The organism is Devosia sp. A449, assembly GCF_054489375.1.
Genome location: NZ_JBTMWU010000001.1, coordinates 1139142 through 1194318, shown reverse-complemented (window position 1 = coordinate 1194318; position 55177 = coordinate 1139142). Strand labels below are relative to the sequence as shown.

Below are 55177 nucleotides of genomic sequence, written 5' to 3'. Positions count from 1 at the left end.
CGCATGCTCGACCGGCTGGTGCGCCGCGACTATGTCCGCCGCACCCCGGAAGACCGCTACATGATCACGCTCAAGCTGTTCGAGCTGGCCCATGCCCAGCCGCCACTGCACCGCATGATCAGCCAGGCGATGCCGGCGTTGCGCCAGTTTGCCTTCAAGGCGCAGCAGGCGGTGCATATGGTGGTGCAGGACCGCAATATCCTGGTGGTCATCGCCCAGGTCGACGGGCCGGGCTATTGGAATGTGTCGATCCGCGTCGGCAGCCGCATCAGCCTGGTCAATACCGGCTCTGGCCATGTCTTCCTGGCCTTTGCCAGCCCGGAAGAGCGGGTACTGATGCTGGAAGAACAAGGGCTTGGCAGCCCCGAACAGATGCCCAAGGGTCTTGAAACCCGGCTCATGGATGTGCGCGAACAGGGCTATGAGATGATGCCCAGCGCCCAGGTGTCGGGAGTGTCCAACCTCACGGTGCCGATATTGGGGCCGCTCGGCTCGGTGATCGCCGTGCTCACCTGCCCCTATACCCAGCGTCTCGATAAACTCGATGCGCCCAACATCCAAACCGTGCTCAAACTGCTGCAACAGACCGGCCAAGACGTGACGCAACGGACGACGGAAACCTAGGCGGAAACCATGCGCATCCTCGATACCCATCTGCACCTCGTCTATCCCGACCGCTTCGCCTATCCCTGGCTGGGCAATGCCCCGGCGATCAACCGGCTGTGGAGCGTCGAGGCCTATTTTGCCGAGGCCCTGCCGCTGGGCATTGAATCGGCGCTGCATATGGAGGTCGATGTCGCCGAGGCCGACAGCATGGCCGAGAGCGAATTCGTGCTCACCCTGCCCCGGATTGCCGGCGCCATCGCCGCCTGCCGGCCCGAGCAGATGAATTTTGTCGATCAGATCGAGCAGCTTGCCGGCCATGCCCATATCAAGGGCGTGCGCCGCATCCTGCATGACCAGCCGGACGAATTGAGCCAGTCGGATTTGTTCATCGAGAATATCCGCCACCTGCCCGATTATGATCTGAGCTTCGACCTATGCCTCCGGGCCGACCAATTGGCGCTGGGCACCATGCTGGCGCAGCGGGCGCCCGATGTCAGTTTCATCCTCGACCATTGCGGCAATCCCGATATCAGCGGGTCCGGGCTCGATCCGTGGCGCGCCGCCCTCAGCGAAATCGCCCGCAACCCCAATGTCACCGGCAAAATCTCGGGGCTGGTCAATCACTGCGCCCCCGGCTGGACCGCCGAAACACTGCGCCCCTATGTCGAGCATATGGTCGAGAGCTTTGGCTGGGACCGGCTGGTTTGGGGCAGCGACCATCCGGTCGCCACCACTACTGGCGGCACGCTGACCGATTGGGTCGCCGCTATCCGCCATATCGTCAAAAATGCCAGCGCCGACGAGCAGGCAAAGCTGTTCCACCGCAATGCCGAGCGCATCTACAAGGTGTAAATTCTTCACTCACAGGTGAAGCAAAAACCGGCCGAGCGGCAGCATGCCTGTCAGCATGCTGGCAGTTTTCTTGTGGTTTGCTGCCAGCATGCTGCTGATTGTCTTGCGATATTGCGCCAGCCGGCAAGGCGAGGCACAGTCATGGCAACGAGGATCCAATCATGGCCCATATCAGTCCCGACCGTATTGCCGTTTCCACCTGGTCGCTGCACCGCCTGCTCGGCACCACCTATCCGCATGATTTGACCACCACCGAGATCGGTCCGATGCAGGAGACCTATGGCGAGGGCGATGAATCGCTGCTCGGCCTACCCTCGGTGCTGGCCAATCATGGCTATCGCCGGCTGGAGATCGTTTCCTTCCATCTGCGCAGCCGCGATCCGGTCTATCTGGCCGAGCTGCGCGACCAGCTGCGCATTGCCGAGGTCACGCTGCAGACGCTGTTGATCGACGCCGGCGATATCAGCCATCCCGAACATGGCGCGCGCGACCAGGCCTGGATTGCCAGCTGGATCGAAATCGCCAATGCGCTGGGCGCCGAAAATGCCCGCATCATCGCCGGCAAGCAGAAGCCGACCCGCGACGCGCTCGACCGCTCGGTCAAGGCGCTGAACGCCCTGGCCGACGGCAATGCCGGCTCGTCGGTGCGGCTGGTGACGGAGAACTGGTTCGACCTGCTGGCCGAGCCGGCCCATGTGCATTATCTGCTCGACAAGCTGGATGGCCGGGTTGGGCTATTGGGCGATTTCGGCAATTGGAGCGGCGCCAGCAAATATGCCGATCTCAAGTCGATTTTTGGCCGGGCCGAGCTGTGCCACGCCAAGGCGAGTTTCATCGATGGCGATCTGGATGAGGCGGATTACGGCCAGTGCATAACGCTGGCGGAAAAGGCTGGGTATAAGGGGCCCTATACGCTGATTTACGACAGCGAGATCCCCAGTGAATGGCATGGGCTGGCGGCGGAGCGAGATTTTATTACGACGCGGGATGTGTAGGGCTGGTTGGCTCATCCGGGTTGGGGAGGGATCGCACCCCTCACCCTAGCCCTCTCCCCTGAGGGGCGAGGGGATTTGGCTGGTGGGTGAAGGCGATATCTCGCCCCATACGCGATGGGCTCCCTCCCCCTTGAGGGGAGGGCCGGGGTGGGGGTGTCGGAGGCCCCATTAGCTCGGTATTTTTGGAGAGCACGACACCCCCACCCTAACCCTCCCCTCAAGGGGGAGGGGACAGATCGGGTTTGTTGGTGCCTCAGCTCACGCCAGCGGCTTGAGATCTGCCAGCAGGGTCGGGAGCAGTTCGGTTACGGTGGGGTGGATGTGCATGGTGTGCAGCATGGTGGTGTAGGGGGTGCCGGCGGCCATCAGTTGCAGCAGGGATTGCACCACTTCGTCGCCGCCGATGCCGAGGATGGCGGCGCCGAGGATCAGTTTGGTTTCGGCGTCGACCAGCACTTTCATCAGGCCCTGGGTTTCGCCGCGTTCGCGGGCGCGGGCGACTTTACTCATCGGCATGGTGGCGATCAGCGCCTTGCGGCCGGATTGGCGCACTTCCGTTTCGCTCATGCCGATGCGGCCGAGCGGCGGATCGATGAACAGGCCATAGACCGGAATGCGCCCGGCGAGAGAACGCTGGCCCTTGTCGAGGATGTTGTCGGCGACGATCTCGAACTCGTTATAGGAGGTATGGGTGAAGGCACCGCGGCCATTGCTGTCGCCCAGGGCCCAGATGCCCTTGGCGGTGGTGCGCAGATGATCATCGACCGGGATGAAGCCGCGCTCGTCGGGTTTGATGCCGGCGGCGGCCAGATTGAGGTCGGCGGTGTTGGGACTGCGGCCCAGCGCCACCAGCAGATGGGTGCCTTCGACCGAGGCCAGTCGTGCGCCACGCTTGAGCGAGAGCAGCACGCCATGGCCGGCCCGGGCCACCGCATCGACAGTGGTGTCGAACATGAAGGTGACGCCCTCGGCTTCGAGGATGCTGCGGATGGCGGCGGAAATATCGGTATCTTCGCGCGGCGCCGGGCGCGACCCGCGCTCGATCACCGTCACCTTGGAGCCGAAGCGGGTATACATCTGAGCGAATTCGAGCCCGATATAGCTGGCCCCGACAATGATCAGATGATCCGGCAGGGTGTCGATATTCATCATCGAGCTATTGGTGAGATAGGGCACGCTGCTCAGGCCTGGCCAGTCCGGCAAATGGGCGCTGGCCCCGCTATTGATGAAAATCTGCGGCGCGGTCAGCAGGCGCTTGCCGGCCTTGACCGCAGTGGGCGACACAAAGCTGCCGGTTTCCTTGATGATCTCGAGCGTTTTGAGGCCGCCCAGCCAATCGGTAAGGCTCCGGACCGAGGCGCCCACGACCCGGTCCTTGCGGGCCTTGACCGCCTTCATGTCGACGCTCACCGGGCCTTTGACCGTGACCCCGAAGGCAGCGGCCTGCCGGGCCGACCAGGCCATGCGGGCGCTGGCCACCAGGGTCTTGGTGGGGGTGCAGCCGGTATTGACGCAGGTGCCGCCGAGATGCTCGCGCTCGATCAGCGCGACTTTCTGGCCGGAATTGGCAAGCTTGGCCGCCAGGAACGGGCCGGCCTGACCGGCGCCGATAATGATGGCATCGAATTTTTCCGGCATGACCGCTCCCCAAATCGGCGCGAGTTTACGGCGGCGCTGGCCCCGACGCCAGTAGGACAAGGGGACCTCAGGCAAATTCGCCGGGCGCGCAATTGACACGATAGCGCTCACCGCTATTGTCCGCTCCCCCACAGTTTTTTAGGACCCCGCGCATGGACCATGCCGCCCTCGCCCAAACCATCGATGACGCCTTCGAAGCCCGCGCCGAGATTCGCATCGATACGGAAGGAGCGGTGCGTGAGGCCGTGGAAGAAGCGCTGGCGCTGCTGGATAGCGGCGCGGTGCGGGTCGCCGAAAAGATCGACGGCAGCTGGCAGGTCAATCAATGGCTCAAAAAGGCCGTGCTGCTGCATTTCCGACTGACCGAAAATCGCCTGATCGACGGCGCGCCGGGCGGCTCGCATTATTGGGACAAGGTGGCGACCAAATTTGAGGGCTGGGGCGCAGCGGAGTTCCGCAATGCCGGCTTTCGCGCCGTGCCCGGCGCCGTGGTGCGCCGCCCGGCCTTTATCGCCCGCAATGTCGTGTTGATGCCCAGCTTCGTCAATGTCGGCGCCTATGTCGGCGAGGGCACCATGATCGACACCTGGGTGACCGTCGGCTCCTGCGCCCAGATCGGCAAGCATGTGCATATCTCAGGCGGCGTCGGCATTGGCGGCGTGCTGGAGCCGCTGCAGGCCGGTCCGGTGATCATCGAAGATAATTGCTTTATCGGCGCGCGCTCGGAAGTGGTCGAGGGCGTGGTGGTCGGCGAAGGCGCGGTGATTTCGATGGGCGTGTTCATCGGCGCCTCGACCAAGATCGTCGACCGCGCCACCGGGGAAATCCATATCGGCAAGGTGCCGCCCTATTCGGTGGTGGTATCGGGCTCGCTGCCGGGCAAGCCACTGCCCGATGGCAGCCCCGGGCCGAACCTCTATTGCGCGGTGATCGTCAAGACCGTCGATGCGCAGACCCGCAGCAAGACGGCCATCAACGACTTGCTGCGCGACTGAGCCGGCTGGTGGAGGCCTGACGATTCACTTAGGATCAAGCGCCGGATGGGACCCGGCGCTGATTTTCTGAGGGGATAATCATGAATGATCTTATGCCGCTGCTGACCACAACGGATGGTCGGATTTCGCGCAAGCAATGGTGGCTGGGCACAGTGGTGGTGATCATCGCCAGCATCGTGCTGACCATCCTGCTTGGCATGCTGGGGCTCGGCCTCTGGGCGCAGCTGATCGCCTATCTCGCGCTGCTCTATCCGAGCTGGTGCCTCGGCCTCAAGCGCCGGCAGGACCGCGACAATAATGGGCTGGATTTCAAGATCCTGCTCGTGGTGTCGGGGCTGGCGACGCTGCTGCAGGCCTTGGGCATCGGGGTAACGATGACCGATATCGGCAATGGCATGATGATGCCGACGCCGGATCTGTGGCTGTCGGTGGTGTTTTTCGCCACCGCGATACTGGGGCTCTATCTGCTGGTGCAGCTGGGCTTCCTCAAGGGTACGGCAGGACCCAATAGCTACGGGCCGGACCCGCTCGGCTACGCCGCCGCCTAAACACACAAGGACGGGATGGTTTCGTGACTGCTATATCGACGGACGATCCCGTCCATCTGCTCAAGCAACTGATTGCCTGCCCCTCGGTGACGCCCGAGACGGCGGGGGTTCTCGACGTGGTCGAGACGGCGCTCAGCGCCAGCGGCTTTGCCGTGACCCGGCTGCGCTTTGAGGGCGATGGCTCCTATCCCGTGGATAATCTGTTTGCGGTGCGCGGCAGTGGCGGCAAGCGGCTGCTGTTTGCCGGGCATACCGATGTGGTGCCGCCGGGAGATGTTGCGCTGTGGAGCGGCGATCCGTTCGTGCCGCGCGAGGCGGATGGCAAGATTTTTGGCCGTGGCGCGGCGGACATGAAATCGGGGGTGGCGGCGTTTATCGCGGCGGTGGCGAGTGTGCCGAAAGAGGCGGGAACGGTGATGCTGGCCATCACCAATGACGAGGAAGCCGACGGCATTAACGGCACGGCCAAGCTGATGGCATGGGCGGAGGCGCAAGGGCACGCGTTTGATTTCGCCATTGTCGGCGAGCCGAGTTCGGCGGCGTTGCTGGGCGATAGCATCAAGATCGGGCGGCGCGGGTCGCTGTCGGGGCGGATTACGGTCAGCGGCCGGCAGGGACATGTCGCCTATCCGGAGAAGGCCAATAATCCGCTGCCGGCACTGGCGCGGCTGGTGACGGCGCTGGATGTGCAGATCGATGGCGGCACGCACCATTTCCCGGCGAGCAATCTGGAGGTCACCTCCATCGATGTCGGCAATGGGATTTCCAATGTCATTCCGGCGACGGGGACCATCCGCTTCAACATTCGCTACAATGATCTGTGGACGCCGGAGACGCTGGCGGAGTGGGTGCGCGGGCGGATTTCCGGGGTTGAGCTGGGCGACACCCAGGTGAGGTTCGAGGTGGCGGGGGAGCCGTCGCGGTCGTTCCTGTCGCCGCTGAGTGGGGATGTGGAGACGCTGGGGGATGCCATTGAAAGCCTCACCGGGCGGCGGCCGGGATTGTCGACCGGCGGGGGCACGTCGGATGCGCGGTTCATCGCACAATATGGGCCGGTGGTCGAATGTGGGCTGGTCGGCCCGACGATGCACCAGGCCGACGAGCATATCGCCGTCGCCGACCTCATCGGGTTGACCGATATCTACCGCGCCTTCATGGTCCGCTTCTTTGGAGGGACGGCATGAAGGTCTGGGCTGCGTTGAGCAATGCCGTCGCCGGGTGGATGATGATCCTGCGCGGGGACGCCGGTTGGCGCGAGCGCTTTGCCCGCACAATGCCAGGGCTGACCACGGCGCTGATCATCTTTGCCGTCATCGCCTTCCTCGCCGTGGCGTTTGCCTCGATGAGCATTGGCATGCCTAGCCTGTTCGGGGTGGTGGCGGCGATGTTCGTGCTGGCGCTGCCGATCACCGCGCTGGTGGTTAGCCTGCTCGGCACGCGGATGATGCTGAAAAGCCGCGAACCGGCACTCGACGTGATGGTGCCCGGCACCTATCTGCTGACGGCGTTTTTGCTGGTCGAGGGGCTGCTGGCGATCATCGGTGGGCCGGTGGTGCTGCTGAGCTGGCTGGGACTGGCCTATCTGCTGTATCGATTGGCGCGCGCCGCAACCGGCTGGACAGTCGGGATTGCCGCCGGTTTTGCGGTTTTGACGGTCGTGCTGCTTGTGGCAATGCGTCTGGCGCTCTACATGCTGAGCAACGCCGCCATTTCTCCCATTTGATATTCGAGACAAGCCCTTGGCCCAACCGACCACGACCTTCCTCGAAGAACTGATGGCTGCAGCACGCGGCTGCTTCGCGCTGCTGGTGGGCAACCGCCAGGCGCCGACCTATTTCGACTTCAGCCAACGCGGCCTGGTCGGCAGCCTGATCGCCACCCTGATCGCCATCGGGCTGGCCGGGTTCGGCCCGATGCTGACCGGCATGCAATTGCCCGCCGGCGCGGCGACGCAATCGATCATCGTCAATGTGGTGCTGTTCGTCGCCCAGGCGGCGACGGCAGTGATCGCGCTGCGCCAGATGGGGCGGCAGGACGGGTTCATCCCGTATCTCGTGGCGTCCAACTGGGTCACGCTGGTCTCGGCGGTGCTGCTGCTGGCCTCGACACTGCTGGGCGGGCTGGGCATCGCCATTCTGTTGCTGGTGGTGATCCTGGCGCTGGCCAGCTTTATCAATATCGGCCGCTTCATCGTCACGCTGACGCCGCTGCAGATCGGCATGCTGTTCCTGTCGCAGGCGGTGGGCGTGTTCATGGCGATGGTGGTGATCGCGGTGATCGTCGGACCCGGCCCGGCGGGCCTCGGCTAATAATCCGCCCTGGTCAGATAGAGCCCGACTGACGGCGCCATGGCGCCGCAGCGACGACGATCGCGCGCGTCGAGCGCCGCGCGGAAATCCGCCGGTGACCACTTGCCCTCCCCCACCAGCTTGAGCGAGCCCACCATCGAGCGCACCTGATGATGCAGGAAACTGCGGGCGCTGGCGGTGATGACAATGTGATCCAGCTCGCGCCGCACCGCGAAGGCATCCAGCGTGCGCAAGGGTGATTTGGCCTGGCATTCCGAGGAGCGGAAGGTGGTGAAATCATGGGTGCCCAGGATCAGCCCGGCGGCGTGATCCATGATCTCCGCATCGAGCTGCATGGGCAGGTGCCAGACGTGATTGCGCTCGAGCACCGGCGGAGCGCGGCGGCAGAGAATGCGATATTCGTAATGCCGCGACTTGGCGGAAAAACGCGCCTCGAAACTGTCATCCACCGCTTCGGCCTCGATAATGACGACCGGGGCGGGGCGGAGGTGGAAATTCAGCGCCTCGCGGATGCGGAACGGGTCCCATGGCTTGCTGAGATCGAAATGGGCCACCTGGCCGAGCGCATGCACGCCGGCATCGGTGCGGCCGGCGGCCTGGGTGGTGGCGCGCTCTCCGGACATGGCGGTGATCGCCTCCTCCAGCGCCTGCTGCACGCTGGGGCGCGCGGTCTGGCGCTGCCAGCCGGAGAAGGGAGTGCCGTCATACTCGATGGTGAGCTTATAGCGCGGCATGGCTGGGTATCGCGCTGAGGCCGTTCCCCTCCCCCTTGAGGGGAGGGGTTAGGGGTGGGGGTGTCGTGGGTGGTGCGAACCCGGAAATTCCAGTCTGCTGAACGCACGACACCCCCACCCTAGCCCTCCCCTCAAGGGGGAGGGGACCGACCGCGTTCGGGGTGGGTCCGGTGCTCAAGCCGCGCGCTCCGGCAAATCCCCGGCGCCGCGCAGGAAGGTGGCGGCGTCCATGGCGCCTTTGCCTTCGCGCTGCACCTGGGTGAGGCGGACGGCGCCGCTGCCGCAGGCGATGGTGAGGTTGTCGAGAAGGGTGCCGGGGGCGCCGCTGCCCTGCCCCATGGTCGAGCGCAGCGCCTTGACGCGCACCGGCTTGCCGGCCAGCTCCAGCTCGAACCAGGCGCCGGGAAAGGGCGAGAGGCCGCGAATGTGGTTGTGGACTTCCTCGGCCGGGCGGGACCAGTCGATACGGGCCTCAGCCTTGTCGATCTTTTTGGCGTAGAGGGCGCCGGCTTCGGGTTGCGGGGTGAAATCGAGGCTGTCGCGCTCGAGCGCCGCCAAGGCCCGGCCCATCAGGTCCGCGCCGACGCGCATCATGGCGTCGTGCAATTCGCCGCCGGTCATGTCGGGGGTGATGGCGATGACTTCGCCGAGGGCGACCGGGCCGGTATCGAGGCCTTCATCCATCTGCATGACCATGACGCCGGTCTGGCTATCGCCAGCCATCACCGCGCGCTGGATCGGCGCGGCGCCGCGCCAGCGCGGCAGCAGCGAGCCATGCAGGTTCAGGCAGCCGAGGCGCGGGGCGTCGAGGATCGGCTTGGGCAGCAGCAGGCCGTAGGCGACGACAATGGCCAGATCGGCATCGTGGCTGGCAAAGACGATCTGCTCGGCCTCGCCCTTGAGCGAGCGCGGGGTGAATACCGGAATGCCAAAACCTTCGGCCGCCAGATGCACCGGCGACTTGCGCTCTTCCTGCCCGCGTCCGGCGGGTTTGGGCGCGCGGGTATAGACGGCGACGACCTCATGGCCGGAAGAGACGATTTCGGTCAGAGTCGGAACGGAAAAATCCGGCGTGCCCATGAAGACGACGCGCATGTTGGCAGCTCCTTGTCGGGGCGATGCCCGGATAATTCAGCCACCGTCATTGCCCGGCTTGTCCGGGCAATCCAGGGCCAGACCAGAAATGGATCACCGGGACAAGCCCGGTGATGACGCTGCGCATGGGCGAGCGCAGTACCCTCACCCTGACCTTCCGCTGAACGCGTCAGGTCTGTCCCTCTCCCGCAAGGGGCGAGGGGAAGAAAGGGAGGGCCGGTTAGCCCGCAGCGCGTTTGGCGGCTTTGTCGAATTTCTTGATGACACGGTCGCGCTTGAGGCGGCTGAGGTAGTCGATATACATCACCCCATCGAGGTGATCGAGTTCGTGCTGGATGCAGACGGCGAGCTTGCCTTCGGCTTCGCGCACCACTTCCTTGCCATCGAGATCGGTGTATTTCACCGTCACCTCATTGGGGCGCTCGACTTCGTAATACAGCTCGGGGATCGACAGGCACCCTTCTTCGGTGACCTGCATCTGCTCGCCGAAATGGGTGATCTCGGGATTGATCAGCACCAGCGGATCGGGCTCTTCGCCTTCGCCGGCGAGGTCCATCACCACGATGCGCTGCATCACGCCAAGCTGGGTCGCGGCCAGGCCAATGCCGGGCGCGTCATACATGGTGTCCAGCATATCCTGGGCCAGCGCCTTGATCTCATCGTCGATTTCGATGATCGGGTCGGCAACGGCGCGCAGCCGTGCATCGGGAATGACGAGAATGGGGCGTACAGCCATAATAAAGGTCCGGCAGAATGGGGTTTGCCTCTCGATATGGTATTTTCGCGCGTGCGGTCAACTCTTGTGACCGCCCAGCATAGAACATTTCACGAACAAACGAATCGCGCTACCCTGTGCGGATGGATAGCGTGGTCTTTTTCATCGGCGACTATGCGGTAACGCTGGGGCAAGCCTTGATCGCGGGCGTGGCGCTGGCCGGCCTGGTGCTGGTCGGCGCGACGATTGCCGTGATGCGCGCCGGCGCGGCACAGACCGCCGAGGCGAGCGCGCAACTGGCCGAGCAACTGCAGACTGGCTTTGCCACGCAGCTGGGCGAGCGGGACCGCCGGATTCAGGAACTGGACCATCAGGTGCGCGTCGAGCGCGAGCGCGGCGCCGATTTGCTGGATCGGGAGCGGGAAAAAGGCGCCGAGCTGCTGGCCGATGCCTCGGCATTGCGCGCCCGCCTGGCCGAACAGGCGGCGCAGTCGGAGGCCAATCTGGCGCGCTTCCTCAGCGTGCGCCAGCAGATGACCGACGAATTCAAGGCCATTGCCGGCGACGTGCTCAAAAGCCATGGCGAGACGTTTTCCAAACAGAACCGCGAGCAGGTCGATGTGCTGCTCAAGCCGCTCAACGAGAAGATCGTCGAGTTCCAGGGCGAATTAGCGCGCGACCGCTCGACCATGGCCGAGCAGATCAGGGCGCTGGCGGCGAGCAATCTGCAAATCACCACCGAAGCCGGCAATCTCACCCGCGCGCTCAAGGGCAATGCGCAGACGCAGGGCGCCTGGGGCGAAATGATCCTGTCGACCATTCTGGAAAGCTCGGGCCTGCGCGAGGGCGAACAATTCATCACCCAGATGAGCCATACCGCCGAAGACGGCAGCCGGGTGCGCACCGATGTCGAAGTGCTGATGCCCAATAATGACCGGCTGGTGATCGACTCCAAGGTCTCGCTGACGGCCTTCTCGGCCTATACCAATAGCGCCGAGGCCGATCGGACGCTGCATTTGCAGGCGCATATCCAGTCGATCCGCACCCATATCAAGACGCTGGGCGACAAGAGCTATCAGCGCCATGCCAAGTCCAAGATGGACTTCGTCATGATGTTCGTGCCGATTGAATCGGCGCTGGCCACCGCCATCCAGCAGGATGCCGGGCTGGTCGAATTCAGCATGAGCCGGGGCGTGATGCTGACGACGCCGACCACGCTGATGACGGTGCTGCGCACGGTGCGCAATGTCTGGGACATCGAAAAGCGCCACCAGAATGCCGAGCAGATCGCCGAGCGGGCCGGCGCGCTGTACGACAAGGTGGTGGGGTTTCTCGCCAGCATGGACAAGCTTGGCCTCAATCTCGACCGGGCGCAGCAAAGCTATGTCGAGGCCAAGGGGCAACTGGCGACCGGCAAGGGCAGCGTGGTCCGGCAGGTGGAAATTCTGCGCGAACTGGGCGCAAAATCGAACAAACAACTGCCCGCGGGCTGGGACAGCGGCGAGGACGACGCGCCGATGCTGCGGCTGGTGGGCGAGGAGCCCGGGGACCTCTCCTGATCACGATCATCGAACCGGTTGGCCGCCACCGCGTTGTCTTCTCATCCAACATGGGAGACGAGAATGGCTCAGCATCACGACCATCACGGCACCATGGTGCCGCAGGACACGAATTTCGACAATTCCGACCAGCCGGGCATTTCCCAGCCCTATAGCCAGAGCGAAATCGAAGAGCTGCTTTACGGCGATGACCGGCCGGCGGCCGAGCGGCTGGCGCGGCTCAAGGAACTGCGCGACGAAAGCGCCATCCGCGAAAGCGGCGACTGGGGCGGGCAGGACCCGGCTTCACTGCTGGACGAGCTGGACCGCGCCATCGACGAGCTGAGCGCCACCATTGCCAATGGCGATGAGAATGACGCCTATTCCGGGCTCGGCACCAGCTTTGACAATGATCCGGCCGACCGGCTCGACGCGCTATCCCCCGACGATGAAGAAGCCCGCCAGGCCATCGAAGGCGATGAGGATGCGTTTTTCGAGGATGAAGAGGCCGAGGAGAGCCTCGAGGAAGAGCGCTGGGACGGTGGGGATGAGTTCAGGACGGATAAGGATTTGCACTGAGGGGCATGTGAGTTCGCCCCAGCCGCGATGTCACCCCGGCCTTGAGCCGGGGCCCAGCTTGAGATTGTGCCGGTGAATCCATCTCAGGATGGGTCCCGGCTCAAGGCCGGGATGACATCGCGTTTTTGGATGCGCCTGAGGTCGGCATCTTAGATCTCGGTGCGAGCCTTCAGGGCCTGGCTGAGGGTGCCTTCGTCGAGATAGTCCAGCTCGCCGCCGACGGGGACGCCGTGGGCGAGGCGGGTGATTTTGGTACCGGTGCCGGCGAGGCGGTCGGTGATGTAATGCGCCGTGGTCTGGCCTTCGACGGTGGCATTGACCGCCAGCACGACTTCCTTGAATTCGGCGGCGCGGGCGATCAGCGCGTCGATGGTGATGTCGTCCGGGCCGACGCCGTCGAGGGGGGAGAGCACGCCGCCCAGCACGTGATAGCGGACGGCGCCGACGCCGGCGCGTTCCAGCGCCCAAAGGTCGGCGACATCTTCGACCACGATCAGCATGCCGCTATCGGCGCGCCGCGGGTCGGCGCAGATGGTGCAGGGGCTGATGGTGTCGACATTGCCACAGACCTCGCAGGTCTTGACGGCGGTGACGGCGCGGTCGAGGGCGGCCGAAAGCGGGATCATCAGCTGATCCTTCTTCTTGATCAACTGCAATACCGCCCGGCGCGCCGAGCGCGGCCCCAGCCCCGGCAGGCGCGCCAGGAGCTGGATCAGCTGTTCAATTTCGGGTCCGCCAGAGGCCATCTGGTTAGAACGGCAGCTTCATGCCGGGGGGCAAAGGCAGGCCGGCGGTGACCTCGGCCATCTTCTTCTGCGTCTCGGCTTCGGACTTGGCCTTGGCGTCGGCATGGGCGGCGACGATCAAATCTTCGAGCACTTCCACATCGTCTTCCTTGAACAAGGACGGATCGATCTTGAGGCCCTTGAGTTCGCCCTTGCCGCTGAGCGACACGGTGACCAGACCGCCGCCGGAGCGGCCTTCGACCACCAGATCGGCCAGCTCGGCCTGCATGGTTTCCATCTTGGCCTTCATCTCGCCGGCGGCCTTCATCATTCCCATGATGTCTTTCATTCGTCGTCCTCTTCGATGGGGGGCGGAGCCTCGGGCAGTTCGGCGGTGGCTTCGTCGCGCACCGTCACATTGACCAGCTTGGCCCCGGGAAATGTTTCGAGAATGGCTTTGACCAGCGGGTCCTCATGAGCGGCGGCCTGCGCCGCTTCGACCTTCTGCTCGCGCTCCTGGCGCATGGTCAGCCCTTCGGGGGGCTTGGTCGAGACCATCACCAGCCAGCGCTCGCCGGTCCAGAGCTGGAGGCGCGCGGACAGGGTGGCGATCATGCCCGGATCGGCCGAGTCGGTCAGCGCCACTTCGATCTTGCCCTGCTCGAAGGAAATCGGCCGCATCTGGCCCTCAAGGGCGATCTTGAGCAGCACGTCGCGCTTGGCGCCGGCCAGAGCGATCAGTTCCTTGTAGGAGCCGATCGAGGACAGGGCCGGCCTGACGACCGCTTCGGCCTGCGGCTGGGCGGCTACGGCGTCGACTGGTTGCGGCTGGGTTTCGACCACGCGCATGGCCGAGGCACCGCCGCCGCCACCGCCGCTTGGGCGCGTGGGCGGGGTGAAGGACTGCAGAGCGGGGGCCGGGGCGGGCTGGTTGGCGAGGCGGGCAATCAGATCGTCGGGGCTGGGGAGATCGGCGGCATAGGCCAGGCGGATCAGCGCCATTTCGGCGGCCTGCAAGCCATTGCTGGCGCGGGCCACTTCGTCATAGCCCTTGAACAGAATCTGCCAGGCGCGGGTCAGCGCCCGCATCGGCAGCTTGCCGGCCAGTTCGGCGCCGCGTTTGCGCTCGTCGGGAGTGAGCGACATGTCGTCGGCAGCGGCCGGGACCACCTTGATGCGGGTCACCAGATGGGTGAAATCGGCGAGGTCCGAGACCAGGGTCTGCGGATCGGCGCCGAGATCATAGAGGGCGCGGAAAGTGTCGATGGCGTCGCCGATCCGGCCGCCCATCAGTTCTTCGAACAGGTCGATGACGCGGGCGCGGTCGCCGAGGCCGAGCATGGCCTTGACGGTGGCGGCGGTGACCGTGCCATTGCCATGGGCGATGGCCTGATCGAGCAGGGAGAGATTGTCGCGCGCCGAGCCTTCGCCGGCCCGCACGATCATCGCCAGCGCCTCGGGCTCGAAGGAGATGCCCTCCTGCCCCAGGATCGATTCGAGATAGGCGGTCATGATCTCGGGCGTGATGCGGCGCAGGTCGAAGCGCATGCAGCGGCTGAGGATCGTCACCGGCACCTTGCGGATTTCGGTGGTGGCGAAGATGAACTTCACATAGGGGGGCGGCTCTTCGAGGGTCTTGAGCAGGCCGTTAAAGGCCGCCGTCGAGAGCATGTGCACTTCGTCGATGACATAGACTTTGTAGGGCGCCGAGGAGGGCGCGTATTTCACCGAGTCGATGATCTCGCGAATATCGTTGATGCCGGTATTGCTGGCGGCGTCCATTTCGATGACGTCGACATGGCGGCCTTCAATGATGGCGCGGCAATGGTCGCCCTCGACGCTCAGATCGAGCGTGGGATGGGGGCCAGAGGCGTCCTGATAATTGAAGGCACGGGCCAGAATACGGGCCGTGGTGGTTTTGCCCACGCCGCGGACGCCGGTGAGGATGAAGGCATGGTGAATGCGGTTATGCGCAAAGGCATTGCCCAGCGTCTGCACCATGGCGTCCTGGCCGACCAGGGTGGTGAAATCGCGCGGCCGGTATTTGCGGGCCAGCACGATATAGGGCGATGATGATGTTGATTCAGCCACGAGCCGGCTATCCTGCCCGTTCAAGGCGTTCCCGATTGAGCGAACAAGTCAGCTTATACCACGGGGCGTGGGTGAATTAGTAGGAGGCTGGCAACGACCCGTGAAGGTCTCGTTGGGGCTGCTTCCTTCCGGACCTGACCCGGTTGGCGAGGAACACGTCCGCGCCAACCTCCCGCTCGCTATATGCGAACAAAACCCGGCTTTGGCAAGACCCGGTGAACCAGTCTAGGCAGCATAAGCCACCCAGCCCCTGATGCTGAAACCGAGATGGAACAGGCTGACGCCGGTAAAGCCGGCCTGAACCAGCAAATCCTCGTCTTCGGCGGGGTCCAGAATCGTCAGTCTTGTGTCCAGCGCCGCGACAGAGCGCTCCAGCTGGGCCGGGGGTGGCGGCTCGGCGGAGCCGAAGGCTACGTGGCGGGCCAGCCACAGGGCGCGCTCGGCCAGCGGCACGCTGAGATGGGCAACGACCAGGGGGGCACCGGGCTGCAGGCGGGTGCGAAGTTGTTGCAGGGTCGCGAGGCGCTGGTCGGCCGGCACGAAATGCAGGGTGAGCAGGCAGGTGGCGGCGTCGAAGGGACCCTGTGGCGCGGTGTCGATATAGCCTTCGTGCAACTGGATGCGCGCGGCATGGGGCGCAGTGGTCTGTGCGGCCAGTTCCAGCATGGAGGGGGACGGATCGACGCCGGTGAAAGTCCAGTCGGGGTGGGCTTCGGCCATGGATTTGAGCTCGAGGCCGCCGCCGGCGCCCAGCACCAGCACGCGGCCCGTGGTGGGGATGTGCTCGGCCAGCAGCAGGGTGGTCATGCGCAACAGGCCGGTATAGCCAGGCACCTGGCGCGGTGGGCCATCGAGATAGGCGGCGGCAGCCCGCTCGTCGAAAAAGGATGACATTTACCTGGCTCCACTCATGTAACTTATATTGTTACATTTATGGCGAACGTCAAGGATGGTGCTGGGATCATTGATACCTCTGCGTGTTTTGCCCCACCCCACCCTCAATCCCTCCCCATCAGAGGGGAGGGAGGCGCAGGTTGCGAGGCCGGGGTTCGCCGGCGCGATCTCGGGATGGGCCCCGGCTCAAGGCCGGGGTGACATCCGGGGTGGGGTGGGAGCGGGAGCAGGCTCAAACCATGCCAGCGGCGCTGCCGCCGTGCCCGGCGTAAACCAAGTTTTCATATGGCCCCAGACGAAACCGGCGCTGCTGCGTTAAGGTTTTATCAACCATGTGGGAGGCCGCCATGCGCGTTCCATCTATAGGACTGCCGCTCGATGAGCGCCGTATCGTGCGCGAAGGCTATCGTTTGGCCGAGCATATGCTGCGCAACTACCAGCCTGCGCCGCGGCCGATCGAGCTGCTAGCGGCGCAATTGGCGGGGTGGCGCCGGATGATGCACGGCGCTTATTGGCGTTTCCGCCGTCACTGAGCCGGGCGCTCCGGCTCGTCGCGATAGGCGCGGGGCGGATGCACCAGCGTCACCAGCACCACCGAGATCAGCATCAGCAGATACCACGAGCCCAGCTTGGACCAGCTGACCATGGCCCAGCCAGTGGCCTGATCGGGGTAAATCCAGGCGCGCGACCAGGTGCCGATATTCTCGGCGATCCAGATGAACAGAGCCACCAAGAGGAAGGCCAGCAGCATCGGCATGGCATGGCGGAAGCGGAAGACGCGGTAATGCATGAAGCTGCGCAGATAGAGCGCCACCACGCCGGCGAAGAGCAGCCAGCGCAGATCGATCATGAAATGATGGGTGAAAAAATTGGCGTAGATGGTGATGGCCAAAACAACCGTCATCCAGACCGGGGGATAGCGGGTGAACTGGATATCGAAAATGCGCTGGATGCGGGCCATGTAGGAGCCGACACAGGCATACATGAAGCCGGAAAACAGCGGCACGCCACCGAGGCGGAACAGCGCCTCCTCGGGATAGATCCATGAGCCGGCGGCGGTCTTGAACAATTCCATGCCGGTGCCGACGATATGGAAAATCAGGATCACCTTGGCTTCGCTCAGGGTTTCGAGGCGGAACGCCAGCATGGCGGCCTGAATCAGCAGCGCGGCGAGAAAGAATACGTCATAGCGATCCAGCCAATCACCCGGCCACCACAGCCGCGTGACGATGATCATCGCCAGCATCAGCCCGCCAAACAGGCAGGCCCAGGCCTGCTTGAGGCCGAACACCAGGAACTCCACCACGCCATCGGCCAGCCGCCCGCGCGGCAGGCGCGCCAGCACGGCATGCGCCGCCGCGTCGATGCGCGCTTCCAAACTCGTGTACTGGTTCAAGCCCCTCGCCCTTGCTCACTTGGCCCCGGCTGGATATGCCCAAGCAATGATTTCGGAATTAAGGCGGAGTCTCGCCGTTCCGATTTATATGGAGAAGCCGGCATGGCCAAACGCCGCCCGACATCGCTGCGCACTTCGGTAGAGGATATCGCCGCCAGCAAACGCGCGCCATCGACGCCACAGACCGAAGCCTCGGCGTTCCGGCTGGCTTTTGCCGATGACGAGTTCATGACCTCGGAGGATACGCGCGGCATCCGGTTCCAGCTGGAATATCTCAAGCCGGAATTCCGCCTGCGCGAGCGCGGCATCAATTCGACGGTGGTGCTGTTTGGCGGCGCGCGGATTCCGGCGCCGGGCAAGCCGGCCTGGGCGGCCAAGAACGAGGTACAGAAGCGCAATCTTGAGGCGGCATCGCGCTATTACGACGAAGCGCGCCGCTTTGCCCAGCTGGCCTCGGCCACCTCAAAGGCGCTCGACTATAAGGAATATGTGGTGGTGACGGGCGGCGGCCCCGGCGTGATGGAAGCCGGCAATCGTGGCGCTGCCGATGTCGGCGCGCCCTCGATCGGGCTCAATATCGTGCTGCCGCATGAGCAGGCGCCCAATCATTATGTGACGCCGGAGCTGAGCTTCAACTTCCACTATTTCGCCACCCGCAAGATTCACTTCCTGATTCGGGCCAAGGCGGTGGCGGTGTTTCCGGGCGGCTTCGGCACGCTGGACGAATTCTTTGAAACGCTGACGCTGATCCAGACCGGCCGCATGGACAAGGTGCCGCTGCTGCTGTTCGGCGCGGAATTCTGGAACAAGGTGATCAATTTCGAGGCGCTGGCCGAGGCGGGCACCATTTCCCCGGACGACGTGAAGCTGTTCAACGTGGTCGATACGGCCGACGAGGGCTGGGAAGTCGTGCGGGCGTTTTACGATTTGCCGGTGGTGGACGAGGTGTTGCGGGGGGATTGAGGCCTTCGGCCTGGATTTTTGCTGGGCTGTGCCGAGTGAGTAGTCGGCACCCTCCCCCTTGCGGGGAGGGATCAAGGGTGGGGGTTGAGCAACGGACACCGGACTCGCCGAGAGATACCCCCTCCCGGCTCGACGTACGGACTTAGCAAGGGCCAAGTCCTATCTCGCTCTCCCTCCCCGCAAGGGGGAGGGTGGCAGACTGATAGCTCTTAGCCTCGCCTACTTCGCTTCGTTGGCCGGATAGACGCCCAGGACCTTGAACTGGTCGGTGAAGAAGCCGAGTTCTTCGAAGGCGAGTTGGACGGCGCGATCGGAGGGGTGGCCTTCGATATCGGCGTAGAACTGGGTCGCGGTGAAGGCGCCGCCGACCATATAGCTTTCCAGCTTGGTCATGTTGACGCCATTGGTGGCGAAACCGCCCATCGCCTTATACAGCGCGGCCGGGACGTTGCGGACGCGGAAGACGAAGGTGGTCTTGACCTTGCCATTGTCGGCCGGGGCTTCCTGCGGGGTGGGCGACAGCACCAGAAAACGCGTGGTGTTGTGGGCGGCGTCCTCGATATTGGACGCCAGCACATCAAGGCGGTAGATTTCGGCGGCAAAGCGCGACGCGATGGCGGCGACCGATTTGTCGGCCTTCTGCGCGACTTCGCGGGCCGAACCGGCGGTGTCGACGGCGTTGATGGTGCGGAAGCCGTTATCGGCGATGAACTTGCGGCACTGGCCGAGCGCCACCGACAGCGACTGCACCGCTTTGATGTCGGCCATGGTCGCGCCGGGCACGCCGAGCAGGTTCATTTCCACGCGCAGATAGGTCTCGCCGATAATGTGAAGCCCGCTTTCGGGCAGCAGATGGTGGATATCGGTGATGCGGCCATAAAGCGAATTTTCCACCGGGACCACGGCGAAATCGGCGCGGCCGGACTGGACAGCGGCTATGGTCTCCTCAAAGGTGACGCAGCCGATCGCTTCCTCGCCGGGAAAGACATTTTGGGCGGCGGCATGGCTGAAAGCGCCGGGCTCGCCCTGGAAGGCAATCTTCTTGGTCATCACGGAGATCCATTGCAGGTAGGCGAAGGGCTTTTGAACCCGGGGGAGAGCGGAGTCAATTGAAGGCGCCGCCGGGGCCTGCCGCGCCTGCCGGTGAGGAATTGTCGCAGTGGGGCTTTGAGCGGTTGCGCCGCCCCCGCCTTGGGACTATCTTCCGCCGCGCGTCGTGCTGCTCTGTTGAGGCGATATTTCCTTAGGGGGATATCGAAAGTTGAGCCGGGACCGACTAGTGTCCACAGGGGATGGACTGGCAGAGAGATCAAATGAATTCGTTCGAGCTAAACAAGATCATGGGCGCCGTGCTGGGCACGCTGCTGTTCATTATGGCCGTCGGCTTTCTGGCCGAAGCGGTTTACCATCCCATCCAGGGTCAGGGGCCAGGCTATGCCCTGCCCGAGCCTGAGGCTGTCGCCGCCGGCGGCCCGGCCGAAGCGGCACCAGCGGAAGTTCCGCTCGGGGTGCTGCTGGCCAGCGCCAGTGTCGAACGCGGCGCCGCTGCTGCACGCAAGTGCCAGTCGTGCCACAATTTCGGCGAGGGCGATCCCAACAAGCAGGGTCCGCATCTCTATGACATCGTCGGCCGTGCCGAGGGTTCGGTTGCGGACTTCTCCTATTCGGATGCGATGAAGGCTCACCATGACGCCGGGGACACCTGGACCTATGAGAACCTCAATCACTTCCTGACCAAGCCGAGCGATTACGCACCGGGCACCAAGATGGCCTTTGCGGGCATCAAGACTGCCGAAGAACGCGCCGACCTGCTGGCTTACCTGCAGACCCTGTCGGGTAGCCCCGTGGCCTTCCCGGCCGCTGAAGAAGCTGCACCGGCAGAAGCTGCGCCTGCTGAGGCTGCTCCGGCGGAAGCTGCACCTGCTGAGGCCGCTCCTGCGGAAGCTGCTCCGGTTGAGGCGGCACCTGCTGCAGCCGCTCCGGCGGAAGCCGCACCTGCTGAGGCACCCCCGGCTGAGGCCGCGCCTGCTGCAGCCGCTCCGGCGGAAGCCGTTCCTGCGGCACAGTAAGACTGGCTGCTGATACACAAAATTTCTGGCCGCGCCCGTCAAACGGCGCGGCTTTTTTCTGAGGGGGCTATCCATGTTGTTGCTGCATTTGTCCGATGTCAACGAGGCGAGCTGGGCTGAACAGTTCGCGGCGGCGCTGGCCCCCTACCCCGTAGTGCGGCGCGGCGACGATTTCGATCCGGCGGATGTGCGCTATCTCTTCGTATGGAAGCCCAAAGAGGACGCCTTTGACGGGCTGAGCGGGCTCAAGGCGGTGCTGTCACTGGGGGCCGGCGTCGACGCGCTGCTCAAGCACCCGCGCCTGCCCGATGCGCCGATCGTGCGCTTTGTCGATAATGATCTCAGCCAGCGGATGAGCGATTATGTGGTGGCCCATGTCACCATGCATCACCGGCTCTATACGCGGTTCCGCGCGCAACAGCAGGCGCGGCGCTGGGAGCAGTTCTATCCGCCGTCCGCCGCCGAAACTACGGTGGGCATTATGGGCATGGGTGTGTTGGGGCAGGATGCCGCCAAGCGCCTGCTGCCGCTCGGCTTCACGCTGCGCAGCTGGAGCCGCTCGCCCAAGGCCGTCAACGGCCTCGAGAGCTTTGCCGGCGCGGAGACGTTTGATGAGTTTCTCGGCGGCACCGATATTCTGGTCAATCTGCTGCCGCTGACGCCCGACACCACGGGCATTCTCAATATGGAGACGTTCGGCAAGCTGCGGCGCGACCGGCTGCAGGGTGGTCCGGTGATCGTCAATGCGGCGCGTGGTGGACATCAGCGCGAGGCCGATATCGCGCAGGCGCTGGGCGATGGCACGCTGGGGGCCGCGAGCCTTGACGTGTTCGAGACCGAACCACTGCCGGCCGACAGCCCGCTCTGGGCCATCGAGAACTGCTATATCACGCCGCATATCGCCGCGATTTCGGATGAAAAATCCGGCGTGCGCTATTTCTCGGGCATCATTGCCGAGCGTGAGGCGGGCAAACCGCTGCTGAATGTGGTGGACCGCGCGCGCGGCTACTGACAGACTTGTTATCCAGCCGGTGGAGACGCCGCGCTCCAGGCGGAGGATAACAGGTCTTCGCACGAACCCGAATCGCCAAGGCCTTGGATGACCGACACCACTGCGACGCCGAAGCTGAAGCTGTATGACCGCCTGAAACTGGCCACCCAGCACCGGCTGGCCGAACCGATCCTGGCGCTGCTGTGCTTTCTCGAAGCGATGATCCTGCCGATCTTTCCCGAGATCATGCTGGCGCCGATGATTGTTGCCGACCGGCGGCGGGCCTGGCGGCTGGCGGCGATCTGCACCTTTGCCTCGGTGGCCGGGGGCCTGCTGGGCTATGCCATCGGCTATTTCCTGTTCGACACGGTCGGGCGGGCGATCATCGATTTTTACGGCGCCGGCAACGGCTTTGCCTCGCTGACGCAGAGTTTCAAGGATAATGGCCCGCTGATGATCATCATCGGCGCCATCTCGCCCATCCCCTACAAGGTGATCACCATCACCAGCGGCGTGGCGGGGCTGGACCTGTTCACCTTCATCTTCTACGGGCTGATCGGCCGCGGGCTGCGCTATTTCGTGCCCTGCGGGCTGTTTTATTTCTTCGGCCCGACGGCCAGCAAATTCATCGAAAAGCACAAGGCGCTGGCCGGCTGGGCCATGCTGGCGCTGGTGGTGGTGGGTTTTGCCATGGCGCCGCTGCTGTTCCCCAAGAACGGCGCCGAAGTGCAGGAAGCCGCCGAAGTGGTCGAGCAGATCCTGCCCGACGACTTCCTGCCGCAGTAATTATGCCGGATAGCGCTGCTTGAGCACGCCATAGACGGCGCGGATGCCCTGATCGGTGCCACCTTGCGAACGGCTGACGCGGGCTTCGGGGGCCCAGCCGTAAATATCGAGATGCACCCAGGCAGCGGCGTTGCTGACGAAGCGGCGCAGGAACAAAGCGGCGGTAACGGAACCGGCAAAGCCACCGCTGGCGGCATTGTTCACATCGGCGACGCGCGAACTCATCATCGAATCATAGGGTGACCAGAGCGGCATCTGCCAGAGCGGATCGTCGCTGGCGGCACCGGACGCCATCAGCGCCTGCGCCAGGGCGTCGTCAGTGCTGTAAAGCGGCGGCAGGTCGGGGCCCAGCGCGACGCGGGCGGCGCCGGTGAGCGTTGCCATATCGAGCAGCAGTTCCGGGCTTTCCTCATCGGCCAGCGCCAGCGCATCGGCCAGAATCAGCCGGCCCTCGGCATCGGTATTGCCGATTTCGACAGTGATGCCCTTGCGCGATGGCAGTACATCGCTGGGGCGGAAGGAGGCGCCGGCAATGGCGTTTTCGACAATCGGGATCAGTACACGCAGGCGCAGCCGCAGCCTGGCCGCGACGATGGCGTGGGCCAAGCCCAGCACGTTGGCGGCGCCACCCAGATCCTTCTTCATCAGCAGCATGCCGGCTGCGGATTTGATATCGAGACCACCAGTGTCGAAGGTGACGCCCTTGCCGACCAGCGTGACCTTGGGATCGCCTTCGCGGCCCCAGCCGAGATCGACGAGACGCGGGGCCTGCGGGCTAGCGCGGCCGACGGCGTGGATCATCGGGAAATTGGCGGCAAGCAGATCGTCGCCGCTGGTGACCTTGATGCTCATCTGATTGGCGCTGGCGAAGGCGCGGATTTCGGCCTCGAAGGCGTCGGGGCCCAGATCATTGGCCGGGGTGTTGATGAGGTCGCGGGCCAGCGTCGCCGCGGTGACCAGACGATCGACCTCAGCCGCGTCAGCGCTGTCGGGAGCCACCAGTTCGGGCGCGGGCTTGCCGGCGCGATAGCGATCATAGCGGTAGGCACCGAGACGAAAGCCGATGGCGGCCAGGGTCGGATCGCCATAGGCGCCATCGAGGCGGTAAAGCCCGGCCCCAAGGGCGGCACCGGCCAGGCCGGTGAGCAGAGCGGGACGACCGGCGGGCACACCCATGCCGAAGAGCTGGCCGGCCAATGCGCCATCGCTGCCCGGCAAGGCGAGCAGGCGCCCACGCTGGCCTGCGAAATCATTGGCCCCGGCCCAGGCATGGTGCGCCGCTGACAGATCGGCGCCGGGAAGGCCCCCCTCTTCAACGCAGATCAGGGGGATGATGGGGGCCTTGGGCATGCTGCACTCCGAAGGATGGTGCTGTGGTTGTACCGAAGCCCGACCGCGTCGGCAACGCCGCGACGGCGGGGTTTTAACCGGCTGTTAGGGTTAATGATTTATTGCAGGAGCAGCGTGCCATCTGGCCCGAGGAGTCGCCCCGTGACGTCGCTGCAGAGCTTTATCAGACCGATGCGTGCCCTGCTGCTGGCCAGCGTGGCGGCGGTTGTGCTCAGCGCCTGTGCTTCCAATCGCGGCAGCATGCCATCGCCCGATTATTCGGGCATGCCGGCCGGGCAGACCCAGCAAAGCCTGGGCGAGCTGACGGCGCGCTACAAGGCCAATCCCAAGGATAAGCGCCTAGCCATTCACTACGCCGCCGCCCTGCGCGCGGTGGGCCAGAGCAAGCAGGCCGCCTCGGTGCTGGAAATCAGCATCGGCTACCTGCCCGGCGACGTCGATATCTCGGTAGCCTATGCCAAGGCACTGACCGCCGATGGACGGTTCGAACAATCGCTACAGGTGCTGGATAACGTCATTCGTCCGGAAGCGCCGGACTGGAACGCGCTGCTGGTCAAGGGCGCGACGCTTGACCAGGTCGGGCGCAACGGCGAAGCGCGGGCGCTCTATACGCAGGCGCTGGTCTATGCCCCCGGTGAAGCGTCGATCGAGGCCAATATGGGCCTCAGCTATGCCATGACCAATGAGCTGCCCGCCGCCGAGCAGCATCTGCGCCGCGCCGTAAAAATGCGGGGCGCCAGCAGTCAGATCCGCCAGAACCTGGCGTTGATTGTGGGCTTGCAGGGGCGGTTTGAGGAATGCCGGGCCATGTATGCCGCCGAACTGCCGCCCGCGCAGGTGGAGAGCAATATGGCCTATGTACGGGCGCTGCTGACCCAGCAGAACCGCTGGGACATGATCGAAAAGGGCTAAGGCCCTCCCCGGCTTGGGCCGGGAGCAATTCAGAAATCTTCAGATACCCCTGCATCTCAGGATGGGCCCCGGCTCGAGGCCGGGGTGACATTGTGGGTGGGGAAAGCGACGTGCTGACTGGTGGAGCACCCCTCACCCTGGCCCTCTCCCCGGAGGGGCGAGGGTACGCAGGAGCCGAGGGATTAGAGTGGGCGAAGCCCCCTAGACGCCGTTGCTCATGACGGTGGCCACGGGGCCGCCGAAGACCTTGATCATGGCGGGCGCCAGGATGACGATGAACAGCACCGGCAGGAAGAACAGGATCAGCGGCACGGTGAGTTTTGGCGGCAGCGAGGCCGCCTTTTTCTCGGCTTCCATCATGCGCTGTTCGCGGCCTTCCTCGGCCATGACGCGCAGAGCCTGACCCACTGACGTGCCATAGCGATCGGCCTGAATCAGCGCGGTCATCACCGATTTGACGCCATCGAGCCCGGTGCGCCGGCCCAGATTTTCATAGGCGCGGCCGCGATCGTCGAGAAAGGCCAGTTCGGCCGTGGTGAGGGTCAGTTCTTCGGCCAGCTCGGCGCTCTGCTGGCCGATTTCCTTGGCGACACGCTTGAAGGCGTGTTCGACCGACATGCCCGCCTCAACGCAGAGCAGCATCAGATCGAGGCAATCGGGCCAGGCGCGCCGAATCGAGAACTGGCGCTTGGTGGTGGTGTTCTTGAGCAGCACATTGGGCAAGTAGGCGCCGACCAGGCCCGCGCCGATGGCATAGACCAGATTGAGATAAAGCGGGCGGTCACCCGGCGCCAGCACCAGCAGGTAAAAGGCGCCAAAGGCGAAAATGGCCAGCGGCGTGACGAAGCGCATGAACAGGAAAGTGGTCAGGTGCCCCTGCCCGCGAAAGCCGGCCATGGCCAGCTTGTCGACGGTGGCATCGTCCTGAAAGGCCTTTTTGAGGTCGAAGCGCTCGACGGTGCTTTTCATGTAGGACTTGGTTTCGGCCGAGCGCCGGATGCCCCGACCATCGGTGGCGACGCCGCCACCGCGCAGCCGGGCCATTTCCTCGGCCCGCATCTTTTCGCGCTCGAGGGCCACGCGCTTGATGCGGCCCTTCATCTCGGATTTGCCAATGAGGCTCGAGCCGAAAGTGAAGACCACCGCGGCCATGGAAATGGCCGCAAGGGTGGCGATCAGGAACTCCCGCTGGGTCAAAAGCTGCAAGATGTTCATGGCTGCGCTCCCCGCCTGGCTATCAATATTCGAACTGGATCATGCGGTTCATGACGAAAATGCCCATGCCCAGCATGGCCACCCCCACCCCGAGCCAGATATGGCCCAGCGGGGTGAAAAACAGCGGCCCGAGATAGGCCGGCGAGACGATGCTGACCAGGGTGCCCACAACAAACGGCAGCGAGCCGATAATGCCGGCGGAGGCCTTGGCTTCCGAGGACATGGCCTTGATCTTCTGCTTCATTTTCTTGCGGTTGCGCAGCACCTTGGCGAGATTGCCCAGGGCTTCGCTGAGGTTGCCGCCGGCCTGCTGCTGCACGGTGATGACGACGACGAAGAAATTGACTTCGGGCAGCGGCACCCGGTCGAGCAGCACGCCCACCGCCTCGGTCATCGACATGCCGAAGGCCTGCTGATCGAGCACGCGGCCGAATTCGGATTTCACCGGCTCCTTGGCGTCCTTGGCGACCGAGCGAATGGAGTCGTTGAGCGGTAGGCCGGTCTTGACGCCACGCACGATGGCTTCGACGGCGTTGGGCAATTCGTCGAGGAACAGGCTGTGATATTTCTTGCGCTTGCGGCTGACATACATTCGCGGCAGCAGATAGCCCGAGGCCAGGCCAAACACCGGCGCCAGATAGATGGGCACCTGCACCAGCACCAGCAGCACGGTCACCACCGCGCCGAAAATGATGCTGTTGCGGATGAAGGCGGCCGGCTTGATGGTCATGCCGGCCTGGAAGATCAGCTGCGCCAGGGTCAGGCGCTTCTTGGCGTTGAGCGCAGCGGTCTGCGATTTCAGCGCCTGCTGCACGCTCTTGCGGCGGTCATCGCGGCTACGGGCCAGATCGGCCTCAAGTCGGTTGACCCGTACATTGCCCTGCAAGGCCTTGCGGCGCTGCTCGGCCCGACCACCACCCAAGGCCGAGGGCACGAGCGCAAAGCCCGCCGCACCGACGGTAATCATGGCGAGAATGACAAGGAGAATGGTGTTCATTACGAATCCAGCAGTTCGCGCTGTTCGGTATTGGACTTTTCGAGGGCTTCGACGAGGTTGGCTTCCTCGTTGAAATAGCGGGCGCGCTCCGCAAATTGCGGCTTGGTGATGCCGGTGGAGCGGTGCTGGCCCATTAGCATGCCGTTCGCGTCTTCGCCCATGATGTCATAGACAAAGATATCCTGGGTCACGATGACGTCGCCTTCCATGCCCAAAATCTCGGTGATGTGGGTGATGCGGCGGGAGCCGTCGCGCAGGCGGGCGGCCTGCACCACCACGTCGATGGACGAGGTGATCATTTCGCGGATGGTGCGGCTGGGCAGGCTATAGCCGCCCATGGTGATCATCGATTCCAGTCGCGACAGGGCTTCGCGCGGGCTGTTGGCGTGCAGCGTGCCCATCGAGCCGTCATGGCCGGTATTCATGGCCTGGAGCAGGTCGAAACTCTCGGGGCCACGCACTTCGCCGACGATGATGCGTTCGGGGCGCATGCGCAGGCAGTTCTTGATGAGATCGCGCATGGTGATCTCGCCTTCGCCTTCGAGGTTCGGCGGACGAGTTTCGAGGCGCACCACATGGGGCTGCTGCAGCTGCAGTTCGGCTGAGTCCTCGCAGGTGATGACGCGTTCGTCTTTTTCGATGAAGGCGGTCATGCAGTTGAGCAGAGTGGTCTTGCCCGAACCGGTACCGCCTGAAATCAGCACATTGGCGCGCACCCGGCCCAGGATGCGCAGCACCTCGGCGCCCTCGGGCGAGATCGAGCCGTATTTGACCAGCTGGCCCAGAGTCAGCTTGTCCTTCTTGAACTTACGAATGGTCAGCGCGGCGCCGTCGATGGCCAGCGGCGGAGCGATGACGTTGACGCGGGAGCCGTCGGGCAGGCGGGCGTCGCAGATGGGGGAGCTTTCATCGACGCGGCGGCCGACCTGGCTGACGATGCGCTGGCAGACATTCATCAGATGGGCGTCGTCGCGGAAGCGCACATTGGTCAGGCGCACCTTGCCGGCGACTTCGATGTAGCATTTCTGCGACCCGTTCACCATGATATCGGCGATGTCGTCGCGGGCCAGCAGCGGCTCGAGCGGGCCATAGCCGAGCACGTCGTTGCAGATATCTTCAAGCAGATCTTCCTGCTCGGAAATCGACATGATGATGGATTTGAGCGCGATGATTTCGGCGACGATGTCGCGGATTTCCTCGCGTGCCGCGTCCTGATCCATGGTCGCGAGCTGGCTGAGATCGATCGAGTCGATCAGCGCGTTGAAGATGGCCGACTTGGTGTGGAAATATTCCTTGTCGCGCGCCGCATCGGCGGGGGAGCGGACATCGACCACCTCGTCGCCGCTGCGCATGCGTGCCGCCATGGCATCGCCATCGGAGGTGCGCCGGACCGGCGCCTCGGAGCGGGGCGCGGGGCTTTGCACCGGGCGCGCAGCTTCGCCGACGCCTGGAGTATTGCCGCCGAAAGATGTGCGCTTGCCAAACATGGTCGTCCTACCGTTCTCGATAACTGAAGGCGTTCTCAGGCCCGCTTCTTGAGGAACGAGGGCAGTTTCATCAGGCTCGCTGACCTGCCCCCGACCAGTGGTGCCTGCCGCCCCGTCACATGCTGGCTGATGGCGCGATAGACGTCGTTGATCTTGTTGTTGGCAGCGACCTCGGCGATCATCTGGCCATTATTGGCGGCGGTGCCGAACAGGGCCGCGTCGAAGGGAATCTGGCCCAGCAGCTGGCATTCCACCGAGGTGGCGAATTCGGTCGCATTGATCTCGGGGCGGCGCGGCATGCCGACCTTGTTGAGCACCAGGCAGGGCGCGCTTTCGGTGGGGCGCAGCGCCCGCATGGTATCGGCCAGGTTCTTGGCGTTGCGCAGATTGGCCAGGTCGGGCTCGGCCACGATCACCACCTCGTCCACCGTGGCCAGCGTGTGCCGCACCCAGGCATTCCAGGCATGGGGAATATCGAGCACCACCATGGGCATGGTGTTCTGGCACAATTCGAGGATCTGCTCGAATTCGCGCTCTTCGAAATCAAAAGTATTATCCAGCGTGACCGGCGCGGTCAGCAGGTTGATATGGTTGGCCGCCTTGCTCATCAGGCGGTCCAGCATGGTCTGATCGACCTTCTGGTTGGCCATCAGCGCATCGGCGAGGCCGTGCGGCGGGTCCTGATTGAAATTGAGCCCGGCGGTGCCGAAGGCCAGGTCCATGTCGAGGATCAGGCTATCCTGGCGGAGCGTTGTGGCGATGGCCCAGGCGACGTTATGCGCCACGGTCGAGCCGCCGGCGCCGCCCTTGGCGGAGACGAAGCCAACGGTACGTCCGATCGGCGCCGAATTCTCGGAAGCGAACAGGTCGGTGATGGCGGTGACGATCTGCTGGGCGGTGGCCGGCAGCACGATATATTCGGAAATGCCCGAGCGGATCAGTTCGCGATAGAGCAGCACATCATTGACGTGACCGAGCACCACGACACGGGTCGAGGCGTCGCAGACTTCGGCCAGCCGGGCCAGCGCGCCAGGAATCTCATCGGGCACCAGCGTGGTCTCGACGATGATCAGATTGGGTGTGGGGTTGGATTTATAGGTCTCAACCGCACCGTCAATGCCGCCATTATGGGTGGTCAGCGCCACCTTGGACATACGCCGATCATGGATGGCGCTCTCGACCAGCTGGGCGGTCTGGGAATGCTCGCAGAAGGCCTGGATGGTGATGCGCGGAATGAGGCGCGCCCCGGCCGCGATGTCGGCCGCCGGCTCTTCGGACTTTTTCGGTTCAGATGACAGGAAACTCATGCAACCAATACTCCTTGACGCCTGGCCTCAATCGAGGACGAAGCCGACCGAACCGCTAAAGCTGCCGCGCATCTCGCCGGTCCGGCCTACGCCGTACATATTTTCAAGCCGACCGAGGAAAATGGACTCGGCATCGCTGGCCACGGTCGACCGGTCGGTCGGCACGGGGATGGAATTGCCCGGGCTGGGCGCCACCAGATAGGGCGTCACCAGGATCACCAGCTCGGTCTGTTCGGTCTGGAAATCGCGCGAGCGGAACAGCGCCCCCAGGATCGGGATATCGCCCAACCAGGGGAACTGATCGACCTGCTGACTGGTGCGCTCTTCGAGCAGGCCGCCAATCGACAGGGTCATGCCGCTGGGCAGTTCCACCGAGGTGCTGGCCTGACGTTTGCTGATCGACATATCGGCCTTCGGCTCGGACACCGAGGTGTCGACCTTGAGCGCGATGGTGCCATTGGACTTGACCACCGGAGTGAAGGACAGTTCGACGCCGTAGGGCTTGAACTGCACGGTTCTGGTCAGCTTGCCGTTTTCCTCATCAAAGGTGGTGTAGGGCAGCTCCCCACCGGCCAGGAAGGTGGCCGGCTCGCCGGAAATGGCGGTCAGTGTTGGCTGCGCCAGCACGCGCAGGGCGCCGCGACCTTCAAGCGCCCGAATGGCGGCGGTGATGCCATTCCCATTGGACTGGAAACCGGCATTGGCAGCATGCGGGTTCTCGGGATCGATCATGGTGTTGGCGAAATTCAGCAGATTGGTGGTGCCAACGTTGAAGACTGCGCCCAGATTGATGCCGAACTGCTTGGCGATGCTGCGCTTCACTTCCGACACGGTGACCTGCAGCATGACCTGCTGGGCGCCGGACACATCGAGAATATTGGCGACGTTTTCGGGGGCGCCAGCGAATTGCACCGCCACGGCACTGGCCCGGTCACGGTCTTCGCCGGACAGCACATTGCCGGTCAGCACGACGCGGTTGGTGTCGCCACCCAGCGTTACCGATTCAACGCGGATATTGGAACCAGGGATGATCCGGGCCAGCGCCACCTGCAGCGCATTGCCGATCTGGGACGGCTCTTCCATCACCTTGACGTCGAGCACGGCGATGGTGCGGCCGGAATCGTCGAGGAAGAAAATATTGGTATCGCCGCCGGTGATGCCCTGAATGAGGGCCCGGGTGCGCGTCCGCATGATGGCCGCCGCGACGCCGGGCTGAGAGACAATGACTTCAGCGGCGCCGGCCGGCAGATCGACCAGTACGGTCTTGTTGATCTCGACCTCGAATTTGCGCGTCGACCCGTAAGCAGCCGCGGAGATGGCCACATGGGTCTCGCCTAACGCCATAGCCGGAACCGTGGGCAAAAGCAGAAGACCGAAGCCTAGAGCCGGGGCGGCGAGCAGCAAGGCGAGCCGGCGACGAAGTGTGGTGCGCTGTGTGATCATGATCATCTCCGCCCCTACTGGGGCACCACCTGGGGTTCGAAGGCACCCATATCGGGATCGGTATAGGCCACCGGCTCCATGGACTGGCCGAGCAGCGTGGGATTGGCTCCCGCCAGGATCGACTGTTCCCGGCCGAAGCGGATGAGCCGCACCGTCTGGTTGGAATTGGATGTCTCGGCCGCGGCGGTCTTGTTGAAATCGACCACCGAACGCAGGGTCAGGGTCAGCTGGCCGCGCGTCGATGCATTGATGATGGTTTCGGCCTGGGCCGGATTGAGTTCGAGCGTCGCGATGGTCGAGCTGTCAAAAACCACGGGCGTCGGGGCCGGCGACGCGGGGTCTTCCTGACCGCCGGTGGCACCCATTTCGCCCAGGCGGTGGCCGATGGCGAGCACCCGCACATTGGAGAGCAGCACTTCGGATTGCTGACCCGCGTCGGTCTGGCTGGTCAGCACCACATCGACCCGATCATTGGGAACGACGAAGCCGCCAGCGCTGGAGACGGCGGTGACGCCGACCGACACACCGCGCATGCCTTCGCTCAGCACTGCCGAAAGATAGCCCTGATCGGAGCGGACCAGCTTGGCTTCGCGGATGGGTTCGCCGGGGAAAAATTCAAACCGCGCCACGGCGCCGGTCAGCTTTTCCGGTGCATCGGGCATGGCGGAGATGGTCACATATTCGGGACGAACCGCGCCTTCGGGCCAATCCTGCCATTCCAGCGTGGCCGGGCTCAGGCGCTCGCCCATGCCGATCGGCGCCCTGGCGACGAGAATCTGGGTCTTGGCTTCCTGAATGGTTTCGGTCTGCACGATTTGCTGCGGAGCCTGGCCGCCACCACGTGTCACCAGAAAGGCGGCCAAGCCGCCGGCGACAAGCGCCACAACCAACAAGATGATACGCGCCGGCTTCATGACCCACTCCGGTTGTCCGCGGGCACGATAAGCCCAATTCCACCGAGTGAACTCTGAACCGAAAGGGTCAAAGTTTGGTTAACCGGAGCTTTTCCGATGCAGTTAACAATAGGTAAATTTTATTGATTTGCGAAAATGGCCAGCAAGCACAACAAACGAGGCCACACTATTGCGCCCTGTCGACCCGGTTACTTGCTGGCATCTCACTCAGGTGGTGAGGCGCTCGAAAATGGCGGAGTTGGAATAGGTGAGCAGGCCCGCCACGGCCAGGGCGATGCCATAGGGCACGCCGGCCTTCTTGTCGCGCAGCCGCTCGATCCAGCCATAGCGGGCCAGCAATGGCGTGAGCGGCAGGTTGCGCAGCGCCAGAATGGCCAGCGTCAGCACCCCGCCCAGCAGGGCGGCATAAACCAGATAGGGCAAGGTCAGCCCGAAGCCGAGCCACAGGGTGGTGGCCGCTGCCAGCTTGGCATCGCCGCCGCCGATCCAGCCCAGGGCAAACAGGGTGAACGCCACCGCCAGCACGATCAGCGCGCAGACGACATGCATGGCAAATTGTTGCAGCGGCAGATTGACGGCGATGGCCACGACGCAGAAGCAGGCGACGAGAAACAGCACCAGCTTGTTGGAAATGCGCATGGTCAGCAAATCGGATGACGCCGCCAGAGCCATGCAGGCCGGAAACAAAAACAGCGCCAGGGTCGACATAAGAAACTCCGGGCTAACCGAATGGTGCAGCAACAAGGCTAGACTGCCAAGGCCCGGTTAAGAAAGCTCAAATAAAAGGAGGAGCGCAAGCGCCCCTCCTTCAGGATCGGATGACCCCAACCGCGTTAGGTGCCAGCTGCCGGAGCTGTCGGCACAGTGACCGCACCGAGGCGATTGGAAATACCGTTGAACAGATCACCGAGATTGGTTCCCAGCGCGCTGGCGGCCAGAATGATGCCGACAGAGATCAGAGCGGCGATGAGGCCGTATTCAATTGCGGTTGCGCCGGACTCGTCCTTGGCGAAACGTGCGAAGATGTTCATTCCCAGGCTCCATTTTTCACGTCATCTAGTGACGTCATCGTCCGACACGTCACACATCGAACAGTTACGGAAGCTAGTTTGAAGGTCTTGAAATTACGTTAATCGGATAGTGTGCGTGACGCCGCCTCTTCTTCGTTTATCTCATGATAATCAAAGCGTTAACAGGATCGACGGCATTTTATGAATCCCACAGAACAGCCGGTATATTAAGCGAATATCCGCAGATACTCATTCCACTAGGGCAACAACTCATCCTCAGGGAAATCTACTACGTAATAAAGACAGACAACTTGGCTCAACATCATCGATGCCGCGTTGAGCGCGTTTGCCAATTGTAAACCATTCCAGCGGAAACTGATGCCGTCGAGTATCAGTACCGCCCGGAAACCGCCATGCGCCCCATGATTGCCGCCGCCTTTGCACTCAGCCTGTCGCTGGCCGCCAGCCTGGTTCCGGCGACACCGGCCATTGCCGTCGAAGGCGCGCCGATCAACGTCAATGTCAACATGGCGCGCATTTTGCGCATCAATGCCGCTGCGGCGACGGTGATCATTGGCAATCCCGGCATCGCCGATGTCACCATCCAGGACCCGCAGACGCTGATCCTGACCGGCAAGAGCTTTGGCCAGACCAATCTGATTGTGCTCGACAGCGCCGGCAATCCGATCGCCGATACCTTGATCGAGGTAGTGCAGATGCAGGCCGGCGTGGTCACGGTCTATCAGGGCCAGGCCCGCACCAGCCTCGCCTGCGCGCCAGTCTGCCAGTCGGTGGTGATGATGGGCGACGACACCGAATTTTCGTCGCAGGCCATCGCCTCGGCGCAGCTGGTGCAGCAGCTCGCCAACTAAGATTCAGGCTTACTTAACCCTAGCGGCAGGCCATGCCCGCCGGCTCGGCGATCCTAACTATCGATTAGCCATGGCAGGCTAGGTTCGGCGCGTTGTAACCGAGCGTGGACCATGGCCGGACGGATCGCTTCGCTTATCGGAAATGCCGTGCTGCCCCGACGGCGGCGCGACTTCCTGCGCAACGAGGCCGGCGCGACCGCCGTTGAAGTCGGCCTGCTCGCTTTGCCCTTTTTCGCCATTCTTGGCGCCATCCTTGAGACTTCGGTCGTGTTCCTGTCCGGGCAGGTGCTCGACAGCGCCGTGCATGATGTCAGCCGGCTGTTGCGCACCGGGCAGGCGCAGAACGCCAAATACACCCTCACCGACTTCCGCAAGGGCGTGTGTGACCGGCTGTTTGGCCTCTACTCCGATTGCGACGGGCTGCATATCGAAGTTCAAACCCTCTCCAGCTTTGCCGCTGCCGATATCAAGCCGCCGATCGACCCGAACTGCGACAAGCCCGAATGTGACAAATGGACCCGCGATGAGGTTTACGCGCCGGGCATGGGCAAGGAAATCACCGTGGTTCAGGTCTATTACAAATGGCCGGTGATCCTCAATCTGGCCGGGATGAACCTGGCTGATCGGCCCGGCGGCAAACGCTTGATGGGCGCGGTTGCCGTGTTCAGCAACGAGCCCTTTTCATGAGCGCGGCCGGTCGCAAATTGCTGGCTCTGCTGCGCCGCCTGCCCAAAGCCCAAGAGGGCGTGGCGGCGGTGGAATTCGCCCTGATCCTGCCGATCATGCTGATGATCTATATCGGCTCAGTGGAGGCCAGCGCGCTGATTTCCATGGACCGGCGGGTGCAATCGGTCACCGGCACGCTGGGCGATCTGGTGGCGCGGACCGACACCTCGCTGTCGCGGGACCAGCTGGACGACTATTTCCGCGCCGCCAGCGCCATCATGACGCCCTATCCGGCCAATGAGCTGCACCAGGTGCTGTCGCAGGTGAATGTCGCGCCCGACGGCAAGGCAACGGTCGACTGGTCGCAGCGCTACGATCATAACGGCGAGGCGTTCATCATGGGCCAAGGTTATGCCAAGGGCGCAACCTATCCGCTGCCGGCCGCCATGGTCGCGATCGCCAAAAAGGATGCCGCCAGCGTCTCCGTCATCGTCTCCGAGGTCAGCTACAGCTATCTGCCGCTGTATGGCATCGTGTTCGAGCTACCGGTGCAGCTGCACCGCGAAAATTTCTTCATGCCGCGCTTTGGTGGCAGCATCGCGTTCAAATAGCCCGGCTTGCCTCGGCTAGCCCTGCATGGCACAAGCCGGCATTCCCTTCCTGTCTGGCGGTAAAGCAATGAACGACGATACGATTGTCCCGGTATTTGATCTTGGCGGCGTGTTCGTCGACTGGAACCCGATGTACCTGTTCCGCAAGCTCTTCGACAGCGAAGAGGATGCGCTGTGGTTCCGGGACAATATCTGCACCCTGGACTGGAACCTGGAATTCGACGCCGGCGAGATCTACTCGGAAGGCGTGGCCAAGCTGATCACCCGCTTCCCCAAATACTGGCGCGAAATCCAGGCCTTCGACCTGCGCTGGAAAGAAACCATGGGTGACTTCATCCACGGCACCATCGACATCCATAACGAGCTGGTCGAGCAGGAAGTCCCCACCTTCGCCATCACCAATTTCTCCTGGGAGAAGTGGGTGAGCTGCCTGCCGGACTGGCCGTTCCTCGAGAAATTCGATGGCGTGGTGGTGTCGGGCCTCGAAGGGCTGGTAAAGCCCGATCCGCGCATCTATCGCGTGTTCTGCGAGCGCTATGGCCTGGCGCCGGAAAGCTGCGTCTTCATCGACGATAGCGAGTCCAATATCGTCTCGGCCCGCCGCTTCGGCATGCACGGCATCCACTTCACCGACCCCAAGGCCCTGCGCCAGGAACTGATCGCGCTCGGCCTGCCGCTCAAGGCGAAGTAATTCTAGCCACTATCCACGATGCCTCCCTTCTCCCCTTGTGGGAGAAATTCAGCCATTCACCGTAGCAATATCAATGGGTTACGCTGCTATCGAAAGTCATAACACTGCACCTTGTTATGCACAAGTGAAGGATGCATCGGGCATGGAAGGGCTTCATGGCGGGGTGCAGCGCAGCAGAAGAGCGGGGATATACAGAGATACGCACATTGCAAGCCAGTGGACGTAGAAACCGATGTGATCGGTCGTGACGCCCGCCAGCGTCGTATCGGTGCGCAATACGAGTTCTGGCAGGTCGCGCGCGACGATCCGAAATTACGCCTCACTGGCGACTTTCCTGGGGACCTCTATGGCGAGGTAGTCAATGAGCGCGCGAACAGCCGGCACTAAGCCTTTTCGCGCGGAAAAAACCGCCTGTATCGTGCCAGGCTGTGAGCTCCAATCAGGCAGAATATGGAGCAGGCTCCCGCTGGCAAGGGGTCGTCGCACGATGTAGTCCGGCAACATCGCTACGCCGACGCCGTCCAACGCGGCCGCATGCAGAAGGTCGAAATTGCTGCACAGAAGTCGCGGGCGTGCAGGGCGGTGAGAAGTTAGGCCACGGAGCCTCGGCATTTGTGCTGATGCGGGCGGCGCAAAAGCCCTCCAGTGGCTAGACCGTCCTCTTTGCGGGGCCCGTCGGAGATGTTTGCAGTGGAGGTTTATGCAGCAGTCGGCGGTTTGTGTTCGCTGAAGGACGCAGCCGGCGGAAAGTGCTCGGGTATTTGGGCTGAGCCCAGGATAGTGTGCTGAGGATGTGACGGTTCTCGCTGCCCCCAGGGCCAATCGCGGAGCAAGCCGGTGGCGCGGCCGAAGCTGGACGCGATCCTTGAGCCAACCGTCCAAGAAGGCGACGAAGGCGCCCACCAGCCAGCGCTCGCTGGCTGGTGCGTCGAGCGCCATAATCGGCCTCGGGACAACCCAGGCAGCGCCACGCGATCCAGGGCGCTTGAAAATCCGTGCCGCTCGATGCGATCTGCGATCACCGCGTCGAATCCCGGTCGCGTGGCGGCGACGCGGCGGTCGGGGCGGTTGACCGCCAGAACGCGACCCACAATATCGCTCAGTCGGAAAGGCTCCGGCCCCGCCAGTTCGATGATGCCATTGACAGGCGGGCGCATGGTGATCTGGGCCAGCGTCCCGGCAACCTCGTCGGCCGCAACGGGCTGGGTGAGTGCCGGGGATAACCGGATGGGGGCCAGAACGTGTCGGACGGCTTTGAGCCTTTTCGGCGCCAATAAGGGGCCTTATCCGGCGCCGATTGACAGGATGGGCGAGATGTCACGTTTGCGCCCAACTAGGGCCGCCCAGAACTGGCGGCCATGGGTGCTGACGGGAACACCCGGTTGGCGCCCGTCAGCACCACCAGTTTAAGCTCGACGCCCAGTCACCTCGCTGCGATGCGTGCAGCGCATACCTGCATTGACATTTCTTGTTTATGTATGCAGTATCCTGCATGCAAGCGTGATTGCGAACGAAGCAATCGCGGAAAAATATTTCCGGGAGGAATACATGACCCTGTTCTCGAAGCGTCGCACATTTGTCGCCGGGCTCGCTGCAGCCACCATTTTCTCATCGTCGTTTGCTGTCTTGGCGCAGGATTTTCCTACCAAGCCGGTAACCATGATCGTACCGTGGGGCGCAGGCGGCGGAACGGACGCCACGGCCCGCATCATCGCGACCCTGCTGGAAAAGGAACTGGGCGTCCCCGTTCCCGTAGAAAACCGCACCGGCGGTTCGGGCGTGGTTGGCCACTCGGCCATCGCCAATGCAAAGGCTGATGGCTACACCCTCGGCATCGCGACGCTCGAAATCGGCGGCATGCACTATCAGGGCCTGACCGAAATCACCTATCAGAACTTCACCCCGATCGGGCTCTACAATGCCGATCCGGCCGCTATCTTCGTGCGCGTCGATGGTCCCTATGCCGACACCAACGCCCTGATCGAAGCCATCAAGTCCAGCGGGGATCGCGAGCTCAAGGCTTCCGGCTCCGCCCAGGGCGGCGTCAACCACCTAGCCGTCGCCGGCATGCTCAACGCGCTGGAAATCCCGGTGACCCGCGTTGCCTGGGTGCCGTCGGAAGGCGCAGCGCCAGGCCTGCAGGATCTCGCAGCAGGCGGCGTGCACTTCGTCACCGCGTCGCTCCCCGAAGGTCAGGCCCTAATGGATGCCGGCCGCATCAGGCCGATCGCCATCTTCGGCGCCGAGCGCAGCGTCGATGCCCCAGACGTGCCGACCTTCACCGAAGCGACCGGCGTTGATTTCACGCTGGGGTCTTGGCGCGGCATCGTCGCCCCGGCAGGCGTGGACGCGGCAATCGTCGAAAAGCTTCAGGCCGCCATCGGCAAGGTGCTGCAGCAGACCGAATATACCGATTTCATGGCGGCGCGTGGCTATGACATGCGCTGGACTGCCGGCGCTGACTTCGAAGCCTTCATGGCGCAGTCCGATGCTCAGATGGGCACGACCCTCAAGGCCGTTGGCCTGGCGAAATAAGTCTTGGCGGAGGCCGCCTCTGGCGGCCTCCCTGCCCAAACGGGAGGGATACGATGCGTATTCATGATGGCCTTCTGGGGCTGGTTTTTATCGCGCTTGGCATTACCACGGTCTGGCAGGCGGCGAGTTTCCCGGGCATGCCCGGACAGGCCATCGGACCGGGTACCTTTCCGATGGTTTTCGGCGGCATCTTCATCCTTGGAGGGCTCATCATCAGCGGCAAGGGCCTCATGGCTGGTGCCGGCCGTCTGGTTCAGTTCGATGAAGGCTGGCGCCATCCCAAGCGCGCTATCGCCGCCGGCATCGCGATTTTGGGGTCGTTGCTGCTGGCGATCTTTTTCGAACAAATTGGTTTCATAATCGGCGGCTCGGTCATCCTGATCGCCCTTTACTGGGTGCAGGGCTATCGCTCGCTGGTCTGGATTGCCGTCTCGCTCGGCTTTGTCGGCGTCGTCTACTACGCCATGGCCAAGCTGCTGCTGGTCCCGCTTCCCACTGGCCCATTGTTCTAGGAGCACGGCATGGAAAATATCATCAACGCCCTGCCGCTGGTCTTCGACCCGTTCAACCTGACGGTCATGCTGGTTTGCGCACTGTTTGGCCTGTTCATCGGCGCCGTTCCGGGACTTTCGGCAACCATGGCTACCGCCATGCTGGTGCCTGTCACTTTCTACATGGACCCTGTTCCCGCTATCGGCGCCATCGTGACCATGTCGGCCATGGCCATTTTCGCATCCGACATTCCCACTGCGCTGATCCGCATTCCCGGTACGGCGGCCTCGGCGGCCTATGTCGATGATCTCTACAAGATGTCCCAGAAGGGCAAGGCCGGCCTCGGGCTTGGTCTTTGCGTGATCACGTCGGCAATTGGCGGCGTATTCGGCACGCTGGTGCTGATGATCGCGGCCCCCCAACTGGCAGAAGTTTCGCTGAATTTCACCTCGTTCGAGTATTTCTGGCTGGCCCTGCTCGGGCTGAGCGCCGCCATCATGCTGGGCACCGGCTCCATCGTCAAAAGCGTCATGTCGCTCTGCGTGGGCCTGCTGATCGCATCGGTCGGTCTCGACGGCAGCTCGGGCTATCCGCGCTTCACCTATGGCCAGGAATCGCTGCTTAGCGGCATCTCGTTCGTGCCCGCCTTGATTGGCTTTTTCGCCATACCCGAAGTCATTCGGGCGCTCGTGCATCGCGACAATGTCGAGCAGGCAAAGTCGATCAGCAAGGTATCCGAGCTGTTCCGGGGCCTGGGCTCGACGCTGTGGAAGTTCAAAGGCAATCTCGCCCGCGGATCTGTGCTCGGCACGCTGATCGGCATTCTGCCGGGCGCCGGGTCCGACATTGCCGCGTGGATCACCTACGCGGTCTCCAAGAAATTCTCCAAGAACCCGGAAAAATTCGGCACCGGCTATGAAGAAGGCCTGGTCGATTCTGGGGCTGCCAATAACTCGGCTCTCAGCGGTGCCTATGTCCCGGCAATGGTCTTCGGCATTCCCGGCGACTCGATCACCGCCATCGTTATCGGCGTGCTCTATGTCAAAGGGCTCAATCCCGGCCCGATGGTGTTCATCAACAACGCCGTCGAAGTGAATGCCATTTTCATGGTGTTCATGCTCGCCAATCTGATGATGGTGCCCCTCGGGATCCTCGCGATCATCGTGGCCGCTCCAGTCCTCAAGATCTCCAAGACGGCCCTCGCGCCGTTGATCTTGGGCTTTGCCATCGTCGGCTCGTTTGCCATCGACCTGTCGGTCACCTCGATTGTCGTCATGCTGGTCGTCGGCGTTCTCGCCTACCTGATGGAAGAAAACGAGATACCCGTTGCCCCGGCCGTACTCGGCCTGGTCATGGGGACGCTGGTAGAGCGCAACATGATTACGTCCCTGATCAAGGGTGACAACTCCATCGCTCCTTTCTTCGAGCGTCCGATTGCCGCCGGCCTTGGTGTTTTGACTTTGGCACTATGGTTCACACCTGTGCTGTTCAAGCTGTACAAGAAGGCTCGCCGCAGGGAGGCCGCAGTATGAAGGACATGAAGCTTGAGCAGCCGCGCTCACTCGCCGAGATGGTTGCCGTGCGCCTGCGCAGCGCCATCATCGATGGCGAGATCGGACTGGGCGAGAGCATAGCAGAGGAGAAGCTGGCGGAGAGTTTCGGCGTTAGCCGCACCCCCGTCCGAGACGCCCTGGTAATCCTGCAGATGCAGGGGCTGGTCACGGTTCAGCCCAAGCGCGGGAGCCAGGTCTTCATTCCGACCGTCGAAGACGTTGTGCTGATGTGCGAATTTCGCAAATTGACCGAAGTCAACGCGATGGAACTCGCCATCCAGCGCAATAAGGCCAGTCTGGTCGCGAGCCTCCGCACGACTGTTGCGGCCATGGGCCAGGCGCGCGAGAACCATGACGCCGTGCTGTATGGCAAGTTGGACACCAACTTCCATCAGGCCTTCGTCGATTTCTCGGGTAATCCCTTCATCGCCGATGCCTACGCTTTGGTTGCCGGACAGATCGCGGCACTGCGCCACCATCTGACCCGCCCAATTGAATCCCTGCGCGAGATTTCCTTTGCCGAACACAACCAGTTCGTCGATCTGGTCGAACAGGGCGATGTGAAGGGTTTCCGCGAAGTGATGGATCTGCACGTGGACCGCACCGGTGCAATTTATGTGAGCGCCTTGGAGGCAACGAGCCCCACACCACAGAAATAACCTAGAAAATTCAAATAGATGACTGCGCGCGACTGACGCGTGCTCACCTTGTCACGCCTGTACCCCAAGGATACCAAAGATGAACCAAGCACAAAAGCTGAAGAACCTGCTGGCCCGACCGCAGATCATCATGGCCCCCGGCGCCCCCGATTCCATCACCGCCAAGCTCGTTGAGCGGGCCGGCTTTGATGCTATCTACATGACCGGGTTCGGCGCCACCGCCAGCCGTCTGGGCATGCCCGATATCGGCCTGCTCTCGCAGACGGAAATGACTGAGCACGCCCGCAACATGGTGCGCGCCGTCGACATCCCGATCATTGCCGACGCCGATACCGGCTATGGCGGCCCCTCCAATATCCACCGTACAGTGCGCGAATATATCCAGGCCGGCGTCGCCGCGATCCATTTGGAAGATCAGGTCGCCCCCAAGCGCTGCGGTCAGATGGCCGGCGTCAAGCTGATGGACGCCGACGAGAACGTGCTGCGCCTCAAGGCTGCCATCGAGGCGCGCGGCAATGATGATCTGGTGATTATTGGCCGCACTGACGCCATGCCCGCCGTAGGCGCCGAAGAAGCCATCCGCCGCGCCCACATGTATCAGGACGCCGGTGTCGATCTGGTGTTCGTGGACGGCATCAAGAAGATCGCCGAAGTCGAAGCCGTCGCAAAGGCGGTCAAGGGCCCCAAGGTCGTCTCGATCGTGGATGGCAACGAGACCACGGCGCTGACCGCCGCAGACCTGCAAGAAATGGGCTTCTCGGTCGTATTCTACGCCGTTACCGCCCTGTTCACCGCCACGCACGCCGTCGCCCAGGCCCTCAGCAGCCTCAAGGCTGAGGGCACGCCTGCCAAGGTCGGCAGCCAGCACAGCTATGCCGAGTTCAGCGAGATTGTGGGCCTCGACTTCCACAAGTCCCTCGACGACCGTTTCGGAGCCTGATTTTTCGATGACTTTCAAGATTGTTGTTACCGACAGCGAATTTCCCAATCTCGCGCCCGAGATCGCGGTCATGGCCAAGGCCGGCTTCACGCTGACACCACACCAGGCCAGAACCGAGGACGAACTGATCGCGGCCTGCGCCGATGCTGACGGCCTGCTCAACCAGTATGCCCAGTTGACCCCGCGCGTGATCGCCTCGCTCGACAAGTGCCGTGTCATCTCGCGTTACGGCATCGGCCTCAATACCATCGACGTGGCCGCCGCTACGGCGCGCGGCATCTGCATCGGCAACGTGCCCGATGGTTCGCTCGAAGAAGTGTCCGACCACGCCATCGCGCTGCTGCTATCGCTAGCGCGGGGCATCACCAAGTTCAACGATGCCGTCAAAAAGGGTGTCTGGGACTATACGCTGGTCAAGCCGCTTTACCGCGTGCGCGGCCGCACCCTTGGCCTCGTCAGCTTTGGCAATATCGCCCAGCGCGTTGCTGCCAAGATGGCGGGCTTCGGCGTTCAGGTCATCGCGTTCGACCCCTACGCCAACAAGGACAAGGCCCGCGAGATGGGCGTTGATCTGGTCGACCTCGACACGCTCTGCGCCCGCTCCGACTTCGTGTCGGTCCACGTGCCGCTGCTGCCCCAAACCCAGCACCTGCTGACCACCCGCCATTTCGAGCTGATGAAGCCATCGACCATCGTCATCAACACCGCGCGCGGTCCGGTGATCGACGAGCAGGCGCTGATCGCCGCGCTCCAGGCCGGCAAGATCGCCGGCGCGGGTCTCGATGTGTTCGAGCAGGAGCCCGTTCGGGCTGATCACCCGTTCAAGGCTATGGACAACGTGATCATGACGTCGCACGCCGCTTGGTATTCCGAGGATTCCGAGCTCGAAATCCGCACCAAGACGGCTCAGAACGTGGTCGATGTGCTGCAGGGCCGGTTCCCCACCTACCTGGCCAATCCGGCTGTCCGCGTCAGCGTCAGCGACCTGAAGTAAGCGGAGGGCGGACATGTCTCGACCAGCACAAGGCTCCCTCAGCGGTCAGGTTGCGCTTATTACCGGTGCATCAGGCGGTATTGGCCAGGCAACCGCCGAAGAGATGGCGGCGCATGGCGCTGACATAGTGCTGGCGGACCTGTCCGCTCCCGCAGCCCTGGCCCAGCATCTCGCCACCACCTATGGCGTCAGCGCCATCAGTGTGGCCATGGATGTGACCAGCGCGGCATCGGTTCTCGCCGCACGAGACCAGGCCGTTGCGGCGTTGGGCAAGATCACCATCCTCGTCAACAATGCCGGCATCATGCAGCGCGTCTCAGCCGATCACCACACCCTGCCGCAAAGCGATTTCGATCGGATGCTTTCGGTCCATGTCAGCGGCCCGGCCATCGTGGCGGCCGCCTGCATTCCCGACATGCGCGAGCACGGGTTCGGCCGGATCATCAATCTTTCGTCGGTCATCGGCCATGTCGGATTGGCCCGCCGCACCGCCTATTCCACCGCCAAAGCCGCTATCGCTGGCCTAACACGGGGCCTCGCCATGGAGAATGCCCGTAGCGGCATCACCGTCAATTCGGTGTCGCCCGGCTATGTACTCACTGCGGTGCTGCGCGAGAAAGTCCGGCTCGGCACGATCGACTACGCCATGTTTGCCGGCCGCTCGGCTGTCGGTCGCTGGGCCGAGGCTCAGGAAATCGCCCGGGTCATCCGCTTCCTCGCCGAGCCTGCTTCGGGCTTTGTCACCGGCGCGGATTGGGCCGTCGATGGCGGCTATTCGATCAACGGCAATCCCGGGGAAGACGTCGGTCCGATTGTTCCCTTTTCCGCGACCGGCCCGCAGGTCTGACAGATGAGAACCTCAATCGCGACCGTTTCAATTAGCGGTGATATGGCCAGCAAACTCGACGCCATTGCCGGCGCCGGGTTCGATGGTGTCGAGATATTTGAGAACGACTTTCTGGTGTTCGATGCCTCGCCGCGCGAGGTGGGCCAGATGGTGCGCGATGCGGGACTCGAACTCACCCTGTTCCAGCCCTTCCGTGATTTCGAGGGCATGCCCGAGCCCTATCGCAGCCGCGCGCTGGATCGCGCCGAACGCAAGTTCGATGTGATGGAAGAGCTGGGCGCCGAGCTGATGCTGGTTTGTTCCAGTACCTCTCCTGTCGCCCTTGGCGGCATAGACCGGATCGCCGCAGATTTCGCCGAACTGGGTGAACGCGCTGCCCGGCGCAATTTGCGCGTCGGTTATGAAGCCCTGGCCTGGGGCCGCCATATCAACGATCATCGCGATGCCTGGGAAGTGGTGCGTCGAGCCAACCACCCCAATATCGGCATCATCCTCGATAGCTTCCACACGCTGTCACGCGGCATTGACGTCGATTCGATCCGCTCCATTCCGGCCGACAAGATCTTCATCGTGCAGCTGGCCGATGCGCCCAAATTCGACATGGACCTGCTCCAGTGGAGTCGCCACTACCGCAACATGCCCGGCGAGGGTGACCTGCCCGTGGTCGACTTCATGCGGGCGGTCGCAGCCACCGGCTATGATGGGGTGATCTCGCTCGAAATCTTCAACGATCAGTACCGCGCCGCCAACAACAAGACCATTGCCGTCGACGGCCAGCGCTCGCTGATGAACCTGATGGATGTGGTCAAGCGCGCCGAACCAAGCTCGGCGATGCGCGTTCCGGCCATGCCGCCGCCGATTGCCGTAGAAAAGGTCGAGTTCGTCGAATTCACCGCCGATGAAGCCGCTTCCGCCCAGCTGACTTCCCTGCTCAAAGCCATGGGTTTCCAGCATGCCGGCCAACATCGCAGCAAGCAGGTCGCCCACTATTGCCAGGGCGGCATCAACATCGTGGTCAATACCGATCGCGCGGGCTTCGCCCGTACGACATTTTTGAGCCGCGGCCTTTCGGCCTACGCACTGGGACTCAAGGTCGATAACGCGGACGCAGCCGTTGTCCGGGCCGAAGTCATGGGCGCCCAGCCCTTCCTGCAGCCGGCGGGGCACGGCAATATCGGCCTGCCTGCGGTGCGCGGTGTTGGCGGCGGGTTGGTGTATTTCTTCGATGGCAAGGGTGAGCAGGCCGATCTCTGGCAGCGGGAGTTCACCACCGTTGCCCCCGATCCTGCGGCCAGGGCCGCCGGCATGGTCGGCATCGACCACGTGGCCCAGTCCATGCCCTATGATGAACTGGCCGCCTGGCAGCTCTTCTACACCTCAATCCTTGACGCACACAAAACTCCGCCCGTCGACATTATCGACCCCGCCGGGCTGGTGCGCAGTCAGGTCATCGAGAATGACGCGCGCAGCCTGCGCATCACCATGAATGGGGCGGAAAACCGCTCGACGCTTGCCGGCTATTTCGTCTCCGAGAGCTTTGGCGCGGGTATCCAGCATCTGGCCTTCAGCACCAACGATATCTTTGCCACCGCAGCAGCCATGGCCAGCAATGGCTTTACCCCGCTCACCATCTCCCCCAACTATTACGACGATGTGGAAGCCCGTTTCGGGCTCGCACCAGATTTCGTGGCGGCGCTGCGCCAATACCAAATCCTCTACGACGAGGATGACAAGGGCAGCTATCTCCAGCTCTATAGCCCGTTGATCGGCGGCGCCTTCTTCTTCGAGATTGTAGAACGCCGCCTCTATCAGGGCTATGGCGCACCCAACGCTATCTTTCGCATCGCCGCCCAGCACCAGTTCATCCGGCAAGCCGATTTACCGCGTCGTTAGAACCAGAGACCCTATGCCCATAACCACCCTGCTCGCCTTGCCCCCAGGCGCCTGCGATAGCGCCATCCATGTCTTTGAACCCGGTTGGGCACCTCGCCCCGGCTTCACCGGTACGCTGCCCGATGCTCCGCTCCCCGCCTATCGCGCCCTACAGGTCGAACTGGGTCTAGCGCACGTCATGATCTCCCAGGCTAGCGGCTATGGCTTTGACAATAGTTTGCTGCTGGCCAGCCTTGATGCCCTGGGCGGTAGCGGACGCGGCACCGTCGTCATTCCCGCAGATATCGACGAGCAGTCCCTCACCGATATGCACCGGCGCGGCGCGCGGGGTGTTCGCTTCATGATGTTTGCTGGCGTGCTGGGCCGGGATGACATGCTTCCTGTCGCCGAACGCGTTGCCAGTCTCGGCTGGCACCTCAAGGTGCAGATGGATGGTCGTCAGATCGTCGACTATGCGCCGCTTCTGGCTTCTTTGCCGGTCGAGGTACTGATGGATGTCTATCCCACCACCTTCCCAGCAACGCTCGACCCTGATGGCCCCGAAATCACCACCCTGCTCGAGCTCGTGGAACGCGACAACTTCTGGGTGTCGCTCACCGCACCCAATACGCCAGAGGAATGCGCCGAGCCGCCGCTTCTGGCGCGCCGCCTCGTCGCCCAGGCGCCTAACCGGTGCCTCTGGTCGAGCAACTGGCCACACCTCAACGTGTCGCCGACCCCAAGCCCCCAGCATGGCCTGCACTGGCTCGGGACCGCAACGACCAACTCCGGCCAGCGTAACAAGATTTTGACCGACAACCCACAGCGTCTGTTCGGCTTTTGAGCCCGGCGCACCCAACCTATCGAGGACAACCAATCATGATGAATTTTGACGGCAAGCTCGCTCTTGTCATGGGCGCCAGCGGTGGGATCGGCGCTGCCGTGGCAACGGCCTTTGCGGCGCAGGGCGCCCATGTTGCGCTCCACTACAATCGCGGCGAAGCGGCTGCTCAGGCCGCCGCCGACGCCATCATCGCCAGTGGCGGAAAGGCCTTTCTGATTCAAGGTGATATCTCTGAGCGCGGCGTGCCGGCCAAGGTCGTTCACCAGGCAGCTGAGCTCCTGGGTGGACTGGACATCCTATTTAACAACGCTGGAGCCATGATCCGTCGCATGCCGTTTCTTGACCTCGATGACGCACTCTATGAGGAAGCGCTCGATCTCAATGTCCGCCCGGTGATTGCTGCATCGCAGGCGGCCGTTTCACATATGGACAAGCGTGGCGGCGGTTCCATCATCAATGTCGGCTCGATCGCCGGTGTCGATGGCGGCGGCAGCGGTTCGGGCCACTATGGCAGCGCTAAGGCCTATGTGCACAACCTGACTCGTCACATGGCACGTGACCTGGCGCGCCTCAACATTCGCGTCAATGCCATCTCTCCCGGCGTAGTACAAACAGCCTTTCACGCCGCGACTCCTCCAGAGCGCATGCACGCAATGCAGGCCACCATTCCGTTGGGCCGCCTCGGCACGCCTGATGACTGCGTCGGGCCGGTGCTTTTTCTCGCCTCCTCTGCCGCCAGTTATATGACAGGCCAAATCTTGCACGTGAACGGCGGTATGTACTTGCCCTAGCAAGCGATGAAAAACTGCCAGGTAACCCCGCGGGATGCTCCCTAACTGGTTCGGCACGGCGTGCAGCCCCTGAGGACGTGAGCGCACGACCAAAAAATGCTCCTGCCGCGCTGAACGTGCATCTGCCAAGTGCTGGTTCGCTTCCCGTCAGCCACAACATGATCCGAGCTATACAAATTGTCTCGTAAGCCGTACTTGAGTGCCGGCCTCGCCGCCTCTTGGATCCCGCCTTCAGGCCTTCTCGGCCAGCCGCCGCGGCTCCAGGAGTCCGGGGAAGTAACTTCCTGGACTTGCCCCGCTTTAGTGGAGATCCCACAAGGTCCCAGTGGATACCAGTAAGTACCAGTGAAATACCAGCAGAGTACCAGCAGAGTACCAGTACTTTAGGGCCACCACACCTCACGCACTGAGAGTGCCGACAGGCTCAATCAGGGTCAAAACAGCTGCGCGGCGCCTACAAACGATGCCGTTTGGCCGAATTCTTGCGCAGGTAGGCACCCTTATGCCGTCCGCGCAGAAGCTGGAGCCGCATCAAACGGCCGCGGTCGACGCCGAAGCTGCTCGCTTGGAGCCCTCACCAAATCGCCGATTTCGTCGGATGTCACTAGGACAAATCCACATCTTTCCATCGTGCTTCAAATTGTTTCAATTTGCTCCATACTGCTCGGATATGTTGCATTTTATTCTCTTCACACCTGTGCATCTGTGGATGACCCACATGGCAAGAACTTTTTTGGACGTTAGCATTGGTCGGTGTGATCTGGCCCGACGTCGGGCCCCCGCGACCGACGTTCAATGACTTGTCATATGTGGAACGGCCCGCCAGGCAAGGGCTTTTTTCAGACGTTTGATCACGTGGGAACGGTGCGGTCATATGTTCGGCCTTTCAGCGCGGTTTTGAACCGCGGGCCTCGATGAAGTCCGCGATGCGAGTGGCTAATCAACGGCACGCGCTTTAAGCGCGTTGACACAAGCGGCCTCTCTCGCCTCGGGATTTCGTCCCATGGAATCATCGTCTGCTTTGTGCACCTCACCTCTGCCGGCTACCGCGCCGGTCAGTTCGTTTTGGCCGACTTCCGGTTCAAGCGCTCGCTACGCCATTCACCGGCTCCGGGCCCCGATATGTCCCGCCCTTGGTTAAAATCGCCCAGATGACCCGCGCCGTCTTGTTGGCAAGCGCGACGGCCACGACCTTGTAGGGCCTTCGCGCCAGAAGCGCGCTCAGCCATTTCGGCGCTTTATCGTTGCCTCGCACGCGTCGCAGGACAGAGCTCGCGCCGAGGACGAGCAGGGAGCGGAGCTCCGGATTGCCATCTTCGATATTCCCCCCAACCGCTCCTTGCCACCGCTCGAATGAGACCTCGGCGTCAATCCCAGCCAGGCGGCGAAGTGACGGCCGGATTTGAACCCGCCGGGATCTGGAACAAGCGCCTTGATGGACGCGGCCGTGATCGGACCGACGCCGGGTATCGTGGCCAGACGCCGCATATCCTCGTCGCGCCTTGCCCCGGTGACAATCGCCCGTTCGAGTTTGTCGATCTGCTCGATCAACGCCTCGATCTGATCGGCGATGGCCGTCAAGGCGAACCGCCCCATAAACCTCCACTGCGAACATCCCCGGCGGCCCCCGCAAAGGAAACCAGCCTAACCACTGGACGACTTTTACGCCGCCCGCATCAGCGCAAATGCCGACGCTCCGTGGCCTAACTTCTCACCGCCATGCACATGGATAAAAGCCTGCGGCAGACTGACTCACTGGCGCAAAAACTGAGGCAATCCGGGGTGTTTTGTGCCAGCATACAGCATGATCCCGGCCGATCCGCAGCAGCTTACAATCGGCACGGCAAGTCATTGAAATCTCTATCACCGATGGGGCATATGACAGCGCCACATAACACTTGCTGTAGTTTTGCACTGCATCTGGGTTGACGGCACCACGTTCGAAAGGGGGAGCGAAAAGATGGCTTAATCGAGCTGCCCGCAGCTCCGACCAGTTCACGGGGCCCGCCAAGCGGATCCGTGATGTCCCCGCCAGGACGGTAGTTACGGTGACCTAGTTGATTAGGCTGAAGGCGGCCAGTCCGTGCTGTGCGGAGCCCGACCCGAACACCATCATAGGCAGCGACCTCGGAAAGGAGCATGACCCCGGCGATGGCAGAACAGAGCCAATTGACTACCCGCCGCAATTAAAGGGTCTAATGACAGATAGAAGTTGGGGGCAACGTCAGACACATAAATAGCTCAAACACCCTACAGACAGCGTCTGAACAGGGAAAGGGGACCGGGGACTGGTTCGCACCAGACTGCATCCATTACCAAACCTAACGATAGATCTGGGCCGGCATCGCAAACGACAACTTCCGGGAGCACATGCCTGTTCGAGTTCAACGATCAGAACGAGATGCACATTGTAGTTGGCCCCCAGGTCAACAGGGTTTTCGCTACGGAATAGAGAGTATCAATTTGTTCCGCTCCAACTCGGTTCCTCGCGTACCAGGTCTATTGCCGTGGTGGACAACTCTCGGTCAGACTTCGGTCGCGACTGCCGGTTGAAAGATGTATCCCGCGCCACGGATCGTCTGGATCGCGTCGCCCGCCGTGGTACCTTTGAGGATATTTCGAATCCTGGCAATGTGTACGTCGACGGTTCGCTCGCTGACAAATGCATCCGTGCCCCAGACTTGGTCGAGCAGACTATTTCGGGACAGTGTCTTACCAGAATTTTCCATCAGCTTCATCAGCAGGCGAAATTCGGTGGAAGACACCTTTAGCTCATTCCCCATGCACTGGACGCGGTGCGTGAGTCGGTTGAGTTCTAGCCCCTGGGATCGCAGCGTGTCCGACATCAGCGACGGGCGGTAGCGGCGCACCACTGCCCGAATATTGGCGCGAAGCTCGGCCATGGAAATGGGCTTGGTGAGCACCACGTCTGCACCGGTTTCCAGGCATCGAACGCGTGCTGCTTCATCAGTCCGCTCGGAGATCATGATTACCGGCAACGTCTGACCACCGCGTCGCGCCCTGATTTGGCGGCAAAGTTCAATTCCCGGCGTGTCGGGCAGGCTCCAGGCCAACACGACCAGATCCGGTGGCTGTTCCTGCATGTGAAGCTTCGCGTCGACTGCGTTGCCACAGGCCTGTATCGTGTAGCCAAGCTGCGCACAGGCAGCGCGGAGCGAATCTGCGAAATCGGGATCGGCTTCGACGATAAGTATCTTCATTGGAACCAAGCCCCCCCCCCGGACTGATTGGCAAATAGTATAGGCCTCAGTAGCCAACCGCAAACGGTGAGAGCGCGGCAAGCTCCGGTTCGACCCCCAGGCCGGGGCCCGTGGGTATAATGAAGCGTCCCTCTTGCAGGGCGTCTTCCGGTAGCAACGCCGAGCGGAGCGGGTTGTCATTGAAATCGACCTCCAGCGTGCCATCGCCTCCTGCATGAGCGAGCAGGTGCGCCGAAGCGACGAGGCCGATACCGCCGCCGAGCCAGTGCGGACAGAAACGGCGGCCTGCTGCGATGATGTTCTCTGCCAAGGGCGCGCAGCGGCTAAAGCCGCCCCATTTGGCGAGGTCGGGCTGAACTACCCGTAGGTAGTCGAAAGACAGGACAGCTTCGAAGTCGACGTCGCCTCGAATATTCTCACCGGCGGCGAGAGCCAGGTCGGTCTCGCCTGCCAATGTCTGCCATGCCGCCAAAGGGGCGTCGGCTCTCAAGGGCTCCTCCAGCCATTCCAGTCCGTAGCGCTGCAATTCGCCAGTCATGCTCAGGGCCTGCTCCAATGACCAGCCCTGATTTGCGTCCACCATCAATATTTCGGCGTCGGCCATATCCCTCCGAATGGCGTCGAGATTCGCGAGGTCGGTTTCCTGGCCAAAACCCACTTTGAGTTTGAAAGCGGTAAATCCGTTCTGCCGGGCTCGTGCCACCGTGTCGCTTGCCCCCTTGGGGTTGATGCCGCTGGCATAGGCAGGAACCGAGTGGACCTGCGGCGAGCCGAGCAGCGTCGCTATAGGAACGTTGTTGCGGCGTGCCACCATATCCCAAACCGCTATGTCAATGCCAGCAAGGCACTGTGCCAGAGGACCGGGTTCACCTGCCTGGATGGCCAGTGTCGCCAGGGCCTGCTCGGTCTTGGAGAAAGCATCCTGTGGCGTCTCGTAGCGGCCACGCATCAGAGTTGAGGAGATGGTCTCATCGATAAGGCGCGCGCGATGCTCTGCGCCGACCGAGGGAAAATTGCACCATACTTCTCCCCAACCGACGGCTCCGCTGGCGTCCTCGACTTCCACCAGCAGCATCGGTCGATCGCGCATGAATCCGAATGAGGTCTGGATCGGAACACCGATCGATGCCCGGAAAACTCTGGGTGTAACACGGACGATGTTCACCGCGGCATCATGAGGCATTTTCCAAATCCTACTTGACATATGGTAGCGCTACCATAATCTGCTAATAGATTTTTGCAATGGTTGAGGGATGTGATGTCTAGAGTTGGCTTCATTGGTGTAGGTACGATGGGCGCCCCGATGGCGTCCAATATCGCTCGGGGCGGTCATTCCGTAATTGCGTTCGATGTGAACAGCGAGGCCGTTAGACGCCTTTCCGAAGTTGGCGTTGAAGCCGCTGCCACTGCCGCCGACGCCGTCCGGGGTGCTCATGTGGTCATTACCATGCTGCCCAACTCGGCACATATCGAGGCTGCCGCCTTCGGTCCCGACGGTTTTGCCGGGCACCTGACGCCGGGCGCGCTCTATATCGATATGAGCACAATAGCGCCGAGCAAGACGGACAGCATCGGAGCCAGGATGCTAACCCAAGGCGTTGCGGTGATCGACGCTCCTGTCGGCCGACAGCAGAGCCATGCCGTCGCAGGGAAGCTGCTGATCATGGTGGGTGGAACGGTCGAGGATTTCGACCGGGCTAATCCCATTCTGTCCCTGATGGGCGATACCATCATCCACTGCGGTGGACGGGGGGCGGGTTCGCGCATGAAGGTCGTCAACAATTTCATGTCGATTGCTCTCAACAGCCTAACCAGTGAAGCGCTGATCCTAGCTGAAAAGTCGGGCCTTGTTCCCGAGCTTGCGCGCAGTGTCATGCTGGGAACTGTCGCGGGGCAGGGCCACTTCGGCAGCACCTATCCTGCCAAGGTTCTTAAGGGCGACGTGGCGCCGGGCTTCATGATCGATCTCGCGCACAAGGATATGGGATTGGCCATGGACCTGGCGGCCGAACTGGGCATCGACCTTGAGACCGGCCGTGCGGCAACCGGTGCCTATGACCGTGCGCGGACCGTTGGTCGCGGCAGGCAGGACTGGACGGCCGTTTACCAGTCTGAGCGCGCGGAAGCCGGTCTAGAATAATCTGTAAACGGGTGGGGCAGGCCGCGCGGAAGCGTGTGTCTGCCCCACCCGTTTGTCGTAATCGTCGTTCTGTCGTCACAAGGAGTGTCTCGCAAGAAAATGAACGTCTACGTGGTACTTCTGCAACTGGCCGGCGCTGTTTCCCTGCTGCTATGGGCTGTTCGTATGGTTCGCACCGGTGTCGAGCGGAGCCATCAACCGGTCTTGAAGCGTCTGCTGCGAGACGGCAGTGGTGGCAGGCTCAGGGCGGCGGCTATCGGCATGTCAATTGCCATCGTGTTGCAGAGCTCGACGGCCGTCTCTCTGCTGGCCGCAGGCTTTGCGTCGAGTGGAGTGCTCTCGCTGACCTCCGGGCTTGCCATCATGCTCGGGGCCGATCTGGGATCTGCCATCGTCGCCCAACTGCTGTCTGTAAAACTGGACTGGCTGACGCCAATCCTGCTGATTCTGGGCGGAGCATTGTTTATGCGCGGTCGCAGCGGCCTGCTGCGCCAGACCGGACGCATCCTGCTTGGTATCGCGCTGATCCTCGTTTCGCTGACCATGATCTCGGAAGCCACCGCACCCCTACGACAGGCACCCGCCTTGCTGGCCGTGGTCGAGTATCTGTCCTCAGATTTCGTCACCGCCTTCATCGTCGGCGCTGCGTTCACCTGGCTCATTCACTCCAGCGTTGCTGGCATTCTGCTGGTTTCCGCGTTCTTTGTTCAGGGCTTCTTGCCAGGCGAACTGGCCATCTCGCTAGTTCTGGGCGCCAATCTGGGTGGCGGTCTCATTGCGCTGGGCCTCACACGGACAGCCACCGAAGTGGCGCGCCAGATGGCCATCGGCAATTTCCTGTTCCGGGGCGCTGCCGCTGTATTTTTACTGCTGCTGATCAATGTGCTACACCTGCCGCTCGGTCCTTTGGCTGCTCAGCCGATCCTGGCGCATGTGGCCTTCAACCTGCTCCTCCTGGTCACCTGCCTACCGCTCATCGGGCTGATGGCGTCGCTGATGCGCCGCCTTGTGCGCGTCGTCCGGCCCGCTCAGCAGGTCATACCTGAGGCGGGCAGTAGGCTGGATGCCAATGCGATTGAAACACCCTCTCTGGCGCTTGCAAGCGCCAAGCGAGAATTGCTCCGCATGGGTGAAATCATCGAATGCATGTTCGGTCCATTGATGGAACTCTATGAGACCGGCGACGCCGACGGCATCCGGCAGATCAAGCAGATGGAAGCCGCGGTAGATCGGGCTCAGCGCGACATCAAGTTCTACCTCGCCAGGATTCAGTATTCAGCCGACATGCTGGAGGAGAGCCGGCGTGGCTATGAGCTGTCTCATTTTGCCATCAATCTGGAATATGTGGGCGACTCCATCTCCAAGAACCTGCTCAAGCTAGCCGAAACCCGCCGCGATCAAAAGCTGAAGTTTTCGCCTGCCGGCTGGCGGGAACTCAACGAATTGCACTATCGCGTGCTGCAGAACATGCAACTCGCGCTCAATGTCTTCATGTCCGAGGATCGGGAATCGGCTCGGATGCTCATTGTGGAGAAAGAGTCGATTGGGCGGGCCGAGCGCGACAGTGCGGCTGAGCACCTGCGCCGTCTGCAACTGGGCGGCACAGCAAGCCAGTCAACCAGCAACATTCATCTTGAGACCGTCAGGACATTCAAAAACATCAATTCGCTGTTTGCCAGTGTCGCCTATCCCATATTGGCGCAAAGTGGCGATCTGCTCGACAGCAGGCTATCCAAGCAGGCCGGCTGAGCCAGCGTGCTGGCGATTAGCGTCGCGTGGATTGCCGCGCCACGATGCGGAAATCGAGCACAGTGCGAGGCTCGATCTGCTCGCCATTGAGCCGGGCGAGCAGTATTCGGGCTGCATTCGCGCCGATCTCGTAGCGGGGCACGGCGACTGTTGTCAGGCTAGGCACCATCTCCGCAGCAATTTCCAGATCATCAAAGCCGACAATACCCAGTCGGGTTGGTACATCGATTCCCTGGCGCCGGCATTCCAGTAGCCCACCGGCGGCAAGGATGTCGTTGGCGAAAAAGATTGCGTCGGTTTGCGGCTGGCTTTCGAGAACATGCTGCAACGCCTTGGCGCCATTGCGCAGGCTGAATTCCACCTCGTATTCCAGCGTTGGCTGGCCGAGGCCAAAATGGGCCACCGCGTCGCGGAAGCCCTTGCGCCGGCCGAGGGCGCGGTCATTGTTCAGGACAGGCGCACTGACAAGCGCCAGTTTACGGTAGCCGGTTTCCACCAGATGCGTCACTGCGGCAAACGCTGCCGCCTCATTGGAAAAGCCCACCT

Annotated in this window: 56 protein-coding genes, 1 other RNA gene and 1 pseudogene (2 of these 58 only partly in view); 33 read left to right on the top strand and 25 right to left on the bottom strand. The window is 62.7% G+C overall.

Annotation, left to right across the window (positions count from 1 at the left end; translation table 11 throughout):
• From ACX3OW_RS05720 to ACX3OW_RS05710, 3 genes are all read left to right on the top strand, one after another.
• On the top strand, positions 1-624 hold the 3' portion of the coding sequence (locus tag ACX3OW_RS05720) for an IclR family transcriptional regulator (protein WP_459094757.1). It extends 141 nt beyond the left edge of the window; the window shows 624 of its 765 coding nt (coding positions 142-765); its start codon lies beyond the left edge, outside the window; its stop codon occupies positions 622-624.
• Positions 625-633: 9 nt separating this feature from the next.
• Positions 634-1458 carry an amidohydrolase family protein gene (locus ACX3OW_RS05715; RefSeq protein ID WP_459094756.1) on the top strand — a complete coding sequence of 275 codons (825 nt, stop codon included), beginning with the start codon at positions 634-636 and terminating at the stop codon, positions 1456-1458.
• A 161-nt stretch (positions 1459-1619) separates the two neighbouring features.
• A complete protein-coding gene (locus ACX3OW_RS05710) occupies positions 1620-2453 on the top strand; it encodes a sugar phosphate isomerase/epimerase family protein (protein ID WP_459094755.1) in 834 nt (277 codons plus the stop codon).
• A 258-nt stretch (positions 2454-2711) separates the two neighbouring features.
• Here ACX3OW_RS05710 and ACX3OW_RS05705 read toward each other — a convergent pair whose 3' ends face one another.
• Positions 2712-4091: an FAD-containing oxidoreductase gene (locus ACX3OW_RS05705; RefSeq protein ID WP_459094754.1), complete on the bottom strand. Its 1380-nt coding sequence runs from the start codon at positions 4089-4091 to the stop codon at positions 2712-2714.
• A 152-nt stretch (positions 4092-4243) separates the two neighbouring features.
• Between ACX3OW_RS05705 and dapD the strand changes: the two genes are divergently transcribed.
• The 5 genes from dapD to ACX3OW_RS05680 all read left to right on the top strand — a co-directional run bounded on the left by dapD (position 4244) and on the right by ACX3OW_RS05680 (position 7943).
• Positions 4244-5086 carry a 2,3,4,5-tetrahydropyridine-2,6-dicarboxylate N-succinyltransferase gene (gene dapD / locus ACX3OW_RS05700; protein ID WP_459094753.1) on the top strand — a complete coding sequence of 281 codons (843 nt, stop codon included), beginning with the start codon at positions 4244-4246 and terminating at the stop codon, positions 5084-5086.
• An 80-nt stretch (positions 5087-5166) separates the two neighbouring features.
• The gene (locus ACX3OW_RS05695; RefSeq protein ID WP_459094752.1) at positions 5167-5634 is read left to right on the top strand and encodes a DUF805 domain-containing protein; all 468 of its coding nucleotides are present in this window, start codon (positions 5167-5169) and stop codon (positions 5632-5634) included.
• A 23-nt stretch (positions 5635-5657) separates the two neighbouring features.
• Positions 5658-6818 carry a succinyl-diaminopimelate desuccinylase gene (dapE, locus tag ACX3OW_RS05690; RefSeq protein WP_459094751.1) on the top strand — a complete coding sequence of 387 codons (1161 nt, stop codon included), beginning with the start codon at positions 5658-5660 and terminating at the stop codon, positions 6816-6818.
• A complete protein-coding gene (locus ACX3OW_RS05685; RefSeq protein ID WP_459094750.1) occupies positions 6815-7357 on the top strand; it encodes a hypothetical protein in 543 nt (180 codons plus the stop codon). The genes dapE and ACX3OW_RS05685 overlap by 4 nt, the downstream gene beginning before the upstream one ends.
• A gap of 16 nt (positions 7358-7373) precedes the next feature.
• Positions 7374-7943: a hypothetical protein gene (locus ACX3OW_RS05680; protein WP_459094749.1), complete on the top strand. Its 570-nt coding sequence runs from the start codon at positions 7374-7376 to the stop codon at positions 7941-7943.
• Here the strand turns inward: ACX3OW_RS05680 and truA are convergent.
• The 3 genes from truA to def form a co-directional block, all read right to left on the bottom strand.
• Positions 7940-8677 carry a tRNA pseudouridine(38-40) synthase TruA gene (gene truA / locus ACX3OW_RS05675; protein ID WP_459094748.1) on the bottom strand — a complete coding sequence of 246 codons (738 nt, stop codon included), beginning with the start codon at positions 8675-8677 and terminating at the stop codon, positions 7940-7942. The two genes, ACX3OW_RS05680 and truA, sit on opposite strands and share 4 nt — an antisense overlap.
• Before the next feature lie 174 nt (positions 8678-8851).
• Positions 8852-9772 carry a methionyl-tRNA formyltransferase gene (fmt, locus tag ACX3OW_RS05670; RefSeq protein WP_459094747.1) on the bottom strand — a complete coding sequence of 307 codons (921 nt, stop codon included), beginning with the start codon at positions 9770-9772 and terminating at the stop codon, positions 8852-8854.
• Positions 9773-9992: 220 nt separating this feature from the next.
• Entirely contained in the window at positions 9993-10508 is a 516-nt protein-coding gene (def, locus tag ACX3OW_RS05665; RefSeq protein ID WP_459094746.1) for a peptide deformylase, read from the bottom strand.
• A 131-nt stretch (positions 10509-10639) separates the two neighbouring features.
• On the opposite strand from def, the gene ACX3OW_RS05660 reads away from it, so the two are divergent.
• Both ACX3OW_RS05660 and ACX3OW_RS05655 read left to right on the top strand, forming a co-directional pair.
• Positions 10640-12046, top strand: a complete 1407-nt coding sequence (locus tag ACX3OW_RS05660; protein ID WP_459094745.1) for a DNA recombination protein RmuC — start codon at positions 10640-10642, stop codon at positions 12044-12046.
• 63 nt (positions 12047-12109) lie between these two features.
• Positions 12110-12604, top strand: a complete 495-nt coding sequence (locus ACX3OW_RS05655; protein WP_459094744.1) for a hypothetical protein — start codon at positions 12110-12112, stop codon at positions 12602-12604.
• Positions 12605-12753: 149 nt separating this feature from the next.
• Here ACX3OW_RS05655 and recR read toward each other — a convergent pair whose 3' ends face one another.
• From recR to ACX3OW_RS05630, 5 genes are all read right to left on the bottom strand, one after another.
• Positions 12754-13350 carry a recombination mediator RecR gene (gene recR / locus ACX3OW_RS05650; RefSeq protein WP_459094743.1) on the bottom strand — a complete coding sequence of 199 codons (597 nt, stop codon included), beginning with the start codon at positions 13348-13350 and terminating at the stop codon, positions 12754-12756.
• A 4-nt stretch (positions 13351-13354) separates the two neighbouring features.
• Positions 13355-13678 (bottom strand): YbaB/EbfC family nucleoid-associated protein, encoded by a 324-nt coding sequence (locus ACX3OW_RS05645; protein WP_459094742.1) that lies wholly within the window; start codon positions 13676-13678, stop codon positions 13355-13357.
• Positions 13675-15420 (bottom strand): DNA polymerase III subunit gamma/tau, encoded by a 1746-nt coding sequence (locus tag ACX3OW_RS05640; protein WP_459094741.1) that lies wholly within the window; start codon positions 15418-15420, stop codon positions 13675-13677. The genes ACX3OW_RS05645 and ACX3OW_RS05640 overlap by 4 nt, the downstream gene beginning before the upstream one ends.
• Before the next feature lie 78 nt (positions 15421-15498).
• An RNA gene (gene ffs / locus ACX3OW_RS05635) (signal recognition particle sRNA small type) lies at positions 15499-15594 on the bottom strand.
• A 51-nt stretch (positions 15595-15645) separates the two neighbouring features.
• On the bottom strand, positions 15646-16314 hold the full coding sequence (locus ACX3OW_RS05630; RefSeq protein WP_459094740.1) for a class I SAM-dependent methyltransferase: 669 nt from the start codon (positions 16312-16314) through the stop codon (positions 15646-15648).
• Positions 16315-16661: 347 nt separating this feature from the next.
• On the opposite strand from ACX3OW_RS05630, the gene ACX3OW_RS05625 reads away from it, so the two are divergent.
• Entirely contained in the window at positions 16662-16847 is a 186-nt protein-coding gene (locus tag ACX3OW_RS05625) for a hypothetical protein (protein WP_459094739.1), read from the top strand.
• On the opposite strand, the gene ACX3OW_RS05620 is transcribed toward ACX3OW_RS05625, so the two are convergent.
• Positions 16841-17710, bottom strand: a complete 870-nt coding sequence (locus tag ACX3OW_RS05620) for a DUF817 domain-containing protein (protein WP_459094738.1) — start codon at positions 17708-17710, stop codon at positions 16841-16843. The genes ACX3OW_RS05625 and ACX3OW_RS05620 overlap by 7 nt on opposite strands.
• A gap of 102 nt (positions 17711-17812) precedes the next feature.
• Here ACX3OW_RS05620 and ACX3OW_RS05615 point away from each other — a divergent pair, with 102 nt between their 5' ends.
• Entirely contained in the window at positions 17813-18673 is an 861-nt protein-coding gene (locus ACX3OW_RS05615; protein WP_459094737.1) for an LOG family protein, read from the top strand.
• Between the two features lie 219 nt (positions 18674-18892).
• On the opposite strand, the gene ACX3OW_RS05610 is transcribed toward ACX3OW_RS05615, so the two are convergent.
• Positions 18893-19723, bottom strand: a complete 831-nt coding sequence (locus tag ACX3OW_RS05610; protein ID WP_459094736.1) for a prephenate dehydratase — start codon at positions 19721-19723, stop codon at positions 18893-18895.
• A gap of 263 nt (positions 19724-19986) precedes the next feature.
• Here ACX3OW_RS05610 and ACX3OW_RS05605 point away from each other — a divergent pair, with 263 nt between their 5' ends.
• From ACX3OW_RS05605 to ACX3OW_RS05595, 3 genes are all read left to right on the top strand, one after another.
• A complete protein-coding gene (locus ACX3OW_RS05605; protein WP_459094735.1) occupies positions 19987-20742 on the top strand; it encodes a c-type cytochrome in 756 nt (251 codons plus the stop codon).
• Between the two features lie 73 nt (positions 20743-20815).
• Complete coding sequence (locus ACX3OW_RS05600) at positions 20816-21754, top strand: 2-hydroxyacid dehydrogenase (RefSeq protein WP_459094734.1); 939 nt, start codon at positions 20816-20818, stop codon at positions 21752-21754.
• Between the two features lie 87 nt (positions 21755-21841).
• Complete coding sequence (locus ACX3OW_RS05595; protein WP_459094733.1) at positions 21842-22519, top strand: YqaA family protein; 678 nt, start codon at positions 21842-21844, stop codon at positions 22517-22519.
• Here ACX3OW_RS05595 and ACX3OW_RS05590 read toward each other — a convergent pair whose 3' ends face one another.
• Complete coding sequence (locus ACX3OW_RS05590) at positions 22520-23869, bottom strand: leucyl aminopeptidase family protein (protein ID WP_459094732.1); 1350 nt, start codon at positions 23867-23869, stop codon at positions 22520-22522. It lies immediately after the preceding gene.
• 141 nt (positions 23870-24010) lie between these two features.
• Between ACX3OW_RS05590 and ACX3OW_RS05585 the strand changes: the two genes are divergently transcribed.
• A complete protein-coding gene (locus tag ACX3OW_RS05585) occupies positions 24011-24781 on the top strand; it encodes a tetratricopeptide repeat protein (RefSeq protein WP_459094731.1) in 771 nt (256 codons plus the stop codon).
• A 201-nt stretch (positions 24782-24982) separates the two neighbouring features.
• Here the strand turns inward: ACX3OW_RS05585 and ACX3OW_RS05580 are convergent, their stop codons facing one another.
• The 8 genes from ACX3OW_RS05580 to ACX3OW_RS05545 form a co-directional block, all read right to left on the bottom strand.
• On the bottom strand, positions 24983-25996 hold the full coding sequence (locus tag ACX3OW_RS05580; RefSeq protein ID WP_459094730.1) for a type II secretion system F family protein: 1014 nt from the start codon (positions 25994-25996) through the stop codon (positions 24983-24985).
• A 22-nt stretch (positions 25997-26018) separates the two neighbouring features.
• Complete coding sequence (locus tag ACX3OW_RS05575; protein WP_459094729.1) at positions 26019-26993, bottom strand: type II secretion system F family protein; 975 nt, start codon at positions 26991-26993, stop codon at positions 26019-26021.
• Positions 26993-28480, bottom strand: coding sequence for a CpaF family protein (locus tag ACX3OW_RS05570; protein WP_459094728.1), 1488 nt, complete (start codon positions 28478-28480; stop codon positions 26993-26995). Before ACX3OW_RS05570 ends, ACX3OW_RS05575 begins: the two co-directional genes overlap by 1 nt.
• 35 nt (positions 28481-28515) lie before the next feature.
• Positions 28516-29787 (bottom strand): AAA family ATPase, encoded by a 1272-nt coding sequence (locus tag ACX3OW_RS05565; RefSeq protein ID WP_459094727.1) that lies wholly within the window; start codon positions 29785-29787, stop codon positions 28516-28518.
• A gap of 27 nt (positions 29788-29814) precedes the next feature.
• Entirely contained in the window at positions 29815-31230 is a 1416-nt protein-coding gene (locus ACX3OW_RS05560; protein ID WP_459094726.1) for a type II and III secretion system protein family protein, read from the bottom strand.
• A gap of 14 nt (positions 31231-31244) precedes the next feature.
• Positions 31245-32144, bottom strand: coding sequence for a Flp pilus assembly protein CpaB (cpaB, locus tag ACX3OW_RS05555; protein ID WP_459094725.1), 900 nt, complete (start codon positions 32142-32144; stop codon positions 31245-31247).
• Between the two features lie 207 nt (positions 32145-32351).
• Positions 32352-32852 carry an A24 family peptidase gene (locus ACX3OW_RS05550; RefSeq protein WP_459094724.1) on the bottom strand — a complete coding sequence of 167 codons (501 nt, stop codon included), beginning with the start codon at positions 32850-32852 and terminating at the stop codon, positions 32352-32354.
• Positions 32853-32977: 125 nt separating this feature from the next.
• Complete coding sequence (locus ACX3OW_RS05545) at positions 32978-33175, bottom strand: Flp family type IVb pilin (protein ID WP_459094723.1); 198 nt, start codon at positions 33173-33175, stop codon at positions 32978-32980.
• Positions 33176-33567: 392 nt separating this feature from the next.
• On the opposite strand from ACX3OW_RS05545, the gene ACX3OW_RS05540 reads away from it, so the two are divergent.
• The 5 genes from ACX3OW_RS05540 (at position 33568) to ACX3OW_RS05520 (ending at position 36381) form a co-directional block, all read left to right on the top strand.
• A complete protein-coding gene (locus ACX3OW_RS05540; RefSeq protein WP_459094722.1) occupies positions 33568-34026 on the top strand; it encodes a pilus assembly protein N-terminal domain-containing protein in 459 nt (152 codons plus the stop codon).
• Positions 34027-34137: 111 nt separating this feature from the next.
• Positions 34138-34713, top strand: a complete 576-nt coding sequence (locus ACX3OW_RS05535; protein WP_459094721.1) for a TadE/TadG family type IV pilus assembly protein — start codon at positions 34138-34140, stop codon at positions 34711-34713.
• On the top strand, positions 34710-35303 hold the full coding sequence (locus tag ACX3OW_RS05530) for a TadE/TadG family type IV pilus assembly protein (RefSeq protein WP_459094720.1): 594 nt from the start codon (positions 34710-34712) through the stop codon (positions 35301-35303). The genes ACX3OW_RS05535 and ACX3OW_RS05530 overlap by 4 nt, the downstream gene beginning before the upstream one ends.
• Positions 35304-35370: 67 nt before the next feature.
• Positions 35371-35994, top strand: a complete 624-nt coding sequence (locus ACX3OW_RS05525) for an HAD family hydrolase (RefSeq protein WP_459094719.1) — start codon at positions 35371-35373, stop codon at positions 35992-35994.
• A 216-nt stretch (positions 35995-36210) separates the two neighbouring features.
• A complete protein-coding gene (locus ACX3OW_RS05520; RefSeq protein ID WP_459094812.1) occupies positions 36211-36381 on the top strand; it encodes a hypothetical protein in 171 nt (56 codons plus the stop codon).
• Here ACX3OW_RS05520 and ACX3OW_RS05515 read toward each other — a convergent pair.
• On the bottom strand, positions 36307-36606 hold the full coding sequence (locus ACX3OW_RS05515) for a LysR substrate-binding domain-containing protein (protein ID WP_459094718.1): 300 nt from the start codon (positions 36604-36606) through the stop codon (positions 36307-36309). The genes ACX3OW_RS05520 and ACX3OW_RS05515 overlap by 75 nt on opposite strands.
• A 936-nt stretch (positions 36607-37542) precedes the next feature.
• On the opposite strand from ACX3OW_RS05515, the gene ACX3OW_RS05510 reads away from it, so the two are divergent.
• The 10 genes from ACX3OW_RS05510 to ACX3OW_RS05465 all read left to right on the top strand — a co-directional run bounded on the left by ACX3OW_RS05510 (position 37543) and on the right by ACX3OW_RS05465 (position 47521).
• A complete protein-coding gene (locus ACX3OW_RS05510) occupies positions 37543-38529 on the top strand; it encodes a Bug family tripartite tricarboxylate transporter substrate binding protein (protein ID WP_459094717.1) in 987 nt (328 codons plus the stop codon).
• A gap of 53 nt (positions 38530-38582) precedes the next feature.
• Positions 38583-39041 (top strand): tripartite tricarboxylate transporter TctB family protein, encoded by a 459-nt coding sequence (locus ACX3OW_RS05505; RefSeq protein ID WP_459094716.1) that lies wholly within the window; start codon positions 38583-38585, stop codon positions 39039-39041.
• Positions 39042-39050: 9 nt separating this feature from the next.
• Positions 39051-40553, top strand: a complete 1503-nt coding sequence (locus tag ACX3OW_RS05500; RefSeq protein ID WP_459094715.1) for a tripartite tricarboxylate transporter permease — start codon at positions 39051-39053, stop codon at positions 40551-40553.
• Positions 40550-41233, top strand: coding sequence for a GntR family transcriptional regulator (locus ACX3OW_RS05495; protein ID WP_459094714.1), 684 nt, complete (start codon positions 40550-40552; stop codon positions 41231-41233). Before ACX3OW_RS05500 ends, ACX3OW_RS05495 begins: the two co-directional genes overlap by 4 nt.
• Before the next feature lie 79 nt (positions 41234-41312).
• On the top strand, positions 41313-42173 hold the full coding sequence (locus ACX3OW_RS05490) for an isocitrate lyase/PEP mutase family protein (protein ID WP_459094713.1): 861 nt from the start codon (positions 41313-41315) through the stop codon (positions 42171-42173).
• A 7-nt stretch (positions 42174-42180) separates the two neighbouring features.
• A complete protein-coding gene (locus ACX3OW_RS05485) occupies positions 42181-43167 on the top strand; it encodes a C-terminal binding protein (RefSeq protein ID WP_459094712.1) in 987 nt (328 codons plus the stop codon).
• Between the two features lie 13 nt (positions 43168-43180).
• Positions 43181-44014, top strand: a complete 834-nt coding sequence (locus ACX3OW_RS05480) for an SDR family NAD(P)-dependent oxidoreductase (RefSeq protein ID WP_459094711.1) — start codon at positions 43181-43183, stop codon at positions 44012-44014.
• Between the two features lie 3 nt (positions 44015-44017).
• Positions 44018-45907 carry a bifunctional sugar phosphate isomerase/epimerase/4-hydroxyphenylpyruvate dioxygenase family protein gene (locus ACX3OW_RS05475; protein WP_459094710.1) on the top strand — a complete coding sequence of 630 codons (1890 nt, stop codon included), beginning with the start codon at positions 44018-44020 and terminating at the stop codon, positions 45905-45907.
• 13 nt (positions 45908-45920) lie between these two features.
• Positions 45921-46730 (top strand): amidohydrolase family protein, encoded by an 810-nt coding sequence (locus tag ACX3OW_RS05470; protein WP_459094709.1) that lies wholly within the window; start codon positions 45921-45923, stop codon positions 46728-46730.
• Positions 46731-46765: 35 nt separating this feature from the next.
• Positions 46766-47521 carry an SDR family NAD(P)-dependent oxidoreductase gene (locus tag ACX3OW_RS05465; RefSeq protein WP_459094708.1) on the top strand — a complete coding sequence of 252 codons (756 nt, stop codon included), beginning with the start codon at positions 46766-46768 and terminating at the stop codon, positions 47519-47521.
• A 1081-nt stretch (positions 47522-48602) separates the two neighbouring features.
• Here ACX3OW_RS05465 and ACX3OW_RS05460 read toward each other — a convergent pair.
• The 3 genes and pseudogenes from ACX3OW_RS05460 to ACX3OW_RS05450 all read right to left on the bottom strand — a co-directional run.
• Positions 48603-49111: pseudogene (locus tag ACX3OW_RS05460) on the bottom strand (IS110 family RNA-guided transposase); the annotation flags it as partial.
• A gap of 935 nt (positions 49112-50046) precedes the next feature.
• Positions 50047-50742 (bottom strand): winged helix-turn-helix domain-containing protein, encoded by a 696-nt coding sequence (locus ACX3OW_RS05455; protein WP_459094707.1) that lies wholly within the window; start codon positions 50740-50742, stop codon positions 50047-50049.
• Between the two features lie 46 nt (positions 50743-50788).
• On the bottom strand, positions 50789-51925 hold the full coding sequence (locus tag ACX3OW_RS05450) for a mandelate racemase/muconate lactonizing enzyme family protein (protein WP_459094706.1): 1137 nt from the start codon (positions 51923-51925) through the stop codon (positions 50789-50791).
• 75 nt (positions 51926-52000) lie between these two features.
• Here ACX3OW_RS05450 and yihU point away from each other — a divergent pair, with 75 nt between their 5' ends.
• Positions 52001-52882, top strand: a complete 882-nt coding sequence (gene yihU / locus ACX3OW_RS05445) for a sulfolactaldehyde 3-reductase (protein ID WP_459094705.1) — start codon at positions 52001-52003, stop codon at positions 52880-52882.
• Positions 52883-52981: 99 nt separating this feature from the next.
• On the top strand, positions 52982-54631 hold the full coding sequence (locus ACX3OW_RS05440) for a Na/Pi cotransporter family protein (protein ID WP_459094704.1): 1650 nt from the start codon (positions 52982-52984) through the stop codon (positions 54629-54631).
• Positions 54632-54647: 16 nt separating this feature from the next.
• Here the strand turns inward: ACX3OW_RS05440 and ACX3OW_RS05435 are convergent, their stop codons facing one another.
• Positions 54648-55177: the 3' portion of a LacI family DNA-binding transcriptional regulator gene (locus ACX3OW_RS05435; RefSeq protein WP_459094703.1), read on the bottom strand. 505 nt of this gene lie beyond the right edge of the window; the window shows 530 of its 1035 coding nt (coding positions 506-1035); the start codon falls outside the window, past its right edge — the gene reads right to left on this strand; the stop codon is at positions 54648-54650.

Bases quoted from the DNA above. Each gene is read 5' to 3' on its own strand.
- ACX3OW_RS05715 (WP_459094756.1), top strand. From the start codon at position 634: ATGCGCATCCTCGATACCCATCTGCACCTCGTCTATCCCGACCGCTTC.
- ACX3OW_RS05710 (WP_459094755.1), top strand. From the start codon at position 1,620: ATGGCCCATATCAGTCCCGACCGTATTGCCGTTTCCACCTGGTCGCTG.
- ACX3OW_RS05705 (WP_459094754.1), bottom strand. From the start codon at position 4,091: ATGCCGGAAAAATTCGATGCCATCATTATCGGCGCCGGTCAGGCCGGC.
- dapD (WP_459094753.1), top strand. From the start codon at position 4,244: ATGGACCATGCCGCCCTCGCCCAAACCATCGATGACGCCTTCGAAGCC.
- ACX3OW_RS05695 (WP_459094752.1), top strand. From the start codon at position 5,167: ATGAATGATCTTATGCCGCTGCTGACCACAACGGATGGTCGGATTTCG.
- ACX3OW_RS05685 (WP_459094750.1), top strand. From the start codon at position 6,815: ATGAAGGTCTGGGCTGCGTTGAGCAATGCCGTCGCCGGGTGGATGATG.
- truA (WP_459094748.1), bottom strand. From the start codon at position 8,677: ATGCCGCGCTATAAGCTCACCATCGAGTATGACGGCACTCCCTTCTCC.
- fmt (WP_459094747.1), bottom strand. From the start codon at position 9,772: ATGCGCGTCGTCTTCATGGGCACGCCGGATTTTTCCGTTCCGACTCTG.
- def (WP_459094746.1), bottom strand. From the start codon at position 10,508: ATGGCTGTACGCCCCATTCTCGTCATTCCCGATGCACGGCTGCGCGCC.
- ACX3OW_RS05655 (WP_459094744.1), top strand. From the start codon at position 12,110: ATGGCTCAGCATCACGACCATCACGGCACCATGGTGCCGCAGGACACG.
- recR (WP_459094743.1), bottom strand. From the start codon at position 13,350: ATGGCCTCTGGCGGACCCGAAATTGAACAGCTGATCCAGCTCCTGGCG.
- ACX3OW_RS05645 (WP_459094742.1), bottom strand. From the start codon at position 13,678: ATGAAAGACATCATGGGAATGATGAAGGCCGCCGGCGAGATGAAGGCC.
- ACX3OW_RS05630 (WP_459094740.1), bottom strand. From the start codon at position 16,314: ATGTCATCCTTTTTCGACGAGCGGGCTGCCGCCGCCTATCTCGATGGC.
- ACX3OW_RS05625 (WP_459094739.1), top strand. From the start codon at position 16,662: ATGCGCGTTCCATCTATAGGACTGCCGCTCGATGAGCGCCGTATCGTG.
- ACX3OW_RS05615 (WP_459094737.1), top strand. From the start codon at position 17,813: ATGGCCAAACGCCGCCCGACATCGCTGCGCACTTCGGTAGAGGATATC.
- ACX3OW_RS05610 (WP_459094736.1), bottom strand. From the start codon at position 19,723: ATGACCAAGAAGATTGCCTTCCAGGGCGAGCCCGGCGCTTTCAGCCAT.
- ACX3OW_RS05605 (WP_459094735.1), top strand. From the start codon at position 19,987: ATGAATTCGTTCGAGCTAAACAAGATCATGGGCGCCGTGCTGGGCACG.
- ACX3OW_RS05600 (WP_459094734.1), top strand. From the start codon at position 20,816: ATGTTGTTGCTGCATTTGTCCGATGTCAACGAGGCGAGCTGGGCTGAA.
- ACX3OW_RS05595 (WP_459094733.1), top strand. From the start codon at position 21,842: ATGACCGACACCACTGCGACGCCGAAGCTGAAGCTGTATGACCGCCTG.
- ACX3OW_RS05590 (WP_459094732.1), bottom strand. From the start codon at position 23,869: ATGCCCAAGGCCCCCATCATCCCCCTGATCTGCGTTGAAGAGGGGGGC.
- ACX3OW_RS05580 (WP_459094730.1), bottom strand. From the start codon at position 25,996: ATGAACATCTTGCAGCTTTTGACCCAGCGGGAGTTCCTGATCGCCACC.
- ACX3OW_RS05575 (WP_459094729.1), bottom strand. From the start codon at position 26,993: ATGAACACCATTCTCCTTGTCATTCTCGCCATGATTACCGTCGGTGCG.
- ACX3OW_RS05570 (WP_459094728.1), bottom strand. From the start codon at position 28,480: ATGTTTGGCAAGCGCACATCTTTCGGCGGCAATACTCCAGGCGTCGGC.
- ACX3OW_RS05565 (WP_459094727.1), bottom strand. From the start codon at position 29,787: ATGAGTTTCCTGTCATCTGAACCGAAAAAGTCCGAAGAGCCGGCGGCC.
- ACX3OW_RS05560 (WP_459094726.1), bottom strand. From the start codon at position 31,230: ATGATCACACAGCGCACCACACTTCGTCGCCGGCTCGCCTTGCTGCTC.
- cpaB (WP_459094725.1), bottom strand. From the start codon at position 32,144: ATGAAGCCGGCGCGTATCATCTTGTTGGTTGTGGCGCTTGTCGCCGGC.
- ACX3OW_RS05550 (WP_459094724.1), bottom strand. From the start codon at position 32,852: ATGTCGACCCTGGCGCTGTTTTTGTTTCCGGCCTGCATGGCTCTGGCG.
- ACX3OW_RS05545 (WP_459094723.1), bottom strand. From the start codon at position 33,175: ATGAACATCTTCGCACGTTTCGCCAAGGACGAGTCCGGCGCAACCGCA.
- ACX3OW_RS05540 (WP_459094722.1), top strand. From the start codon at position 33,568: ATGCGCCCCATGATTGCCGCCGCCTTTGCACTCAGCCTGTCGCTGGCC.
- ACX3OW_RS05535 (WP_459094721.1), top strand. From the start codon at position 34,138: ATGGCCGGACGGATCGCTTCGCTTATCGGAAATGCCGTGCTGCCCCGA.
- ACX3OW_RS05530 (WP_459094720.1), top strand. From the start codon at position 34,710: ATGAGCGCGGCCGGTCGCAAATTGCTGGCTCTGCTGCGCCGCCTGCCC.
- ACX3OW_RS05525 (WP_459094719.1), top strand. From the start codon at position 35,371: ATGAACGACGATACGATTGTCCCGGTATTTGATCTTGGCGGCGTGTTC.
- ACX3OW_RS05515 (WP_459094718.1), bottom strand. From the start codon at position 36,606: ATGCCGAGGCTCCGTGGCCTAACTTCTCACCGCCCTGCACGCCCGCGA.
- ACX3OW_RS05510 (WP_459094717.1), top strand. From the start codon at position 37,543: ATGACCCTGTTCTCGAAGCGTCGCACATTTGTCGCCGGGCTCGCTGCA.
- ACX3OW_RS05505 (WP_459094716.1), top strand. From the start codon at position 38,583: ATGCGTATTCATGATGGCCTTCTGGGGCTGGTTTTTATCGCGCTTGGC.
- ACX3OW_RS05500 (WP_459094715.1), top strand. From the start codon at position 39,051: ATGGAAAATATCATCAACGCCCTGCCGCTGGTCTTCGACCCGTTCAAC.
- ACX3OW_RS05495 (WP_459094714.1), top strand. From the start codon at position 40,550: ATGAAGGACATGAAGCTTGAGCAGCCGCGCTCACTCGCCGAGATGGTT.
- ACX3OW_RS05490 (WP_459094713.1), top strand. From the start codon at position 41,313: ATGAACCAAGCACAAAAGCTGAAGAACCTGCTGGCCCGACCGCAGATC.
- ACX3OW_RS05485 (WP_459094712.1), top strand. From the start codon at position 42,181: ATGACTTTCAAGATTGTTGTTACCGACAGCGAATTTCCCAATCTCGCG.
- ACX3OW_RS05480 (WP_459094711.1), top strand. From the start codon at position 43,181: ATGTCTCGACCAGCACAAGGCTCCCTCAGCGGTCAGGTTGCGCTTATT.
- ACX3OW_RS05475 (WP_459094710.1), top strand. From the start codon at position 44,018: ATGAGAACCTCAATCGCGACCGTTTCAATTAGCGGTGATATGGCCAGC.
- ACX3OW_RS05470 (WP_459094709.1), top strand. From the start codon at position 45,921: ATGCCCATAACCACCCTGCTCGCCTTGCCCCCAGGCGCCTGCGATAGC.
- ACX3OW_RS05465 (WP_459094708.1), top strand. From the start codon at position 46,766: ATGATGAATTTTGACGGCAAGCTCGCTCTTGTCATGGGCGCCAGCGGT.
- ACX3OW_RS05455 (WP_459094707.1), bottom strand. From the start codon at position 50,742: ATGAAGATACTTATCGTCGAAGCCGATCCCGATTTCGCAGATTCGCTC.
- ACX3OW_RS05450 (WP_459094706.1), bottom strand. From the start codon at position 51,925: ATGCCTCATGATGCCGCGGTGAACATCGTCCGTGTTACACCCAGAGTT.
- yihU (WP_459094705.1), top strand. From the start codon at position 52,001: ATGTCTAGAGTTGGCTTCATTGGTGTAGGTACGATGGGCGCCCCGATG.
- ACX3OW_RS05440 (WP_459094704.1), top strand. From the start codon at position 52,982: ATGAACGTCTACGTGGTACTTCTGCAACTGGCCGGCGCTGTTTCCCTG.